Here is a 54,769-nt window from a genome sequence, read left to right as displayed (position 1 = left end):
TTTAGCCGTTAAAAGAAGCACAAATCCTACATCATCTTACCCCTTTTTACGACTATAAAAGTTGCACTTGTGAGTTGAATTCACCTCTCATTAGCAACCTCAAACCAGGAAAAATTTTTGAAAAAGGAAAATAGTATATATGGAAAGCGTTGTTGATCTCTCTTTTATAATAGCATTTTCGGCCGGCTTTTTGAGCTTCTTCTCACCCTGTGTCCTGCCCCTCTTCCCAAGCTACCTGACCTTCATCACGGGGATCTCCTTTGAAGACCTCAAGGACACCGATGTCAATATTAACCGCCGCTCGGTGATAAAGGCGACGATCCTGCACTCCCTCTTTTTCATCCTCGGCTTTACCGTCGTCTTTGTGACCCTCGGGACGCTGGCAAACATCATCGGCGGGACGCTCTTGGAGTTCAAGGAGATACTGAGACGGGTCGGGGGGGTGATCATTGTCCTCTTCGGGATATTTATAACGGGAATAATCAGGATACCGTTTTTGGACATGGAAAAGAAGATACACTTAAGGGACAAGCCCGCGGGTTATTTCGGGTCTTCCATTGTCGGGGTCACCTTTGCCGCCGGCTGGACGCCCTGCATAGGGCCTATAATCGCCTCCATCCTCGGGCTTGCCGTTATCGGCTCCTCGGAAAACCCGGTATACGGAACGCTTCTCCTTCTTGTATTTTCTCTTGGGCTCGCCATCCCGTTTTTCATCTCGTCGCTCGCCTTTAACTGGTTTCTCTCCGCCTTCGGCAGATTCAAGCGCTTCATACCGGCGATAAACATAATCTGCGGTATAATCTTGATCGTACTCGGATTGTTCCTTTTTTTCACCGATTTCGACACAATCATGATGTACATAGGATGAAAGTGAGTGGTTTTTGTTATCAAATAAGAAAGAGAGTTTGTAATGTATGTAGGCTCAAAGGTACGGTTAAAAAAACATCTTTAGTCAGTAAAGACTCCATCGACATAATTCTTTATCGATTGGGCACATGAAGGTTTTTTTATAGTTTTTTTGAGGTGGTATTATGGCCGAAAGTGAAGACGTAAAGGGGATCGGGCCCGGCGGAGAAGATGGAGAACCCAAGGGTAAAAAGAAGATTGAAGAACCGAAGGGGGAATCCAATGGAGCAAAAAGGATAGCCGGCTCGAATGACGATGTTAAAAAGGGCGGGGAAGCGGAGATAAGCTCGGATGATAAGCTGTTTTCCGTCATCAGCCATCTCTCGGGACTCCTTATGTACTTAGTTCCCCCGTTCCAGATCGCAGTTCCGCTTATAATCTGGCTTATCAAGAGCGAGGAGAACGCCTATATAAGGCATCATGCGAGACAGAGCACCTTCTTTCAGATATTGATCATCGCCGCCTATTTGATCTCCGGTCTCCTCTGTTTTGTCCTAATCGGATTTCTCCTCCTTCCCGTTGTGGCGGTCTTTCACATCGTGTACACTATTCTTGCCTCGATCGCCGCAAACAGGGGTGAGCTTTACGTCTACCCCTATATGGATCGCATCTTGAAGAAGTTGAATATCAAGATTGACTGATTTCATTTGTTGACGGCACTGACCGGAAAAATAAACAAAGACGCGAAGGATTAAGGGTTCGGTTTAGAGGGAACAACACGTCATTGAATCCGCAGATTCGCAGTACGGCGATTATGTAAAAACAGTTTTTAGTTTCAAGGTATGACTGCGGCTTAAAGCTTTAAACTACCTATTCAAATACGAGTGTCTTTTCGGCTCCCTTTCAAACGGCCGATTTTTTCAAAACTTCTTTTTCATCTATTCAATACATTGTAACATTTGTTATATATGCTTATTATTGCTGTTGACACCATTCTTAAAAATGCGCTATAATTCCACTGAACACGGGATATCTCAACACTTCCGATTTTATTCCAAACAACATACATTTTCTTTTATAAAAGGAGGATTCAACATGGCACACGTTCAAAGAAATATCGCCATCAAAGCACCCATCGAGAAGGTTTTCAATTACATTACCGATCCGATGTCTTCCGAGGAGTGGAGCCCGGGTTTAGAAAAAATAACCGGAGTTATCGGCAGTGGAGTCGGGAGACGGGATAAGTGGGAATATAAGATGGCCGGAATGAAATTCAATGGAGAGTCGGTTGTAAAAGAATTGAATCCCCCGGATCGCTACGTTCTCGAGAGTGTCGCGGGAATCATTAGTAAATGGGTATTTGTCCTGGAAAAATATTACGACGGAGACACGAAGTTGAACTTGGATATAGAATACACCATTCCAGTTCCTATTTTGGGAAAGCTGGCCGAGAGAGCCATTTTGGGGCAAAACGAAAAGGTAGCCGATCAAATAATGAATAACATCAAGACAAAGATGGAGAGATAGGGTCTATCTTGTTCTTTGCCTTCACTATTTATCTCACATCTTGAATTTCTCGAACCCCTTTATGATGAGGAATAGCTTCCGCCTGGGCGTGTCTCATATACGGGAGTGATTCTGAAGAGGTTTTTTTTAACCTCAACCACCTCCCAAACAGATCCCTCAAAAACGTGAATTATTCACACCTTTATTTGAGGAAAAGCGTAAAAAAAGGATATATATGGAAAAACTCTTTTCAGCTCATTTCATTTTCTTCTGGCAATTTCGAGCTTTTATTAGTATAATTTTTTAAGAAATCAAAAATTTGTAATGTAGACACACAAGTTATTTGCTTTTTTTATCGCTTTTAATGTTACAGGAACTAATATGAAACTCTCAGGCAGTCTTGAGAAAAACAAATTGAGCGATATCTTAAGGGAGATAAAACAGGAAAAGCTCACTGGTGTCCTCGCCATCAAATCCCAGGAGGGATTCGGCACGATCTACTTCCATAACGGCGTTATCATAAAAGCGTATTCCCCGATCTTCAGGGAGCGCCTCGGACGCCGCCTTATAGAAAAGGGCCTGATCAACGAGAAGGACTTGAGAAAGGCCTTGATGTATCAAAAGAAGGAGGGCAAAAACCTCCGCATAGGCGACATCCTTATAAGGTCTGGTTACGTTTCAGAGCAAGACCTAAAGACAGCCCTCAACGAGATTATGGAAGACATCCTCTACTCCATGTTCTTCTGGGACGGGATATATCGATTTGAATCTGAAAAAATCTCCGAGAATGATATGGACCTCTCCATCGACGTAGATCACTTCCTCGAAGAAGTCAACAAATCTTTCTCCATGCTCGAAGAGGATTTTGACATCACGGAAGAAGACCTGGAACCCAAAAGGGATCGCTCCTTCCACCCGGAAAAATCGAACCTGAAGGAGGAGATCATAAAATCGATCGAGAACGTGACTCAAAGCATCTCCTCGTTCTCGCCCCAGGAGGTCGTTATCCTGGTTGAGGACGAAAAACTGATGAGGACGATCTTCTCCGACGGCCTTGCGAACTTCGGCTACCGTATTGAAAGCTACGACAATCCCGCAGACGCCCTCGAAAAGATCAAGACGTTGGAGCCCTCCAGGGTTTCTCCCGCTATGATCCTTGATCTGGTGATGCCGGGTATCTCATCCACTACGGAGATTTACGGCGGGCTGGAGCTCCTGACCGAGATAAACCAGAATTACCCGCACATACCGGTCATAATCATGACATCCCTTATGGATAAGGAGATAAGGCTGAAATCGCTCTTCATGGGGGCAAGCTACTTTTTAAACAAGCCGGATAAATCGATGCTCTCTTCCGGCCACCTCAGATCAGAGTTAGATCAGTTTGTGGAGGAGCTTTCATTATGCGTGGAAAACCTCTTCAGAAACAAACGGATCAGCCACGAAAAAGAGCAGCTCGCCTTTATCAGGGAACAGCTGATAAACGAGCTTCTTGACGCAAAGCTGGAGCTGGGATCGGCCGAAAAGGAACTGGAAAGGGATATATTCGACCTTACATTTCTGAAGAGGACAACCCAGGACCTGCTGAGGGAACAGAGCTTTTCCTTTATTGTTGATACCATTTTCAAGTTTTTGCAGATAGATCACAACAGGGGTTTTGTGGGAGTGATTAAAAGGGGTGATCTGAAATACTACAGGGGCTTTACAAAGATGGATAACGACAATATCCCTGAGCTGAATAAGAATCCCTCGCAATTGACCATCGGAACTTACGAATTCAAATCCTTCGAGGATGTATTGAAGTCAAGCAAGGTGTTTGCGGGCAAGATATCGGACGAGGACAGCCAAATCATACAGTCTTACATCGGCGGATACAGGCCCACAAACAGCATTATAATACCGTTTAAAATCTACAACAAGCCTATCGCAATCATCTACTGCGATGGGGAGCCGGGAAGTCTCGCCAGCACGAACCTCGACCAGATTAAAATTCTCGCGGACACGGCTTCATTGGCGATGCAGATTACCATCTTGAACGAGAAAATCACCGGCAGAAACTGAGTCGACCTTTTCACAGCGTGGGGTTCAGTAGATTTTCTTGAGAGATGGTAAGTGATAGCGAGTATCAAACCTCTCTGCAATAACGGTCGGTGGGGGATTGGAAAAAGCGAGGAAACACGCTGGGTGAGGAGATGTAAATGGAGAGGAAGGACATAAAGAAAACCTTCGTTTTGCCCTTCGGATAATCCGAAGGGCATTAGCATCTAACAGGATACACGCCCCGTCAGGCCACTTTTTTTAATCCTAATATCGCCTTTGGCAACGACATGTCGTGAACATGAGGCAATTCTCCGATTCCTGCATCGTACGTCTGATTTCTAAAAAATCCCGAGTTTAATCCGAAAACGGTCCCCGTATTCCAAAGCGATACAGAGCGGCCGGCTTTGCCCCGCCGTCTCCCTTGCTTAGAGAGGTCATCGGTGAAAGCTTCAGGAAACCCCTCCGGTCGCCATAGCCTCGGCGAGGCTTAACGCCACCTTTCTGTCCGCATCCAGAAAATCGAGCCTCAAAAGCTCCTCCGGCCCCGCCCACAGGATCTCGTCGTGATCCCTGGACGAATATTCAGAAGAGGCGCCCGAAGGTGCCATCTCCGCTAGATAGAAGAGGATAAGGACGCTCTTGTCGGGATAGGCGTGGTTTACCGCGTCAAAGAGCCTTCCCACCGAAAGCCCGATTCCAAGCTCCTCCTCTATCTCCCTCACGATGCTGTCCCTTGGGTCTTCTCCGGGGCGGATCTTCCCGCCCGGGAACTCCCACTTTTCCGGATCGCTCTTCCCCCTTCTCCTTTTCCCCACAAGGACCCTCCCCTCCTTTACGATAAGGGCGGCGGATACCAGGACTATCTGTTCAGGTCTCATTGTCACACTTTTTCAGGATTTCGACAAATTCATCGCTTTTAAGTCGCGTTTTTAAATCGTGTTTTAGATAGATATGTTTTTTATATCAAAAGAGACCCATTTGAAGCAAGGATTAACCGAGGTCGTCTCCCCCACCACTTTGCGCCCACCCCAGGCGATTAAATAACTCTATCAAAAAATTTTTACGGCCAACTCCTTTTTTAATAGGGACAATGGGTAAATGTAAATACAAACGGGGCATTGGTGAGAATGCAAACAAGTTTACTCTATAAATTGGGCTTTGGAAAATACAAATTGGCGGTGAGCGGCGTGAAAAACAAATGGGATTCAAAAAAACGGGAGTCCTGAAGAAATAAAAAGTCGACGGCAGGGAAAAATGTCGGCAACGGCAGTTAAAAAATTGCTGGTGAGCAGCGGGTCGGGGGGCAAAAAAAGAACGGCGGCAACTACTCATTAAGGAGGCGAAGAACCTCCTCCCTCAGGTGAAAGAGGGCTGTGGGCCCCTTGTGAACAAAGGAATCGGTCATCTTCCTTATGGCCAAGGGCACCTTTTCCTCGGACATTATGGTGTATGTAATGATCCTTATTCCTTCGGGGATTCTCTTGTCTATCCTCTTCCTCACGTTCCTTATTATATCGAGACCCTGGGGATTCCCGGTGCCGAGGAAGAGGTCAACGATAATCACTTTGGGATGAAGCTCCAAGATCCAGTTGATACCGTCTTCGGCCGTCTCCGCTTCCACGACCTCTATTCCCTCTTCGGAGAGCGCCTCGACGATCTGGGTCCTCGCAAATTTTGAATCCTCTATGACGACAACGAGTCCCCGCTTGGCGGTGTCGGTGGCCACTTTGTCTCTCGCACCACCTCCCCCCGCATCTCTCTTTCCGATCTTGACCTTAAACGGGGTTGCGCAGGACGAACATATAACGCTCTTCCCTTGGTCCGGCACCTCGGTCGGATCGAGGAATATCTCCTTTGAGCAGCTCGGACACGTGGCTTTAATGAATTTAGTCATACCACTTTTTTATACTTTATTGAATCTAAAGTGTCAATGAAAAATATTGCATAATGTTTTAATTTTATTAAGTAAGCTTGGTCACAAAACGACCCAAATCACTATTTAACGCGGGTATTCAAGGCAATTTAAACCGTTTTGAATCATCGGGCGGACTATACTATCTCTATCGGGACGTAACCGCTGATTACCTTTTTGATCCCGTAGCCCGAAAATAGGACCGTAAGCTTCAGCCTTCCGCCGATCTCCTCCACGCCCTTGACTATGCCGTAGCCGAAATCCGGGTGCTTTATTCTGACTCCCGGGGCGATTGTTTGCGTCGATCCCCCGATTTTATCGAAACGCCCTGTAATTCCCCGATTTTCCCGGGCGTAGTCCTCGTCAAGCTCAAGCTTGTATTCATCGTGAGCCCTGAACCCACTTCCCGCCGTCTCGATATAGTTTCTGTCCACCTCGTGGACAAACCTCGAAACGCTGTTTATCCTCTCGGTGCCGAACACCCTTCTCCTCCTCGCCGATGTGAGATATAGCCTCTCCTTTGCCCTTGTCATTCCCACGTAGCAGAGGCGCCTCTCCTCCTCGATGTCCTCTATGGTGTCGAGGGACCGGCCGTGGGGGAAAAGCCCCTCCTCCATCCCGGCGATTATAACGACGGGAAATTCGAGCCCCTTGGCGCTGTGGATCGTCAAGAGGGAGACCCTCGTCCTCACATCATCGAGTCCGTCGACATCGCTTACCAGGGCTATCTGATCGAGGAGGTCTGAGAGGGGGGCGTCGGGGTTTTTCTCCTCGAACTCGCTTACGGCCGTAATAAACTCGTTCAGGTTTTCTATTCTCCCCTCCGCCTCTACGGTTCCCATCGACCGGTAATAGTCAAACATCCCGGAGTCGAACACCGCACCCATCGCTGCCCCGTATAGGGAGTCGCTTTCGGATATGCTTTTCAAGACCTTAAGCAGCATATCTATCCCGTCCGCCGCCTTCTTAGATAATCTTCCCTCCTTTAAAAGAGACTCGGAGGCGTCGACCAAGTTGACGGTTTTCTCTTTTGCTAATTCTTCGATCTTCTCGATCGTCTTTGCCCCCACGCCCCTTGGCGGCACGTTGACGATCCTGAGAAAGCTCTGGGCGTCGTCGGGGGAACCGGCCAACCTTAGATAAGCCACCACGTCCTTTATCTCCATCCTCTCGTAGAAGCGCATACCCCCCACCACCTGGTAGGGAATCCCGGCCCCCATAAGCTCGTCCTCGAATGGCCGCGACTGGGCGTTTGTCCTGTAGAATATCGCAAAATCTTTTGCGTCGTATCCGAAGTCCTCCATGAGACCTGCGATCGTCCTGACGGCGTACCCGGTCTCGTCTCGATCGTCGTATCCCTCGAAAAAGACGACCTTGTTCCCCTCTTCGTTGTCGGTGTAGAGCGTCTTTCCCTTTCTGCCCGTGTTTTTTTCTACGACCGATCCGGATGCAGCCAGGATGCTCTTCGTCGACCGGTAGTTTTTCTCCATCCGAAAGACCACGCAGTCCGGAAAGTCGTTTTCAAAATCGAGGATATTCCCGAGGTCGGCCCCCCGCCAGCGGTATATCGACTGGTCATCATCGCCTACAACGCAGAGGTTTCTGTGTTTTGAAACGAGACGCTTTATCAGCTCATACTGGGCGAAGTTCGTATCCTGATATTCGTCAACTAAAAGGTGAATGAACCTCTCCCGATACTTGTCGAGTATTTGGGGATTCTCGTCAAACAGGATTACGCAGCCCATTATCAGATCGGAGAAGTCGAGAGCCGAGCTCTTTTTTAGCTCCTCCTGATACCGTGCATAGACCCTGGCAGTCCTCCGGCTGAAGGGGTCCTGATACGTCTCCCGAAACAGGTCCGGGGTCATGAGCCTGTTTTTTGCGATCTCTATCGCATATAAAACACCCTGGGGACTCAGACTCCTCTCGCCGATGTCAAGGTCCTTTAGAATCCTGCGCATAAGCTGTACCTGATCCGTTGAATCGTATATGACGAAGTTCGGATTCAGGCCGGCCGATTTCGCCTCTATCCTCAATATCCTCAAGCAGGCGGAGTGAAAGGTCGTAATCCAGGGGAGTGCGCCGGGAGACGGAATAAGCCTTGACGCCCGCTCCCTCATCTCCTTTGCGGCCTTGTTTGTGAAGGTAACGGCGAGGATCCGATCCGGGTGTATCCCGGAGGCGACGAGATAGGCGATCCGGTGGGTCAAGACCCGGGTCTTCCCGGACCCGGCGCCCGCAAGGACAAGGGCAGGGCCTTGATCGAATGTCACCACCTCTCTCTGGGTATCGTTTAAGTTCTTTAGGATCTTGTCCATCTTCGGCAAAACCCGCCCATTCGTTTTTTTTTAAAGTTGAATATAAATTCGTCGGGAGGAAAAAATATGCGTAAAAAAAGCTGTTACGGTGATGAAAAAATCTTTTGCTTCACCTACATGTTCCTCAACTTGTCCAGGTCTTCGTCCTTGCCGAGGATTACCATTATATCGCTGTCCTTCAAGACGAATTTGGCCTCTGGATTTATAACCATCCTCTCCGGAATAAGCTCCTTTACGGCTATCACGAAGATACCGTATTTTTTTCTGAGGCCGAGATCCAAAAGGCTCTTTCCCGTAAAAGACTTGGGCACCGGAGACTCCTGAATGCTGTACCCCTTGGAAACCGGCAGGTAATCGAGAACGTTCGGCCTTGAGAGGTTGTGGGCCACCCTCTCCCCCATCTCCTGCTCCACGTGAATCACCTCTGTGACGCCGAGTCTCTTCAATATCTTTCCGTGGTCTTCGTTTATGGCCTTGACCCAGATCTCTTCAATCCCGAGTTCTTTCAGGTGAAGGGTCACCAAGACGGAGGCGTCCATCCTCTCCCCAAGGCTGACAACGGCGACGTCCACGTTTTCCTTGCCGATACCGGAAAGGTTGTCCATCGATACCGCATCCCCCTTTATGGCCTGATTCGAGTAATCGCGTATCCTCTGGATTACATCTTCGTCTATATCCATCGCCGTCACGTTTTGTCCCAGCTCATACAGGGTTTTGGCCACTGTAAAACCGAATTTCCCAAGGCCGATTACCAAAAAGTTTCTCATCTTTTACCCCCTCTCCTTACCCAACCAGAATGTCCTCTTCGGCGTATCTAAAAACCGCCTTCGGTTTGCGCTTCTGCAGCGCCAGGAGAAAAGTCAGGGGCCCCAGCCTCCCAATAAACATGGTGAGAATTATGAGCATTTTATTGATCGGATGGAGCTCGCTCGTTATCCCCATGGAAAGCCCCACCGTTCCGAAGGCCGAGACCACCTCGAACAGGGACGACACGAAGTATTCGCGATCTCTCAATATAATGTCCCCTCCCCAGATCTCGAAGATCAAGATCAGAAGCATTACGATTATGACCAGTATGGAGGAGGACGCCACTATCGCCTGCGCGTGGGATACGGTCTCTTTGGGAACGCTTCTTCTGAAGATCGAGACATCCTCCTTCGACCTGTAGCGGGAGATGATCAGCGCCCAGATCACGGCCGTCGTGCTGGTCTTAACTCCCCCGCCGGTGGAGCCGGGAGAGGCCCCTATAAACATCAAGATTATCACCGTCATCAGAGTGGGATTAGTCAATGCATTTATGTCGATCGTATTAAAGCCGGCCGTCCTGGAGGTAACCGACATAAACAGGCAATCCACGATCTTCTGGCCCAGGGTTGCGTCCATGGCGGGATTAAAACTCTCGAAGAGAAAGATGAGGGCCGCGCCCCCAATAATCAGAACTCCCGATACCATCAATACCATCTTGGTATGAAGCGTTATCCTGTATGTTCCTCTCATTCGAATGTATTGAATAATATCGTCGATGACAAAAAAGCCGACGCCGCCTAAAACTATAAGGACCATCAGCGGGATCAATGCAAGGAGGTTGTATCTTAGGCTCATGAAGCTGTCGGGAAAAAGTGAAAATCCGGCGTTACAAAAGCCGGATACCGAGTGAAAAACGGAAAAGTATACCGCCTTTATCGTATCACCACCGGTGACCTGAAATATAGGGTAGAACATGAACAGGGCGCCCAGTATCTCTACAGTGATCGTAAAGATGAATATCGTTTTGAATATCCCCCACATGTCCCACTTGGTCTTGGGAGCCATCATCGATGAAAAAATCGACTTATGCCCGACGCTCACCCTTCCAACGAATACGAAGGTAAAGAGCACGGAGAAGAAGACGATCCCTATCCCTCCAAGCTGTATCATGGTGATAATCGCCACCTGACCCGTCGTCGTAAAATCTCGCGCCGTGTCAAGGACGATAAGCCCCGTCACACAAACTGCGCTGGTCGCGGTAAAGAGGGCGTCTATTAGGGAAATCTCTCCGGCGGTCGTGGAATGGGGAAGCAGGAGCACGAATGTGCCTATCAGTATCCCGAGTATAAACCCCGTAAGCATGAATCTTGCGGGATTGGTTTTATAGTAGACAATCATCTATTCGACTGTCACGCTCTTGGCAAGATTTCTCGGCTGATCCACGTCTGTCCCCTTCAGGTCGGCTACGTGATAGGCCAAAAGCTGCAGGGGGACGACGAGGACGATGGGGGTAATCAAGGGATCGGTCTCGGGGATGTAGATGATATCGTCAATCTCGTACTCATCCTTTATCACCTCTTTATCCCCCGCGTTGGCGACGGCGATGACTATGCCGTTTCTCGCCTTGACCTCCTTAATATTTGAGAGGACCTTCTCGTAGGTGTTGTTTTTTGTAACAACGGCGACGACCGGCATCTCCTCGTCGATGAGGGCTATGGGGCCGTGTTTCATCTCGCCGGCGGGGTAGCCCTCCGCGTGGATGTAAGATATCTCCTTGAGCTTGAGCGCCCCCTCAAGGGCGATGGGGTAGTTTATCCCCCTCCCGAGGTAGAGAAAATCTCTGGCGTTCATATATTTTCTTGCTATCGCCCTTATATCGTCGTTGCCCGCAAGAACCTTCTCCACATATCCCGGAACCTTGATGAACTCCTGGAGCCTCATTCTTATCCCGTCGCTTTTGAGCTTTCCCATTATCTGGGCGAAGTAGAGGGTCAAGAGGTAAAGGGACGTCAGCTGCGTGGTGAAGGCTTTGGTGGACGCAACCCCTATCTCCGGGCCGGCGTGCGTATAGATGACGCCGTCCGCCGCCCTGGCGGCGCTCGATTCCACCACATTGCAGATCGAGATCACCCAGGCCCCCTTGCCCTTTCCCTCCTTCACCGCCGCCAAGGTGTCGGTCGTCTCGCCGGACTGCGTAATGGCGATGATCAGTGTCTTCTGATCCACGATGGGATCCCTGTATCTGAACTCGCTACCCAGCTCAACGTCCACGGGAATCCTCAAGATCGATTCCATCATGAACTTCCCCACGAGTCCGGCGTGCCACGATGTCCCGCAGGCTACTATGGTGATCTTGTTGAACTTCTTGATCTCCTCCGGCGTCAGGTTGATCTCCGACATGTACACCTCCCCCTCCTCCGACGATATCCTCCCCCGGATTGTGTCGATGATACCCTGGGGCTGCTCGAATATCTCCTTCAACATGAAGTGCTTGTAGCCGCCCTTCTCCGCCATTACGGGGCTCCAGTCTATCCGCCGGGACTCTTTTACCTTTTTGTTGCCGTCAAGGTCGGTGACGCTGTATTGGCCGTCCCTGTACTCCACCACCTCGCCGTCGTCCAGGATAACGACGTCCCTCGTGTGGTTTATGATCGCCGGAATATCGGAGGCTATGAAGAACTCCCCATCCCCGAGTCCTAAAATCAACGGGGACTCGTTCCTCGCCGCCATAAGGACATCGGGCTCGTCTTCCTTCAATATCCCCAGGGCGTAAGACCCCTCGATCATGTTTAAAGCGCTCAAAACAGAGTCCTTAAAGCCTTTCCCCGTTTTCACAAACTTGTAGATGAGATGGCTTATCACCTCGGTGTCGGTCTCGGACGAGAACTCGTGTCCCTCGCTTTTGAGGAGCTCCTTCAGCTCGAGATAATTCTCGATGATGCCGTTGTGGACCACGACGATGCTCCCCGCCTTGTGGGGGTGCGCATTTTCGTCCGAGGGCTTGCCGTGGGTGGCCCATCTTGTGTGACCTATCCCCACGTTGCCGTCCAGCGACTCTTTCGATACGATCTCCTCCAGGATCGCGAGCTTTCCCTTGCTCCGCTTTATGGTGACCTTCCCTCCGGTAATGACCGCGACCCCGGCGGAATCGTAACCCCGATATTCAAGTCTCTTCAGGCCTTCTATCAAAAGTCCAGTAACCTTTTTAGGGCCTATGTAACCGACTATTCCGCACATGATACCTATTTCCCCTTTTTAGCTTTTTGGTCAGACTTCAGATTAAGCTTCTCCTTGAATTTCAAAAAACCCTTTCCGGGCAGATTAGTCTGCCTTGCCCTGGTCACCGCCAGGGCATCCTCCGGGACGTCTTTCGTTATCGTGGACCCAGCGCCTATTAAGGCGTTTTTCCCCAGCCTGACCGGCGCCACCAGCTGGACGTCCGAGCCTATAAATACGTTGTCCCCTATCTCGGTCTTGTGCTTGTTTACCCCGTCGTAGTTGCAGGTTATCATTCCCGCGCCCACGTTCACCCCCTCCCCTATTTCCGCATCTCCTATGTAAGACAGGTGGTTCGCTTTCGATCCCCTCCCGATCCTCGACTTCTTGACCTCGACGAAATTCCCTATCTTCGAGCCGTCCCCCAGCTCCGCCCCGGGCCTTAGGTGCGCAAACGGCCCTATGGTGACCCCGTCCCCGACTCTGCTCTCAATAATCAGGGTGCTCATCAGGACCTTAACACCGTCTCCGAGCCTTGAGTTCACTATCTTGACGTTGGGGTCTATCACGCACCCCCTGCCTATTGTCGTATTCCCCTCAATATACGTATTCGGGTAAAGAACGGTCCCCTCACCCACTACCGCCGAATCGTCGACGTATGTGACCGAAGGATCGATCACCACGACTCCCGCCTCCATCAGCTTATTAACCACTCTCTCCCTCTCGTCCCTGTAGGAGCGGGCAAATCCCTCCTTGTCTTTAACAGACCGAAATGCTTCGTTATCGGAGACCTTGAGCCGATCCTTTTCTTCCATCTTCCTGCAGTCCCTCCCTTTCCTGTCCAACTCTTCTCTTGGCCGTTTATTAAAAGAGAAGGCGGTTCAGCGTATATAAAATCGCCCACCCATCCCCCAAAAAAAATCTTAACCGAAATTGCCGAATTGCCCTATAATAGCAATCGCCCGGCCTTGAGGCGGGGCTATACTTATATATCCGTTTGTCCATATGACAAGACTTCAATATCAATATGTCGCGGTCGCTGTCTGAAATCCCGGTTATTATCCTGACATATAGTACTCTTAAAAAAGGTATAAAGTCAAGAACTCTTTTGACATCCGTGCATTTTCACAAATTCGATTCTCCACGATATCCGGGTATCCCAAACATTCCACTAAAAATTTCTTGTAAAAGAGAGCGTTTTGTTGGATAATATGTCAGGTCAATGAAAGAGAAAACCATGAAAAATTTATATTATTCCGTCCTTATCGCCCTCCTGATACTGATGATAGGGGGCTGTGCAACCACCCAGCCGAAATCGGCATCGTATTACCTCTCCGAAGACTACTTCAAAGAGGTGGCAAGCGAAGAGAAGGGGATCGTCATGGATAACTACTATGACGTTATTCGCCATCTCTCCAATAAAGATTTCAAGGGGGTCATCAAGTCCGCCACGGATGGGATCGACAGCATCCCAAAATACAGGAGCATGTTCGCCTTTTTCTACGCCATGCGGGGATACTCCTATATCATCCTATATAAACTCGACAAGGGGATGGAGGATATAAATAACCTCGAAAACATCGACAAAGACTCCCTCTACATACCATGTCTCTATACTTATTATTACATGAGCTACGCCCCGTTCTTCTCCGATCCTAATGTACACTATTTGAAGGCCCTCGAGTATCTGGAAAAGTGGCGGGAGACAAAGCCGAAGAACTACTTTGAGACTTTTCTTTACGATTCGAAGCGGATATCCGATATTGAACGCACGATAAGGGAGGGAATGAATAAGTAGGATTCGCCGCTTTTAGCTATCCCCATCATTGCCCTTGACGGAAGAGACGATTTTCTGTGCGGCCGCCTGGAGCAGGATCGGGGAGATTATCCTTTTCAAGAATCAGGGCGATACAACAGACGGGTTTTTGGTAAGCGACTCCCTGCTTGCTCTTTTGTCCTTACGACGCCTCTTTAGGGGATGTACGACCTGGGAAAACAACAAGTCCTCGGTTTCTATTTCAAACCTGTTTTGGAACGAAAAGTAATATCCGTGATTCGAGGGTGTTAGGATATTAGGTTTGTCTTTGGCGGGAAAACGAAGCTTTTGTCAAACTCACTTCATTTGAATTGACGACGGCACCAAGAGATAAGGCGGCAAAGCTTCAAAAGAGTCGCCTCATAAGAACCCAAAACGAGCAGGAATCGATCAAACCTCCCCTTTCTTATTTTTTCCACCGCATACCCCCCGTCAACCGTCCCACTCCATTGACACCCTGCTTTACGGATTTAGGTTTTAAGACCTCTCCCTTGCTCCCCCCTTCCGCCGCATAAAGGAAAAGGGGCCGGTCGGACGCCAGAGATTGCGCCCTTCAGACCCCTCATCAGTTTTACACCCCATGTCAGCTTCCGGCCCCAGGTTTACGGAGAGGGACTTCGTTCCCCTCACCAACTATCCTGCCCTTACAAATTATCGTCTCCCCATTGGCCCCCGATTTACGGCAAGAGGCTTTGCCCACCTTCATCAACTACCATCTCCCTTATCATCCTCTAACCCCCCCATTATCCTCCGACTCCCTTAAAACTTCCATCCCACCCCCGCTATTTCAGCTTCAGCTCCAGTCCCCTGTTCTGGGCGCGCTGGATGCTCCACTCGATCATGTTTCTGGGAGGGTCCTCCCTCTCGGAGCTTGGCCTCTCCTCGAGCGTGATGGATTCCACAGGACAGGTAACCAGGCAGAGTCCGCATCCCATGCATTTTTCTTCTATCACCCTGTAGATGCCGTCTGTCTCATCGATGGCGTTCACGGGGCACCGCTCATCCGCGCATATCCCGCAGGCGGTGCAGGTCTGGTCGTCTATCCTCGCCAGGTAGTTGCTCCTGGCAAGGATATGCTCCGCCCCGAACTCCCTTACCCCCCTGATAACGCCGCAGCAGCAGGGGCAGCAGTTGCAGACGCCGATGTGTCCCTTGATCGTGTTGTAGAAGAGGTTGTGAACCAAGCCCGCCTCCTCGGCGTCGGAAAGGACCTTCAGGGCCTCCTCCTTCGTGATTATCTTTCCCCCCAGCGTGAAGTCTTCGTAGGCGTCCTCATCCTTTGAAAAACCGAGACATGTGGCGATCTCGTGTTTGCACGGGTTTCCGGCCAGAGCCTGCTCCTTTCGGCATAGACAGTCGTTCAAGATGAAGGAGCTGGAGTCCTCGATCATTCTCCGTATGTCGTCGTGAGGGACGATCTCCGATCTTCCCTTTATTTCCGTATTTACGGGCACCACGCGGGCTATGGCCGGCTTGTGGCCCCCGAGGGTTTTCATTAGGGTGGGGAGATACTCCTCGAAGAGCTCCGCAAGCTCCTTATCTATCTTATAAATTTGAAACTCGTATATACCTACGACAAAGGGGGCGAAGAAGAACCTGCGCACCCCCCCCGATCTGTAGGAGGCTATCTGCCCCTTCTCCGCCATGGAGAAGAGGGTATTCCGCATCTCGTCCGGGGACTTTCCAAGCCGCTCCGCTATCTCCTCAACCGTCTCCGGGTACGGCCTCAATTTGAGGGCGATCTCTGCGTCTTCCGGCGAAAATATCTTCTTTAATATCCTGATCTCGACTCCGGTCTCGGTCTTCGGAAAACCCTGGGGCAGCTCGTCGAGCTTTACGGCGAGGCTCTTGTAAACATCGGTCATATTCTCGGTCCTTTCGTCAGCTAATAAAATGAGCGGCGGGGTAGATGGTTCTTTCCCACGCCTCGATTCGATTTGAATTCCCATTAAACCTTCAGATTATCTAAGTCAATTATAACCGCAAATCTTTTGCTTTTCAAGATATGCAAACCTTATTAAAAACTTCCCGACGAAAAAACACTCCCTTTCCCCATTACCCCCTATTCCCAACATTTCCCCCAGAACCGTCCTGCAGCTCGGCCCCCCTACCTCCACTTCCCATAGGGCAAGATCACGCCTTAGGGTTCGGTGAGATCGAGGCCCAACGCCTCGGCAACACCCTTATGGGTTACGCTCCCGTTGTGGACGTTCACGCCCCTTTTCAGGTCGGGATTGTCGCCTATTGCCCCCTCGAATCCCTTGTCGCAGATCTCAAGGACGTAAGTGCTGTTGTCCCCCGACAGAGCAAAAGACGAAGTCCTGGGGACGGCCCCCGGCATGTTCGGGACTGCGTAGTGTATTACCCCTTCATCTTTATAGAACGGATTCTTGTGGGAGGAAGGCCTGGAGGTCTCGGCCAATCCCCCCTGGTCGATGGAGAGATCGACTATCACGCTTCCCGGCTTCATCCTTGACACGAGATCGCGGCTCATGAGGAGCGGGGTCTTGGCCCCAGGGATAAGCGCCGCCCCCACCACGAGGTCGGCATCGAGGATGTGCTCCTCGATGTTTGCGCTGTTGCTCATGACCGTCACCGCCCTTCCCCTGAGCATATCGCCGGTGTATTTCAGCTTTGCAGGGGAGATGCCTATGAGAAAGACCTCGGCGCCCATCCCGACGGCCACCTGGGCCGCGTTGAACCCGGCGACGCCGCCCCCAATTATCGTAACCTTGGCCGGGGCAACGCCCGCCACGCCGGAGAGAAGGACTCCCGATCCGCCGTTTGTCCGCTCGAGTCCGTAGGCCCCCACCTGAATGGAGAGCCTGCCGCAGACCTGGCTCATCGGCGCCAGGAGGGGCAGGTAACCTTCTTTCGTCTCCACCGTCTCGTAGGCTATCGCGGTCACCTTCTCTTTCAGGAGCATCTTTGTGAGGGGTTCGTTGGCCGCCAGATGGAGGTAGGAAAATATGAGGTGCCCGGACAGCATATCGAGCTCAAGCCCCTCCGGCTCCCTGACCTTCAGGATAAACTCCGCCCCCTCCCAGACGTCCTTTCCCGAGGGGACCATCTTAGCGCCTGCTTCCTCGTAGTCCGCGTCCGTTATGCCGCTCTCCAGGCCGGCGTCCTTCTCGATCAGGACTTTATGCCCGCGCCCTGTCAGCGCGGAAACCCCCGACTGAGTTATGGCGACCCTGTACTCCTCCTCCTTTACCTCCCTCGGAACACCTACTATCATTTTCGCCCTCTTTAAAAAACCTGTTAAAAACCGTTTTCGTCCTTCCGCATGGTCGGTGCCAAAAGGACGGCCGAGTCCACAGCGGGGGAAATGGTGTTGATCTCCCCCTATCGTATACTGTCGGGGCCTGGTCTGCCCGGGGCCGTTTGCCCCCACCCGCCCCAGTTCCTATAATAGCATAAAACCCGTTGGGTTGGTCGATCTTTATAAATCGCCTCTATTGTCAACGGATACGGTCAATTTTATCGAGATTTTGCTCCCGTATCTATCGGACACATGACACCAGTACATCTCACAATTTTCATCGCTTACAAAACCTTTGTAAGCTCGACCTTCAAGACAATTGGATCACCCTCCCCCAACGAAGCGACTCTTGGCCCGGCCGGAGCGCCAAAGCGCCGAAGCAATATTAGAGCTTCTCGCCGTGGGCCATGATCTTCTCCATGTCGAGCTCGATACCGAGCCCCGGCCCCTCCGGCAGGTGTATGAATCCCTCCTTGTCCACGGAGAACGGCTCCTTGAGCATGAAATCCCTCGCTTCCGGCACCCATCCGGGAGGCTCGAAGGGAAACTCGCAGTAGGGGCAGTTCATGACCGATCCCATGAGCTGGAGGTTCGCCGCAAGGCCGACCCCGTTGGTCCAGGTGTGGGGCGAGAATTGGAGGTTGGAGGCCTCTGCCATTCCCGCTATCTTCTTGCCCATGAGTATCCCCCCGGAGAGGGTGACGTCCGGCTGGAGGATGTCGAGGCTGCCGTGGGCGATCAAGTCGCGGAACTCGTAGAGGTCGGTGTTGAACTCGCCGCCCGCTATCTGGATCGAGGTAGACGCCCTCAACGCCGCCATTCCCTCGAAGTCGTGCTTGAAGAGGGGCTCCTCTATCCACCTGACGTCATACTCCTCCAGCGCATCGGCGGTCTTCATCGCTCTCTTGAGGTCCCAGCGGGGCCACTCGACCAACCCCAGGTGGATGGGCCACCCCTGGTTTGCGTCCACCATGATATCGAAATCGTCCCCGACCTCTCTCCTGACCGCCTCCACGACGGCGATATCCTTCTTGAACTCCATCGAGCGGATGCGAAGCTTCACGGCTTTGAACCCCATGTCCCTTATCATCTTGACGTAATCGACCCGCTTCTTCGGCTCCATAATCTCGCCGGACGAGGCGTAGGCCTTGAGTTTCCCGATGCCTCCGCCCAACATCTTGTAGACCGGAAGTCCCGCGGCCTTGCCGATGATGTCCCAAATCGCCACCTCGATGAAGAACGCCTTGTAGCCCAGGTAGTGGGCGCTCCTGATTACCTGAACGATGTTTTCCACCCTGAAGGGGTCGCGCCCTACCATGAATGGCCTCATCATACCGGGAAGCCCCCTAGCCTCGTCCAAAAAGCCGACCATCGCCGAATAACCCTCTATTCCCTCGTCGGTCTTGACCACAACGATCAGGGTGCTGTTGTTGCTCTGGGGATAACCGGGTATCCACGACGGGTAAAAGGTCTCCGGCAGCGGGTAGTGACACAGGTAAAAATCAATCTCGCTGATCTTCATAATCAATCCTCTTAAAAAAATATTAAAACAATCTTGAATCTATTTCCCCTTGAACTCGGGGGGCCTTTTTTCCAAGAAAGATTGTACCCCTTCCTTCACGTCGTCGGTGGAGACGAGGATTCCCTGAAAAGCCGCCTCGAACTCGAGGACGGTCTGGATGTCGAGCTCGAAGGAGCGGTTCAAGAGCTTTTTCATCATGCCGATGGCCCTCGTCGGCCCGGCCGCAAGGCGCTTTGCCAGCGCCATCGCCTCATCCATCAGCTTGTCCTTTTCGACCACCCTGTTTATCAACCCCATCTCCAGCGCCTTTTCCGCCGGGATGTCTTCGCCGAAGAACATGATCTCCTTAGCCTTTGCCAGCCCCACGAGCCTCGGCAATAGGAACATCCCCCCGGCGTCCGGAAACATTCCCCGCCTCACGAAGACCTCGATGAACTTGACCCCCTCGGCGGCGACAACTATGTCGCCCGCAAGGGCAATGTTCACCCCGGCCCCTGCTGCAGTCCCGTTGATTGCGTTCACGATCGGCTTTTCCGTAGTGAACATGGTGAAGAAGAGTTTCCCGTAGAGGTGGGCCGAGAGCTTCATCCCCACGGGGGTGCTAATATCCGCCCTGCCGGCGCCGCCGACTAGGTCGGCCCCGGTGCAGAAGGCCCTTCCGTTCGCCGTTAAGACGATCGCCCTGATGGAGTCGTCCTGCTCCGCCTCGGCGAAGTAATCGATCAGCCCCTTTACCATGTTAAAATTCAGCGAGTTCATCCTGTCGGGCCTGTTCAGCGTTACGGTGCCCACGTCTCCGTCTTTATCGAATAGCAGCTCGGACATTTTAAAACCTCAACATTGAAAACCGAAATTTTATCGACAACTCAAAAAAACAAATACTCGCCCCCGATGCAAATTGCCAGCGAAACGGCACCCCGGCCCCAACTTACAGCTACAGGACGTCCCAGTCGGCCAGGGTCAAAAACCACTCCCTCTTTGAAAGTACATACTTTTTTGCCCGCCCGCTGATTGGCCTTACCACAAGCTTCAGCTTCCTCGGGTTGACGGGGTCGGGCACCCTGATGAATCCCGCACGATACAATACACGGTTTATCCCCGATTCCGCCCTGGTCGCCGTGAGGATCAGCCCGTCACCTCGCTCGTGGGCCGCCCCCTTTATCTCCCTGATCAGATACTTGAAGGCTCGCAGCCCGTCTTTTCCCTCGGCGGCAAAGAAGTCCATGATAACGGCCGTTGGGAGGCCGAAAAAAAGGCCGGAGCCGAGGACGGCGTACGCGACGATCTCGTCCCCGTCGGTTGCCGTGAAGATGCGGTAGACCGAGCCGGGGCGTCCCCTGAATCGCCAACGGACGTAGCCGCTGTCGCGGACGAGGGCGGAGCCGTATTTATCTTTTGACGACTCCCACAGCCGGTCTATCCCCTCAGGGACGGCGTCATGCTCCTCGACCTTGAACCTCCCGGATTTTCTCCTTGTAAAAATCCGCAGCAGATAATCTATCGGTTTAAAGGGCCAGGCCGCCGGTGGGAACTTCAGCTTCGCCCTTACTATCTCCGAAAGGCTTACGGGAGAGACGAAAAGGGGAATGGTCAACAGGTGCGTGTACCCGTGATGCTTGACGAAGCCGGGAAAAGATTTCGGGTTCGGAAAGGCGTAGATGAGGTCGTATTTGTACTTCTCACAAACCTCGTTTGCGACGTCCCCCATCAGCTTGAAAGCCCCCCTCTTCCTGCAGTCGCTCTTTGTCACCAGGTCTTGAATCACGGCGGTCTTGCCGACTTCTTTGCCCAGCAAGAAGTTATAGGTCGTCAGAGGGTAATGGGCGACGATAGCCTTTCCCTCCCTCGCGACAACTACGGGGCTTCTTGTATCGATGTACTGCCATCGATAGAAATCCTTATTCATGAGGCTTCGCTTTTGGGCGCCGGTCTCTTCGAAGACCTCCTTCAGGAGGTCGACCGCGCCCCCGATCTCCACTTCGGTCAGAAGCCCGGCCGTGATCTTTTCTTTAGCCATGCCGCCTTTATCTCCCTTGACTTGCCTAAACCTCATCCCCCCTCAACAAACCCAACCCAACCTCATCCCCCCTACCGGCCCGAACCCCGGCCGTACCTCCCCTCGACCAGCTCCCGGCACGTGGCGAAGGAGTAGGTATTCAAGAGCCTCTTCATCCGGGGATAGGTCCTTTTCAGGTTTATGTAGTGTGTCAGGGTGGCCAGGGGCGCCACCTTGATCTTCGGGTGCTTCGGGTCGAACTCCCAGGGGTGGAGGTATATCACGGTGTCTATCCCTTCGGCCCCCCGCATTTTGATCCCCCTCCTTGTTAAAAATAAGGGGAGTATCCGAAAATAGGCCCCGCCAATCCCGATGCGTCTGCCTAAAAGCTCCATCGTGGATACGGGAAACTCCACGATCTCCTTTCCGGGATAGCGGTAGCTGCCTATGGGTGTGTCCGGGATGCCGTAGCGGTAGTTGTAGCCGGGGTAGATGCTGGCGTCGTAAATGTATCCCTCCTCGATTAAGATGTCCAGCGCCCAGAGCGACCTTTCGGTGATCGAGAAATATGGGGCCCGAAAGCCTACTGGCTTTTTCCCAGTAATCTCTACGATACGGGCGTCGGTCTTTCTGACCTCGTCCCGAAAGGACTTCGGATCGAGCTTGTATACCATCGTGTGGGAGTAGCCGTGAGAGCCGATCTCGTGGCCGGAGTCAGCGATCATCTTGACCTCGTCCGGGTACATCTCGCAGACGACCCCGAGTATGAAGAATGTCGCCTTGATCTTCTTCTCATTCAGGAGTGAGAGTATCCTTGAAAGCCCGACTTTGAGGCGACGCTCCTTGCCCTTCCATTCGCTTACGGGAAGCTCCAGGCCCATATACCAGTCCTCGACGTCAAAGGAGAGGGCTATCCTCATCTTCACTGTTTCTCCATTATCTTGAGCGCCCTTAGGGCTAAATTATAGCAGAAGAGCCTGTGCTCCGGAATGGGCGTCCAGCCCCTGCCGTCGCTGTTCTGAGAGAGGAGGAGACATTTCACAACCTCGTCCCTCTCCTTCTTAGAGAGCTTCGCCTTGGTTCGATGATACCTCTCCCTTACCTCCCGGACGAACTCGTTGAGCCTCTTGTTGTCAGGGTCCGCGTCCCACAGGGCGAAATCGCCGTCGGTGCTCCAGCTCCCGGTCCTGAGATACAGGCTTTTGAAGCCGTCCTTGCTCCTCTTATTTATATACTCCGACGGGAGCGTGAATTGCATGTTCGGGCTCTGGTGAATATATTCGAGGAGGCTTTTGAGCCTCGACACGGGGATCGGGTCTTCCTTGACGTTTCCGCCGTAGCCGTAAAACTCGAAGTCGGTCGAGAATGGGAGAAAATAGCCTTCTATTGTGGGCGTCACCGTGTCCAGTATTTTATAGAGCCTCTTCTCGTTCATGATCGCCATCCGGCCGAGACAGGATAGGGTGTAGGAGTTCCAGGGCTGGTAGCTTCTAAAAGCTACGATCTCTTTTTCGCCGGCGGCCTCCCAGGTAACCGGGTTCATGTCGGTGAGCCCCAGAACCAGCCTCTTCCATTTAAGCAAAAACAGGAGCTGGAAAATCACGTTCTTCTTTGAGACCTGAGAGACCTGTTTCAGAAACGACGGCTCGGGAAGCTTGAAGTCGTTTCTCGTGTTGAGCCTGTCCTGAACGGTATATCTTAGGATGTCGTTATCCACAAAGCAGTAATCGAATCCCTTCTCTTTCAGCACCATGCCGAGGAGGGGGTCTATACCCAGCTCCGGCGGGAAGAAGCCCCTCGGCCTGACCTTCAAGACCCTCTTTGCCGTCTCCAGGTAATTGTCGATATCGAGCCCGACCTCGTCGATGGGGGACATGGGAAGGATCGAGTGGGCCCAGCTCGTCCCGGTGATCTCGACCTGGCCCCTCTTTATGAGGTGCCTCAGAAGCTCGATCACCTCCGGGTACTTGCCGTATTCAGGAAATTTTCCCTCCATAACCTCCAGGGTAAATCCGGTCCAATTGAGGATTACCTTGTATGCGGGATTGCTTTCGAGCATCTCCAACACGGGGAGATAGCTCTTATCCACCACATTCGGAATTTCTGAAAAAGGGAACTCGGCATAGAGGAGGTTTGCGTGAAGGAGTAAAGAAGTATCTACCATCGGTCGCTCCAAAAAAACAGTCCATTATAAATATAAAGGAGTTATAAAGATATTACATTTTGTCAAATGTGTCAAGGATGTGTGTCGATATTTAATGGTAATTTAATCCCGCAAAAGATGCCACCCTACTCCCCCTTGAACTTCGGGTCTCTCTTCTCCATGAATGCTGCCACTCCCTCCTTGAAGTCCTCGGTCATGATCGAAAGGATATACTGATCCGTATCCATGTACGACGCCGTCCTGTCGAGGGCGGTCGTCAGGGCGTTGATCGTCTGCTTCGTCATCATGACGGGCACGGGCGGCATCTTCGACACCTTCCCGGCGATTTTTTTGGCCTCGTTTATAGCCTTACCGTCGGGACAAAGCCTCTGAGCGAAGCCCCAGTCGTACGCGTCCTTTCCGTATACCCGCTCCGCAAATATGACGATCTCCTTCGCCCTTGCCGGGCCGACGAGATGAACTAACCTCGGTAGCGTGGCCCAGCTCATGTTCATACCGAGGGATATCTCCGGCACCCGTATATAGGATGATTCGGCCATTACCCGAAAATCGAGGGAGGAGACGAGCGAGACTCCGCCCCCGATACAGAATCCCTCGATAGCCCCGATGGTGATCTGATCGAGGCTCTCCCATGCCTTGCACATCTTCGGGCCGAAATCGATCATCTTCCTCCTGGCAGAGATCGGGGCGGAAAAGATCTCGTAGATCTTCGGGTCTGTGAGGTCTACGCCCGCCGAAAAAAATCCGTTACTGCCTGTGAGTATTATTGTTGTAATATCACTCCTTTGGTCGAACTCCCCGGCAAGGACCAAGAGCTCTTCGATGAGGTCCGTCGAGAGCGCGTTTTTCTTTTCGTGACGATAAAGCCTGACAACGGCAAGAACCCCCTCTTCTTCGACTTTTAGATACTTATAGTTCATTCAAGTCCTCCCCTCCATTAAGGTCGTCCTAAGTTTACCCCAACTGAAGCTATAATCCAATCAGAAACTCGCGTGGAGTACTTTTTTGTCCGGCATCCTCAGAATTCGGCTCTCCCGCGACCACGGCCGATACAATTAAGATGACGGTTGTCTCACTTTTTATTATATATTTTCATCTTTTTTCCTCGTTTGATATTGACACAAGGCCCGATTTGTTTAATTATATTATTTCAAAAAAAACAGAGGAAAAGAGTATCTGATGAAAAGAAAATCTCAAAGTGGTCCGATAAAAATTCTCTCGCCCTTCCAGATAACCGAGTCTGCCCTCGGATCGATAAAGAAGATGGAGGGATTTACTGTCGATCTTCTTTCCCCGGACAAGATCGGCTCCATAACGGAGCTGATAGACAAGTACGACGCTCTCATAGTATCGGACTCGATGACGATCGACGAGAAGATCATCTCCGCCGGGAAAAGGCTCGAAACCATTTGTCTTGTCGGGACGGAGCTCGACAACATAGACCTCGATTACGCCACCTCCCGGGGCATCCTCGTTATGAACACCCCCCTCGCAAACACGGTGACTACGGCCGAGCACACCATATCTATGTTGATGGCCCTCTCCAGAAACATCCCCCAGGCCACGGCCTCCATGAAGGTGGGGAAGTGGGAGAAGAAGAGGTTTACGGGAACCGAGGTGCTGAACAAGGTCCTGGGAGTCGTCGGCCTCGGGCGGATCGGGAGGATGGTGGCGGACAGGGCAAGGGGATTCGGGATGAGGATTCTGGTGAACGATCCCCTGATCACCGAAGAGATAGCCTTAAGGAGCGGCGGGGAGCTGGTGGATATGGACAGGCTCCTGTCCGAGTCGGACTACATAACGATCCACACCCCGAAGATGAAAAGGGATAAGGTGCTGTTTACCCGGGAGCTCTTTTCAAAGATGAAGCCGGGCGTCAGGATAATAAACCTGACGGGCGGAGGCGTCTTGAGCGAGGACGATCTCCTCTGGGCGATTGACGAGGGGATCGTGGCCGGGGCAGCGCTGGATGTCTTCGAGACCGAGCCCCCGGACAACAAGAGGCTCCTTGAAAACGAAAAGGTTATATTGACGCCTCACCTCGGAGGAGACACAGAGGAGGCCTACGAGAAGACCTCCCGATCCCTGTCGGAACAGATCATAGAGTATTACCGGAGCGGAATAGTCCAGAATCCCGTTAACTTCCCAGCCCTGGGGCAAGAGACGCTGAAGACTTTAAAGCCGTTCATGGACCTGGGACAAAAGCTCGGGAGCTTCATGGGACAGATACTCACATCGGAAAAGATAAAGAGGGTGGAGATCGGCTATCTGGGCAAGATCGAGGAGTACGAGACGAGCCTCATCTCCCTCAACATCTTAAGGGGGCTTTTATCTTTTATCACACAGGAGAAGATCAACCTGATTAACGCCCCCGTCATGGCCAGGGAATACGGCATCGAAGTTGAAGAGGATACCTCCTCGTCATCTCGGGACTACTCCAGCGAGATCACGGTCTCGGTCTCGGGGGAGAATTGGAAGAGATTCATATCCGGGGCAATCGTCGGCAACAGGCCGCGCATTGTCAGGGTCGATAACTACTTTATCGAGACGATCCCCGAGGGGATAATCATCCTCGTTGTAAACGACGACAACCCGGGTGTTGTCGGCAGCATAGGTACCTCCCTCGGATTCGCTCAGGTGAACATCGGGAGGATGCAGCTTGCCAGAGACATCGAGAAAAAGAAGAACCTGATATTGATAAGCGCGGACAGCCCCGTGGAGGATACGATCCTCGACCTCTTGAGGAAACTCCCAAACGTAAACGAGGTCAGGCAGATAGAGCTTTAGAGCGGCCAACCGGTATCGGTCTTGTGTGGATCGACCGGCCAGGGAAAAAGACATATTATTTGATTTTAGATAAGCAAAAAATTGCCCGAAACGACCCCGAAAGACCCGAAAAACTTGAAAAACTATTCCAATATCAAAATAGGCAAAATCGGCAAAATCAGAATCTTCTACATGAGCGGAACCGGTAACTCCTACCGCGTTGCGGCATGGATTGACGAGTTTCTCAGAAAACAGGGGGCCGACTCCCAAATTCGCTCCGTCGATGGGATCGGAAGTGAAGACAGGATAAAAGAGACGAGCCGTGACCTGTTGGGTATCGTCCATCCCACCCACGGCTTTACCGCACCCTGGCACGTCATAAAATTTGCGTCCCGCCTGCCGAGGGGGAGATCAACCCGCGCCTTTACGGTCGCCACGAGGGCCGGGCTCAAGTTCGGGAGTCTGTTTCTGCCAGGCATCGCCGGCAGCGCCACTTTCATCACGGCCCTGATACTTTTCCTGAAGGGCTACAGGGTACGGGGCCTGATGAGCGTCGATATGCCCTCGAACTGGTTTTCCTTGCATAAAATTCAGGGCAGAAAAAAGCAGCGTGAGATAATCGAGCGCAGCAAACCGGCTGTCGAGGGTTTTATTAGAAAGATTCACTCCGGCGGCAGGGTGCTGTTTACTTTAAACAACCTCTACGAGCTCCTGCTGGGGGCCCTACTGTCTCTCATATCATTCGCATACCTTCTAATGGGGCGCTTCTTTCTGGCAAAGCTATTTTTCGCAAACGATCGCTGCAACGGCTGCGGTATTTGCGCAAAGAACTGCCCGGTCGGGGGTATAAAGATGCGGGGCAAAAACAGGCCCAGACCCTTCTGGAAATACAACTGCGAAAGCTGCATGAGGTGCGCCGCCGTCTGCCCGCAGAACTGTGTCGAGGCGGGGCACTCCTGGGGGGTTATCCTTTACCTGGCGACCACAATACCTTCATCTATGTATATCTTATCGTATCTTGGAACCCTTATCCACGGCCTCGCGGAATCCAAGGGAGAATGGCTTGGCACGGTTATTGATCTAATGTTTTTTTATCTGGCGATTTTCACCCTGTACTACGTCTTCTACGCCCTGATAAGGATACCTTTTTTCAACCGGCTTTTCACCTACACAACCCTGACCCACCTCCCCTTCTGGGGGCGGTATCGTGAGCCGGACACTGTGCTAAAAAAACTCAAGGGTAAATAGAAAGGCTTAATTCAAAACCGCAGTCTCTCGATGAAAAACCTTTTGACCATATTGAATTTAGGCACCCGGTCGATTAAAGACAGCCTCCCGACACCCTGAAATCTCTCATTGCCTTGACCAAAGGGTAAATTTGATCTCCTGACCCGGCTTCAACATCTTTACCTTATCGCCCGCCTCTTCTGCTAACGCCCTTATTTTATCGACCGGCTCCGTGTAGTGGGAAAATGTCCCGAAGTGGACTGGAATCGTTATCTTTGGGTTGATGACCTCGATTATTTTACCGATCTTCTCGGCCGTGAGGGTCAGATCCATCAACAGCCTTCCCCTTATGCCGGCGCCTATTCTCGCGGCCCCGAGATTCGGAATAAAAAGGTCGCACTTTCGACCTTCAAGCGAATCGATGACCTTCTTTTTTATCACAGTATCGGAAGGGATATAGATAGAGATTTTGTCGTCAGGTTTCTCCAGTGTGACCCAGTAGCCGTTGACACCGCCGGCAAGCAATGCGACGAGTGGATTGACGCCGTGGACGGCGGGCATCGCCTCCACCGTGATCTTGAAACCTTTAGACGTCAGCCTCACTACCTCGCCCCATGAAAGCGTGGTTATCTCATCCAGCTTGGTCTTTTTAAGTTTCGGGAGTCCGTTTTTGTGGGTAATAACAACCGATTTCTTATCTATGAAATCAAGGCCCGCCTCATCCAGGTGATCTTCGTGCCCGTGGGTGATGAGCCAGAGATCCACGTCTTTAAAATCCCCGGTCTCGTATTCAGGCTCCTCCCTCCTCTTGGACTTGAACCAGAAGTAGTCCTGAACGGTCCCCGAGGGAGACAGAACCGGATCGCAGGCGATCTTCAAGCCCCCGCCCTCCAAAATCCACGTCGCCCCGCCGATCCACTTGAAACTAAAATCCACTGCCATTACATTAGCCTCAATAATATTAAATAAATTCAGAGATTTTCGGCAGTATAACACCTAAAATGAAAGTTAGCAAAGCTCTATGCAAACTAACGAGATTGGATTCGCAATCAATCTCCCAATCATCGTTTTCCAAACAACCTATTTGATTGATGATACGAAATTCGTGATCAAATCCATGTCGTTTAGCATCCCCTCGTCCACGACGCCCATCTTTCTGATGCTCTCTACCGTGAAGAGGGAAACGAGGCTGGAAGATTGAGCACAGATATTGTCGTTTCCGTCATAGATACGCCCCTCCATCACCGCCTTTTTTTCCCCCTTGACCTCGAGAACGCTCCCCTCGACCCTTATCCCCGTGTCCGTAAATACCGGGCTTTTGAACTCCACATTCAACGTCTTTGAGAGAATAAGCTTTTTGAGTATAACGAGACCCCCCCATCCCATCGCCTCGTCGAGCATGGTTGAAACTATCCCCCCGTGGACGACATTGCTCCAGCCGCAAAAGCGGCTGGGAACGGAAAACCACGACACGACCATATCGACCTTTTCATTGGTGTAGAATTCCATTTGTAATCCCGAGTCGTTCTTCGGGCTGCACCCAAAACAGTTGTGTCTGTCGCTGTTGATGAGCTTGATGCAGCCGTTTTTGTTTACAGCTTTTCTCGTCTCAATTTCGGTCATTTCTCCCTCCTACAATTTTTAGGCCTTTAAATGCGCTTTTTCATTGATGATTCATCAGTGACGAAAACATATGTACTATATATTGAACATTGTTCACTATATTAATCTTTATTCTCATTGTCAAGGAAAATCCGACTTAGAAATGATCTATTTTTTTATTAGACGGGTAGTGACGGGTAGGTATTTAATAAAAAGCGGCTATAAAAATTCCCTTCCCCAATTTCGTGGAAAAGGAATAAACAGACATCTTAAAACAGAGTCTCGGTCTCTATCACCCTCCCCTCATCGATGCACCTCTTGGCGAATTTCTTCCAGCGCTTGAAATCCGGCTCTTGCTCCTTGTCGCCCTCCATCGCTACGGCGACCTCCAAAATGTTAACGGCCTTGTCTCCCATCCCCAGCATCTCATAGGCCGCGGCGAGGTAGACCACGTTTCTGACACTCGTTTCGTCCGCCTTGACCGCCTCGGTCGAGAGCTTCAAGGACTTGTCGTTGTCCCTCTTCGGCCACGGTACTATCCTGAAGTAGGATGACAGCCCCCTCAAAACGATACCGCCTCCGTAGGTTTCATCCCTCTTCTGACACCATGTTAGGTCTTCGCAGATTGCGTCAAACACCCCCCCCTTCATCGCCTCTATCATCCCTATTCCGAACGCGTAATGAAAGGCCGTAAGGGCGTAGTATAGGTGTCCCTCGATCCCGTCCGGATTTATCAGCTTCGCCCGTCCGGCCAGCTCCATCCCCTCCCTGCCGAGCTTTTCGTGCTCTCCCCCCTTTACATTTGCGGCTGCAAGCATCTGGTCTGTGAGCCACCAAAGGGCCCGGGCGCACTTCCAGTGGGCCTCGTAGCTGAATGGATCGGCCGCGGCGGCCGCCCTATAGTACTCCACGGCCCTTGCGTTATCGGTATCGAGTTTCGTGCCCCTCTTCTCCCATGAAGCGTCTCCCAGCTCCAAAAGCTCCTTTGGATCGCCGGAGACGGCCTTTCCCGGCTCCTGGGAATAGAGCGCTTTTGGAATCATAAAAATACAGACGGAAAAAAGCAAGATCAAAAGATAGGGATATTTACCGATTCCATGTATACTCCTTCCCCTGTCGACCGAATCGAAAGATTTCATTTATTGCTCCGATAATGTTTTTCCCCATTTTATAATCAGAGAGAGAAATAGGCAATAAAATTGATAAAATATTTGACAAAACACTTTCCATTACAAAATCACTATGTTATAAAGGTAATTTATGCGATTTTTCCAGATTAGGAATCGGGAACGGTGATCGAGCTTAAAAAGAAGATCTTCCATTTATCGGAGCGTTTCGAGCAGACGCAGAATGCCTTTGTTTTCACGTTAGCCATCATAATCGGCATCATGGGCGGCTTCGGGGCCGCAGGCTTCAGGTACCTGATCCTATTGTTACAGGAAGTCTTCTACGGCGATTTCACGAACTATCTGTACAGGATAATAGAAACCCCCTGGTACTGGAAGCTCCTGGTCCCGGCTGGGGCGGGGCTGGCCCTTGGCCCCTTGATCTATAAATACAAGGTCCTCAAGGGACACGGCGTCCCCGAGGTCATGGACGCCGTGGTGACCAAGGGGGGGAGACTTCCCCCATTTACCTTTCTCTTCAAGACCCTGGCGTCGGCGGTCACCATCGCCTCCGGGGGCTCCGTTGGCCGGGAGGGCCCCATTGTAATGATCGGCGCCTCGATGGGCAGCAACATGGGCCAGCTCTTCAGGACTTCCACCCAGAGGATGCGGACGTTTGTGGCCTGCGGCGCCGCTTCGGGAATCGCCGCCACCTTCAACGCGCCGATCGCCGGAGTCATCTTCTCTCTGGAGATAATCGTGGGCGAGATAACCCTCGAGCATTTCTCCCCGATCGTCGTGAGCTCCGTTATCGCCACCGCGATCTCCCGATGGCTTTTGGGTAACGCCCCGTCCCTTATCGTCCCCGCGTACGAACTGGCAAGCTTTAAGGAGCTTGGAAACTACGCCGTCCTGGGTCTTTGCGCGGCGCTTGTGGCCATCCTTTTTACGAACTTCCTTTATAAGACAGAGGACTTCGTAGACGGGATCAATATCCCGGAATATTTTAAGCCGGCCGTCGGAGGGTTGGTTATCGGCACTCTTGCCATCATCGGCTTCCCCCATATCTTCGGCGTGGGTTACGAGACAATCGACAAGCTGTTGGTAAATGATATGGAGGGGATAAATCTCCTTAATTTTAAACAAAACACTATATGGATATTTCTGATTATCCTCATATTTGTAAAGATATTCGCCACATCGACAACGCTGGCCACCGGGGGATCTGGGGGGATATTCGCTCCGTCCCTTTTTATCGGCGCCACCGTGGGGGCCGCCCTGGGAAACCTCTTCAACATCCTCATGCCCGGCACAACGGGAGACGTGGGGGCCTACGCGGTCGTGGGGATGGGGGCGCTCGTTGCAGGGACCACCCACGGCCCCTTGACCGCCATGATGATAATATTCGAGATGACCGGAAACTACGAGATCATCCTCCCGTTGATGACCGCCTGCGTCACCAGCACAATGGTGGCAAGGGCCATCCAGAAAGACTCGATCTACACCATGAAGCTGGTAAGAAGGGGCGTAAACATTTTAGAGGGCCGCGAGCAGAACGTCTTGAAATCCCTTAATGTAAAGGGAGTCATGCACACAGACTTTAAAAAGATTCCTGAAAGCATGTCATGCTCTTCAATAATCGATCTCGTCTCCGGAAGCCGCGATTTCTACTTCCCGGTGATAAACGAAACCGGGGAGATGACCGGTGTTTTCTCCCTGAACGACATCAGGAAGTTTATGAAGGAGGAAGAACACCTGAAACACCTTATCATTGCAAAAGACATAGCCGCAACGGACGTCATAACTACGTTTCCCGACGAAAACCTGAGCGAAGTAATCAAGAAATTCTCCAAGCTCAACATCGACGAGATACCGGTAATGGAGAGCAGGGATTCAAGCCGGGTTGTGGCTATGATCAAGAGAAAGGATGTGATTGACGCGTACAACAGGGAGATGGTAAGAAGAGACATCGAATAGGATTTCCTCCTTAACGGAGACGAGTCCCGCGGCCTGAAGCCCGGGCAGAACTCTCATCGTCAAGGGAGGGATGGACGGATCGGGCATTGAGGACAGTGGAGTTTTGTTGAGAAGGCCTTTCGCTCATATCTTTCATACTGCAACTGCATATTTCCATATTCCGATACGAATTGAAACGAGTTTCTTCGACTTGATTTAACGACCATTTGCTTTGCCGTGGACGCCTATACGAATCGCAGGCGGTCTCCCCCCCAAGAGTGTTGTCTGTCAATATCATTTCCGTCCCCTCGATACTCCCAAATCAGGATTGCTATCATAAGTCATTAAAGAATTCAAATAATTTCCTTGACACAACCTCTAATTTTGACTACTATTTTGTATCAATATTACAAATTTATCTTATTTAAGATAAATTTTATCTAATTCTTATTAAAATTTTATATAGGACAGATAAAATGATTCAGAAGAAGCTATTTACTGTAATCCTTTCGGCTCTGCTGATAGTTATTTTATCCACAGCCTACGCCGCGGACATGAATCCTCTCCCCACAGAGAGGGCCGAGACCATCGGAAAGGGGCACCTGAGACTAAACAATAGTAGTAGTTTGGATTATCTGAATGACAACACCAGGCTTTACCATTTTTCCTCGTTGAATCTGATATTAGGGGTCGCGGAAAACGCCGACCTGTTCTTGAAATATAGGGGTCTTACTTATCGCGAGGGCCCAGATTTTAACGACGCGATCGGCCCCGGCGACCTCACCGTTGGGCTCAAGGCCTCGCCCTTCAGCGGTGATTGGGGCACCCTCGGCTTTCTGATCTCAACGAAGCTTCCTAACGCAAACGATAAAGACGGCCTGGGAACGGATGTGCAGGATTTTCACCTCGTAGGGCTTTATACCTTGGCTTTAAAAAGCCTCATTCTGAATTTTAACGCTGGGCTTCACATAATCGGCGATACTACCGAGATGCGTAAATATCACTATCTGTTCGGTTATGGCGTCGGCTTTGAATATATGATCTCCGACCATTTTTCAATTGTAGGCGACGTATCGGGAGCGACGGGCGGCAGGGACGACTTTGAGTGGTGCAAGGCCACCTTAGGCTTCGTCGCACCCATAGCCAACGGCTGGGAGTGGGGGCTGACCGCCTCCGCCGGTTTGACTTCTGAAACCCCGGATTGGTCTGTGGGACTCCACTTCTCCAGAGAGTGGAGCCTTGACGGCTTGATCCCGGACACCTCACCCGCTTCGGGCGGCAATCCCACGATTGTCATCCTCTATCCATTCCCCCTGGATTTAGAGGAAGCCGCCACGATCGGGCATGGAAGCCTTTATTTTGAGGCCGAATTCTCGGCTATGGGCTTCAAACGCTACAACCTCTATACCCCGAGCCTCGACCTTCGCTACGGGATAGCCGAGGGAGTCGACGTACAAGTGGAAATCCCCTACTCCTTCCTTGAAGACTCCCCCATATACGGACGAACGGACGGACTTAGCGACGTCCGGGTCGGCTTCAAGATATCCCCCTGGCGCCTGGGCAAGTTCCAATTCGGGGTTCTGAACGAGATCAAGATGCCCTCGACTAACGACAGTGAAGGCCTGGGGAAAAAGGAGATGGACTACACACTGCTCTTTCTGACGTCCGCCTCCTTGGACAGGTTTTTGGTTCATCTGAATCTCGGCTTCTCCATAGAGGGAAATCCCGAAGAGACGAGCTCCCAAAGAGACTTCTTGATCTTTGGCGCCGGGGCCGAGTACGCCCTTACGGACTGGCTTTCCCTCTACGGCAATTTTTACGGAAAAACTTTTCACACGGATCGACTTTGCAGCTACCTCCTCGAGGGCGGATTCAGGTTTATGCTCTACAAAAAGATAATCGTCTCGGCATCGGGAGGAACAGGATTTGCTAATAACGACCCGGATTGGACGGCGAACTTCGGAGTTGCGCTGCCGATCGACTTTTAGATAGTCTCCCACGGATTGGACCGATCAAGAAATTTGGCAGGACGGAGTTCGATTCCGCAAAGCCTGTATCAGCAACTGCAATGCAAACGGCTGAAAAACCGCTGCCGCTCGTCTTTCAGAGAGTTCTTCCAAGATTGGATCGATCAATAACCCAAAAAAAATGTGGACGGTCTTAGATGAGATCGTCCACAATAGAGATTTACAAAAAATGTTGGTTTGTTTTATCCGCCCATTTTATTGTTTACATCCTAACTCAGAAGTTCTCAACCAGAGATAGCGCCTCGATTATCATGTCATCTTCTTGGATCGGCAAAACATCCTTGAAGCTGTTGTCGATCAGCTCAATTTCATATACCGTAAACGGCTTTTCCAAGAAGAAGACCACGCCTTCTTGATCCCTTTTACCCACCTTCTCCTTATCGATATTCTTGAATATCATAACGCTTGATACGTTGAGATCTATCTCCCTGATCTTCCTGAACGTCTGAAAGCCGTCCATTCCGGGGATATTTATATCGATGTATGCGAGGTCGACGTTGTGCTCCATTACATAATCTATTGCATCGTAGCCATCGGAGACGCAAACCGTGCGATGACCCAACAAGGAGAGGATTTCCTCGAGATACTCTCTAAAGGCGGTATCGTGGTCTACAACTAATATCTTCATTTTCCCACCCCTTTATATCAAGATTAATAAAATTAGGTCCAATATATGAAACACTGTTTTAGGCTTAGTAAAAATCAGTATCAATTCCCCTCTACTCCTTATGCCAGCTTATTTTCTTGGAAAATCCCATTGAGGCGAAGTTGTTAAGGGCCTCGGAGCTGTACAGTACATCCGCATTTCCGGTGCCGTACTTTTGAATGTCGATCGATGACAACGAGACCATTGCGCCGATGATAACGGGAGTCCCAGCTATTTTGTCAACCAGATCAGCAATGATGAGCCCCTTGAAAGTCGCGTTCGAGGTGTAATTGCCCAATTTCGCCGGCTGTACCGTTGAGTCTGAATGGTAAGGATTGGCGCCGAGATAATAGTGAGGGTCGGCCGGATTCTCCCAGGCCGTGTCCCAGCAGGGGTGTGTGTTGTCCACGGACGTTGACGCCTCGTACTTGCAGGGGTTGAAGTTCGGATTGTGGATAATTAATATCCCGCTGCCGTTCTCCTTCGGGCCGGGGTAGTCGCCCGTTATATAGGTAATTCCCGTAAGGGGATCGCCGTTGTTCATCCCGATCGAGCCGTCATAGGGGCCGTAGTAGTCACAGTTTGCCGGATCGAGATAGTCGGAAGCGCTCGCTCCCGTGAGGCCCAACACCTCCTCGGGGGAGTTGGGGTATGTGTTCGGATCGAGGGTGTTGTCGGTTGGAGGAGTTCCATAGACATCGGCCGATCCTTGCAATGTGATACTGTTTCCTGACGTGGTTCTTACCCCAGCCGTATCGTTCCCGGCCCCCCCCAGGTTTCCCTCCATATCGTGGTCGCGTCCGTCCGCACAGAAGTTTCCTATCACATTAACTTCAGAGTTTGCGGTTATCGCCCCTTCCACCTTGATGTCCATGGGTATCTTGGATATCTCGAGGACCACCACCGTCTCTCCGTCCGAGGAGCGGCCCTTTGACGTTATAACCTCCACGGCATATCCCTCCCCCGCCGCGGGATAGGTGATGGACGGGAAGTATCCTTTGTCGTATGTCACCACAACGTCGGGCGTTGTGGGGTCATCGTCGTCATCGATCGTTTTGTGCTTGATGTTAACCTCATATGAATCGCCGTTATCGAGCTTCCCCTTAAACTGCGGTGCTGTCGAAAGATCGTATGACCAGTTTATGTCAAAGGGGGCGGAATCGTACATCGCGGCGTCGTATTTGGGGTCCGATGCGGAGAGGTTTAGCCTTGCTATCGCCTCGCTTACCCCCGCCTCGGCGGCGTAAAAAGACCTTGCCCCCCTGAACACGTTCCTGCTGATGTTAAGGTCAGTAGACGACATAAAGTACATGGTCATCCCGAGTATAGTCAGGAGGAAGAGAAACATCATCACGACTATCAGCGTCAGGCCCGACTCGTCGCCTTTTATTTTATTCAATAGCCTCTTCATTGTAATCACCCTATACCTCGAATCTTTTAGTTGCTCACGTGGTTTGATCCTGCGCCCTCGTTTGCCGGATCACAGCTGTCTATCGCCTTGATGTAGTATTCGTAGGTGTGATCTTTCAGCTTTCCGCTGACCGTCTCCGACCAGGTGGTAACGTTCCCCACAATCGCATGCAACACGAATCCGTGGCTGTCGTAGTTTCTGTATATTCTGTAGCCTACAAGGTCGGTCAGGGTGCTTCCGTCCGTATTCTTCGTCGGGGCGGTCCAGACCAATGTCACACTATTTTGACCGAGGGTTGACATAGAGAGCCCCGTAGGCGCGTTCGGCACATCATCACAAGGATCCGGAACAACGGTGATCGCAACAGAGCAGTCGAAGAGGGCGTCATCACAGCTGCTGCTGCTATAAGATATGTCGCTTGCTCCTCCAACCGTTATTGTATCGCTGTTGTTCACGTACAGATCGAGGTTAGTTGGAGAGCTGGGGTAGTCGCTTATGCGGTAGACCTTGATGTAATCCCTCCCTCCGTAGGAGCTCTCATCGATGTAGAAAACACCCGTGTTTCCGTCTTCCTTCATCTTGATCGGGTCCGCGTCCCCCGCCGTGGAGCATACCTGTATGTAGATTATCTCCCCGGCTCCCATGTCGTTGATGCCGCCCAGCGCCTTCTCACATACCTTTACGTTCGGCCGAAAAGCATCGCCCGCGTTAATCTCGGTAACGTTTACATAGATGGAGCAAACGGCGGCGCCTTCACACTCGGAATAGATGCTTGAGGCCTCGCTGGAGTTTGGAGTCGGCTCACAGAAGTCGAGAGCGGTTACGTAGTAGGAATACTCTTCCGCGGCGAGATCCGTAATACCCGCATCGGTGTAGTACAGGTCTACGACTGCATCGCTGTTTATCTGTTCCCACTCGCCGCCGCTTACGCTTCTGAATACGTTGTATCCCTTGAGATCGACACCGATTGCCGATCCGTCGGTGTTTTCGGTCGGCGCATCCCAGGAAAGATCTATGGAGTCAAGACCGGCGCTAATCGTCCCAACCAGATTAGTGGGCGGATTTGGAACGTTGTTACATACGTCCCCTTCCTGCTGATAGTAGTTGAAGAAGCCGGAGCCGATCTCCGGTCCCCTGTCGAAATTTCCGTTGTTGTCCATCGCAAGGATGAAGAACCATATAGTACAATCATCGTTGTTGGGTATATTGGTTGATGTCCTGTAAAGGCTTCCGGCTACGTTCACCATCGCCACCTTTGTATACGTGGCGTCGCCGAAGACAAAGGGCGGGGGACCGGTCGTCTCATCGTAAATATTCAGGCTGTCAACGAAGTAGTATAGGTCCACGCTTTTTATACCAGCGAGGGAGTTGTCGTAAACGTTGGCGCTGACAGATAGGCTTACTCCGCCCGGCTCAACCAGCTCTCCAGAAGGATTGAGCCCTTCATCCCCGGGAACCACCCAGGCCGGAGTCGCCACGCCGGGCTTATTCTGCGTCACGTTTTCTATCGTCGGCCCCAGGGGGATATTCTTGAAGCCATCATAGCTGCAAGATTTTACGGTCGGCATAGACTTATTGATGTAGGTGAAGCTGAAGACCAGGGCATCCTCCCTCATATTTATCGTCTTATCCACGTCGCCGTTGGCATCGGTAAATACGAGAGTCACGGGGATGGCTATCGAGCCCGAGGCGGTCGAGCCGTAGTCGTAGAGCACCTTGCTGAAACTCATATTTGCCGTGGATGTCTTCTTCCCGGACCAAATAAGCTCCAGGGGCGTATTGCTTGCGGCATCGTCGCTCCCGATGTAGACCTCGCTGAGATACGAATAACCGTTCGTCCATTCCATTTCCAGCTCGGTAAGCTCAATCGGCCCCGCGCTCGTATTCTCGATGTAGTATGTAACGGAGTTGTGATAAAAAGTAGGCGTTGTCAGCGTAATATCGCCGGTCAGCGCATAGGTGACTTCACTATCGGTCTTGACCCTTCCGGGCTTTATCCCCTCAAGGACCGCCGGCGCTGATATGTTGTTTGCCTTGGCAGTGGCGTAGTCCGGATCCGATGGTAAGATGTTTTCATAGTAACAGTCGGTCGCCCTTATCCCGTACGAATACGTGCCTCCCTCCACGACGCTCGCATCCATGTAGTAGTTGAACCACTGGGGCGCGCCACCGGTAAGCTCGGTGCTTGAGGAGAGATTGAAGGTATTACCTACGCTTCTGTATACGTGGTAACCGGCGAGATCCACAATCGTAATTCCCTGGTGATTCCAGCTGAGACGCGCATATGAATAACACCCCTCCGACGTGAGGCCGTTCGGGACGGGGGGCGCGCCCGCATAGTCGGGGTCGTCGCCGCAGAGCTCGGACAGGGTTATTGCAACATCGGTGGCGTCGCTCGGGTTGCCGCAGAGGTCAAAGGAGACCGCCAGAAAATAGTATGTCCCGTTGACCTCCAGCTCCGGGATCAGGGGCGTTTCATCCACTTCCGAATCGAAGATGATCGGGGGGACGGACCCCTCCTGCGCAAAGACCCCCCCGCCGTCAGGAATGAGCGTACCTCCGGAAACGTTCCCATCTCCATCTATGGTCGGGTATCCGGTGGTGCTGAAGTAGACCTTTGTCTCCTTGAAATCCGGATCGTCGGACCTGTTCGGATTGGTGAGGCTCAGAAAGACCCTCTTCCACCCAGCCTTGGAGGTCAGCTCCGGCACCGGGTAGGGATCGTGATCGATGGGAATTGTGTCTCCGGGGGTTGTGTCCGAGCCGGTCGGGGTATCGGTTTCCGGTCCGCTCAGCCCGTCTCCGCTGGTCAGCCTGTAGTCTGATGACGTGTATCTCTTGGTGTCGTCATCGCCGGCGTCGTTGGAAATAAGAGTGAGGTCACAGTTGACGGCGGTTATGGCGTAGTAGTATTTCCTGCATCCGACAAGTCCCGTATCGGTGAATTCCGACTTGGCGCTGTCGAGGATCGTGGGCGTCGATCCCTCGTCGGCCACAAGGACAAGCCCGATAAGATCGTCCGGATTATAGCCGGCGCTTAGGGGGAAAGTGGTTATCGGGGTCGAGCTTCTGTATATCCTGTATCCGACTATATCTTTATCCGTGGAGGGGCTCCATGTTAGTTTTACGCCCCCTTCGCCGGAATCCTCGCCGATGAAATTCTCCGGCGGCGTGGGCTTGTTCGGATTAGGAATCGTGTCATTTTCGTCCACATCGCCGTCCCCGCTTACCTCGGTCGAATACTCGCTTATATTCATCGAGCGGTCAAAGGCCGACATCGCTACGTAGTACATGATCGAGTCGGGATCGTTTGACGGAGCTATGTCCAGCCCTGTCAGGGTATAAGACTCTGCATCCGGGCTGTTTATTATGACCTTTTGTGTGTACGGCGATACGGTTCTGCTCTCAACGTGGAAGTAGATAATGTATCCCGCAAGGTCTCCCTCCGTGTTTTTATCCCAAGTTAAGGCCAGCTCACCGCATCTGTGGGGATCTGAAACCTTTACATTAGTCGGTGGATCGGGGGGGTTCGTATCCAATAGGTTCACGTCGATCCCGAGATTCCTTATATAAATGCTGGTGGAAAGGTCCCTTGTGAGAAATTTCCTCCTGATAGGATCCTTCTTTGCCGTTTTGACCTTCAGTTTTAAATCCATTCTCCTCACATTGGGAAGATCGGCCGCGGTTATCTCACCGGAAGATGGATCAAAATCAATCTTTACGTTATCACCGGAGTAATACGTTATCCTAAATGTGCTTACATTCTCTATAATAGTCTCATCAGTTCCAGGGATCCAGCTTGAGGCAGACGCATCATAAAGGTTCATCCGCCTGATTACCTTATCGTCCGCCGGCTTGTATTCGTAGAGGATCTTCGCCCTTGTCAAGTTCAAGGTGTTGTACTCCTCAAACTGTATCATGTCCTCCTTGGCCGTAATTATATCCGCCGTAATCGGAGAGGTCTGCGCGTCATACCCGATAAGCTGGATCTCCCTCGTCATGAACTCCAGGGCCATCTTCTCCTCCTGGTGCGTATCCAGGATGAGGTTGTGGGAAATAAACGCCTTATAATCGGAGAGAAACACCTCGTATATGGCGGCAATCAATATCGCCGCAATTAAGAGGGCGACCATTATCTCAACCAGCGTAAAACCTTTTCTCTCTTTTAACTTCTTCATTTTCAACCCCTAAAATCTCGAGAACAGCGTCTCGAACTCTATGGTATGGTCCTTTCTTAAATCGGTCCAAGATATCTCCATGACGACCTTTCTTACACCTTTCACCGGCGAGTCATTTGTGACTGTCCATTCGAGATCGAACTTCACATTGTCCACGGTCTCGCTGTCGGTTCCCGGAACTATATTGGCATAGGGGGTGTTTCTCAACTCCTCGAGCTTGCCCTTGGCGAGGTTCGTGGCCACGCTCATCTTCTCGCTGTTGTGGGTGAAGGTCATGGTCTGGGTGAACAGCATGGAGATCGAGAGGATCCCCACCGAAAAGATAGCCATCGAGATCATGTTTTCGAGGATGGAAAAACCCCTTTCCGATCCGCAATCGAATCTTAAAGGTCTCATAAGCCTTCTCATTTTCGTAATCATTTCACCACCCCCTTGAAACTCTTGCTATTCCCGTTACGGCCCTTACGGTTATCTTCCTCTTCTTGTCGGTCAGCTTGTTCGAATCGGAATAAATTTTTATCTCCATGTTCGAATCCGCCTGGCCGATTTTGTTAAAAGTCAAAGTACTTGTTCCTATTCCGCTGAAATGTGTCCCCTCAGGCAGTTCGATTATCTCGGTCTTATCCTTGTATGTAACCGTGTACTTCCTCTGCGACTCAAAGAAGTTGACAATGACATTGGAGTTTTGCGATATGGCGCTGATTCTCGCAAGCATCAGGTTCTTCTCGAGGTTGTCCGCCGCTGAGTTGAGCCTGAACTTGGGCGCCCAGCTTATGAATGTAGGCACCGCAATCGATGTGGATATTGCGATGATCGAAACGACAACCAACAATTCCAACAAGGTAAAACCGCCTTCTCTCACTATTCTTTTCATCATTTTCCCCTTCTCTCAATTTCTTCTATACATTGACCTTGCCTATTTATAATGCAAAGACTATGCCACATTAAAAAACCGCGAAATGCGGCTTTATAAATACCCGAAATCACAGCGGTTTTTTGCTTAATATTACTTTTTTTAACAGGATTTGATGATATACCAGCCGAAAAGTTAGGTCGTATAGCAAATACATAATGATTTCAATTAGTTACGTTTGGAGCGGTGAGCGGTGGGTGCAAATGTGAAAAAAAAGTGCAAAATCCATTTGCACTTCATTTTACGAAATATTGAAGACTAATCCATTATTATTATCATTCAATGTCGTCTGACTTGATACCGTACTTCCTCATTAGGTGCTGAAACGACTGGCGGGAGAGACCGCTCTCCCTGGCGGCCTTTGAGACATTTCCGTCCGCACTTTTCAGTGCGTCCTTCACAAAATTGGACTCGAAGCGATCGAGGAGGTTGCCCCTCAAATCCCTGAAAGATTCGCCCGACAAATCCACAGGACTCTTTTGATCCTCTTTGACTATGCCGTCCTCCGGTGTAATATCCGAAATCTCGATCAAATCCCCCTTGGCAAAAACCACGCCGTTGTATATCTTGTTCATCAATTCCCTCACATTCCCGTTCCAATCCCTGTTCTTCAGGTATTCCAGCGCCTCATCCGTTATCCCCTTGATCGGCTTGGAAAGCTTGGCGGAGTACATGGCCAGAAAATAGCTTGAAAGCCTCCTTATATCTTCGGACCTCTCCCTCAAAGGCGGCATGCAAATATTAATGACGTTTATTCTGTAAAAAAGGTCCTCGCGAAACTTACCCTGATTTACCTTTTTGGTGAGGTCTTTATTAGTCGATGTGATCACCCTTACGTCGAGCTTCTTTACCTTCTCGCTCCCAAGGGGCAGAATCTCCCCCTCCTGGAGGGCCCTCAAAAGCTTGACCTGGACATCGGGCGAGATGTCCCCGATCTCGTCCAAAAAGAGCGTGCCCTTATCCGCCTTTTCAAACAACCCCTTTTTGTCCCTGTAAGCATCCGTAAAGGCCCCCTTTACGTGACCAAACAGCTCGCTCTCGAGCATCTGCTCAGGAAGATTAGGGCAGCTGACCGAAACGAGGGGCATATCCTTTCTCGTGCTGAGCTCGTGGATGGCCCTTATTGCCAGCTCCTTTCCCGTGCCGCTTTCGCCGGTTATGAGGACGGGAGCGTCCGTGGGCGCCACGGCCTTGATCTTTTCATACACCCTCTGCATAGGCTCGGAAACGCCGACAAAATCCATGAAATCAGCGCTCTTGGTCACGCTCATCCTGAGATCATAAATCTCGTCTTTGAGCCTTCTCTCCTCCAACGCCTTCTCGATGGTCATTGTCACAATCTCGGAACCGAAGGGCTTGGTTATAAGGTCGTAGGCGCCCTTCTTGATGCATTCTACTGCGAGGTCTATAGATCCGTGGGCCGTTATAATAATAACTATGATCGAAGGATCGATCACCTTTACCTTTTCCAACAGCTCTATCCCGTCCATCCCGGGCATCCTGACGTCGGTCAGGACAATGGTGATGTTCTCCTTGTAAATCTTCTCAAGGGCGGATTCGGCGGAGTCCGCAAGAAACACGTTTTTGTATCCCTCCCTCTCCAGCATCCTGTCAAGGAGCAGCAAAACGCCCTCTTCGTCGTCAACTACCAATATCGACTCATCCAGATAAGTATTCAACATAATATACCTATTATAGATATTGTTACCAAACTAGTCGGGGAGTTCCTCCTCGACTGGAAGTGCAATGATAAATTTCGCCCCTCCCCCGGGGGCATTTTCTATGGCTATCCCTCCCCCATGCTCGTTTACAATTCCGTAGCTTACAGAAAGCCCGAGACCTGTTCCCTGTCCCGCCGGTTTTGTGGTAAAAAAAGGGTCGAATATCCTTCTCTTGTTTTCCTCGGGCACTCCCGGACCGTTGTCCATAAACGTTACCAAAACCATATTGTTCTCTTTATCCCATGATGTCTCGATTATAATCTCTCCTCCGTTCTCAACAGCGTAAATCGAGTTTTGAAGTACGTTTAAAAACACCTGGGTCATCTTTATCTGATCTCCATAAAAGGTGGGGAGATCATTTTTGATTTTCTTTATCAGATTGATGTTCTTCTCTTTCAGCTCCTTCTTATTTAGTACTATCACGTTGTGGAGTATATCTTTGAATAAGAAGTACTCTCTCTTATCCACCCTTGATCTCGAAAAGATAAGCATCTCTTCAAGAATGGTCTTGCAGTTTAAGGCCTGCTCCTCAATTATCTTGAGGTCTTTATATTCCCTTCTCTCTTTATCTACATCTTTCAGCAACAGTTGCGCGTATCCTAAAATCGCCGTCAGCGGGTTGTTTATCTCGTGGGCAACCCCGGCGGAGAGCTGGCCGAGAGAAACCAGCCGGTCCTGTTGTATCAACCTCTCCGAGAATCTCTTCTCCTCTGTAATATCCCTCGAATAAATCAGGTAGTCGTAATCACCCTCTTCCGATTCAATTGGATAGACGGATACGAAAAAACAACTACCCTCACCATTACCGCCGATGAATACTTCACCGCTTGTCCCCTCCTTATACTCGATGCTCCTCTGGAGCGGACACTCCGGGCAGGGTTCGTCCTTCGTATTGAATTGCAGATAACACTTTGTATTCAGTAGCATATCGAATCCTGATGCCAGCTCTTCACAGATCTTCCTGTTGATAAACTTCATCCGATAGTCTTCGTCTACTATGAACATACGGTCTGAAACGGCGTCAAAGGCCGTCATGAGGCGGTTCCTGGAATTCAAGATCAAGGTCTCCATTTTTTTACGCTCTGTAATATCCTTAATCGTCCCATGATAACCGGTGATGTTTCCGTCGTCATCCCTTAACACCGTCGACGTTTCAATGCAGTCCAAAATCGCCCCGTCACTCCTCTTCAGCGTCAGCTCGTAGTTCCTTACAAAACCATTTTTCTCAATATCCCTCTGAAATCTCTCTCTCTCTTCGGAATTTATATACAGGTCTCTTGTGTCCAGGGCAAGAAGCTCGTCTCTCGTGTATCCAAAAAATTCCTCCGCAATCGGATTCATATCTATAAGTCTGCCTTCAATGGTAGATATATAAATGACATCCTTGGACGTCTCAAAGAGATTTCTGTATTTCTCCTCCGATTCTCTAAGGGCTCTTTCCGCCAATATCCTCTCGGTAACGTTATTAATAAAGGCCAGGTCCGCCCTTGTATCCTCCCACTTTATCGTCACTCCCATGCCCTCAACCCAGATCATCTTTCCCCCTTTATCAGCCATTCTAAAGATATAAGGGTAAGTAAGGCTTTCACCCCTGTAGAGCTTTATGTATCTGTCGACCATCAAATCCCGATCCTCGGGGTGAACAAGATCGAGGAAAGGCTTGTCTTTGAGTTCCTCCTCTGAGTATTCGGTCAATTCCAGAGCACTTGGGTTAAAAAATGTCACCAATCCATCCTGAACCACAAATATCGCCTGATCCATGTTTTCAAACAGGGTCCGATATTTCGTTTCGGATTCGGAAAGCTCCTTGGTTTTCAGCATCACCTCCCTTTTGAGAGTTTTTTGATACTCCTTCTCGATCATCTCCCGCCTCTTCCTGGCGGAGATATCGACCATTATCCCTGCTACGATCCTATCCTTTACGCTCGAAATCAGCTTTGGTCTGAATTCTACAAATATCTGCTCCCCATTCTTTCTGTAAAAAGGCATCTCAAATTTTTTGGCATCTCCCGGTCCCGACTCTTTGAAAACTTCCTGATACTTTTCTTCTATTAAAGGCCTCATTTCCTCGGGGTAAAAATCGGTTATGTTCTTACCCAGGGCCTCTTCATTGTCGTAGCCTGTAATCCTTGCGGCGGCCTCGTTGTAATATATTATTTTTTTATCTTCAAGTATAAAGTATCCGTCATCGATATCCTCCACCAGCGTCCTGTATCTTCTCTCCGATTGAACGAGTCTCTCGGTGTTATCTTTCAAGGCGAGGCTCATACTGTTAAAAGCCCGGGCTATGTCGTTTATTTCCTCCCAGCTCTTTATATCAACGGTCTTTCCGAGTTTCCACTCCGAGATGCTCTTCGTCCCCTCGATTATTTCTTCAATGGGACGCGTCAATCTGTTTGAAAAATAGAGGCTTATTAGAATAATAAGGGAAGCCATGGCGGTAAGCTGCAGGAGGTCCCTGATTATCATATAATTTGACAGGGCGTAGGCTTCATCCTTTGCCTGAACGGCTAATACAAAATAGGGACTCGATACAACCCCCGGTATTGTATCAAGTACATTCACTCCGGCCACAAACTCCATCCCCGAATCATCCAAAAACCCTATGACCTTCCTCTCATTTTTCTTGTCAAGAACCTTTTCTAAATCAATGCCCTTAAGCTTTTTATATAGCGTCTCTTTATTGGGGTGTGAGACGATCTTCAGGAAATTATCCAGCACAATTATATATCCGTAATCATTCCACTTCAGCGTATCCGCATTGGTTATATCCCAAACCTTTTTCATATCCATTCTCGCCGTCAAGACGCCCACCACATTGTCCTTACTAAACACCGGCTGAAAAAAACTCATGACCATTCGATTTCCCATGGAAATCAGATATGGAGAAGTTATCACCGGTTTCCCTTTCATCGCATCTTTGAACCAGATCGTCTTGTCGATATCGTAGAAGTAATTGTATGTGGTTGAGAGGGTAATGGTCCCGGACGAGTCCACATAAGAAATATCATCGAAGTAGTGGTACAGATCCTGTACCTTCTGCATCTCGGCTATTTTTTCTTCGTTGGTGTACTTCGCTGATTTGATGATTGGATTATTGGCAAGGATCATCAGATCGTTGTATCGATCGACGAACATCCTGTTGAGCTCTTCCGCAACGTGATCGGAAGACAAAAAGAGGAACTCGTCTATCTCCGCCTTGTATTTCTCCCTTGTGATGAATATATCGAGGTAGAGATAAATCGCCATCGGCAATATGGCGATAAACACCATAAAGAGGAAGATGTCGTTCTTTAGTGATCTCCCCCTTTTTATCTTGTGAGTTCTGCCCATACCCTGTTCATAAATATGTTTCTTTTGCCCATAAGGGGCTTGTAGTACTCACATCTTTTCAGGACTTCATCCGTGAGATAGATGTTTTCCGTATTTAGAAGCTCTTCGTTCAGGAATCTCTTCGATTCGGGCACGGCATTTGCATACCAGAGATAGTTCGATATCCTTGCGATGTTCTTCGGCTTAAGGACATAATTTATGAACAACTCGGCCGCGTACTTGTTTTTTGAGTTTGTCGGGATGACAAAGTTGTCGATCCACATGGGGGCCCCATCATCCGGAACTATATAATCCAAATACTCGTTCTTGTCTTTTGCCGTATAAGTATCACCGCTGTAGAGGTAAGCCACGTATGTGGTACCGTCTTCGAGATGCTTCATTATCTCAATGGTGTCAAAATAACCCCTGATTATCCCCTTCTGCTCAACCAGCAATGCCTTCGCCGCCTCTAAAGACCGTTCGTCTTCGGTGTTTATGGAAACGCCCAATATCTTCAATGGAGGAGCGAAAATCTCCTGAATATCATCCAGAATATCTATTTTGCCCTTGAACCTCTTGTCAAAGAGGATCTCCCATCCTATATCTTCATCCTTTACATATTTCCTGTTCACGGCTAGGCCGGAAGTTCCCCATAGATAAGGAATGGAGTAATCGAGGTTTTTGTCAAACGGGGGGATTCTAAATTTTTTATCTACTTTGGATAGATTGGGTATATTATTTTTGTCAATCCTCTCCAAGAGCTTCAGGTTGATCATCGTCTCGACAATACTTCCGCTGGCAACGGCAAGGTCATAGTTTCCCGGGTCTGATTGAATGATGCTTATCATTTCGTGTTCATTGACGTAATATACAAATTCAACTTTTATATTATACTCCTTTTCGAACTCCTTCACCACATCCATTTCCATATATTCTTCCCAGTTCAGAATCGTTATTTTGTCGGGCAGTTTTTTATTTTCGGCGGGCTCCTCTTTTGCGCATCCCCAAAAGAGGACGGAGACACACAACAACAGAGCAACGACAACCATTGGAAGCAATTTTCCTGTTTTTCGATATAAATCTCTGAACCCCATTTCTTCCCTCCTTTATATGAGCCTCTCCCGGCTTAAACATCATCTCGCCCAGATAATTGGCAATAGTATCAATCACCAACGAGCTCTAAACTGTATTCCACCATCGGTACGAACGGAGAACGCAACATCCCCACAACATCTCCGTCCTCTTTCATAAAACCTGACATATCAATCAACGGCGTGTGTTCCTTTACGGACGGCAGTTTTTCGCGCAATAAAACCGTATTGATATTTACCTTCTTTGGAGTGACGTAAAGGAAAAACTGCCTCTGCTCGTTGAGCGAAAAGATATTGACCGTGTTCTTATCGAATCTACTCGAAATCAAGATATCGTCTTTGTCCGTAGCGGAGATCTTCAGCTCAACACTGTTTTCCGAAATAGTAAATTCCATCCCACTGCCGGTCCCTTTTACAGTGTCCTCTACGTGATTGACCTTACCCTCTATGTATACATAGCTGTCTCCGGAAAGCTCCATCGAAACCTCCCACACCGTCTTTGAGTCGGCGGTTTCGCTTTCACCGGTTCCCGTGTAGACCCCGGAAAAATCGGGTATTCCCTTCTCCTCCCCCACCACATCCTTGTCCGCATCTACTTCCTCCTCTCCCAACTCGGCAGGCTCCTCACTGTCTTCGATTACCGTGTTGTCGTCATCCGTCTCTGGAGCTTCCTTCGTCTCGTTCTCCTTAATCTTTTCGGCGGCCCCGTCTTTGGCAGAAAAATCCCCTGCAGGCGGCGCTACGGTTCCCCTCTCCCTGGGAATGACAATCATCAGAAATATCGTCCCGAGAAGGACAAATCCCGCCACGAGAGAAACAATCCTCACAATCCGCCCAGGGGTTGTTCCGATGCTTTTCTTTTTAACCTTAGCCCCTTTATCTCTTCGAGTTACCATCAATTGTCTCCTTTATTTGTCAAACTCCATCAATAATCCACCCCCGACCGATCTTTTGTTTACCAATTTGCTGTTAATATCTTTTTTACCACAATCCCGGAGATTTTTCCAGCTAATTGCTTTAAGCTTCGTCAATCATGATTCAATCAATATGTGATTAAAGGATATCACCAAAAAAACTCAAAAAAAGGCCCATTATTTCGATGTAAACAATGGGCCATATAAGATTGAAGCAATATATTCTTTGCCTGTTTCAGAAAGGAGTTCTATTTATGTCCGCCTCCGTTTCCGCCGCCGTTGCCGCCGCCGTTGCCGCCTCCGTTTCCGCCGCCGTTTCCGCCCCCGTTTCCGCCGCCGTTGCCGCCGCCGTTGCCGTTGCCGTTGTTGCCGTTGTTACTGCTATTACTGTTGTTACTGTTTGCGTTCTTTCCCTTGTTTGCGTTGTTTGAATTCGCTACATCCGTTTTGTTGCTGTCCTTCTTTGACTGGCCGTAGATCGTCGACTTATTCTCCTTTACGGCCTTTACCGTATTTCTTACCGTGTTTACGAAACCGGCCTTAACCTTTCCCATGGTTTTGGCCATAAAACCCTCTTTATCCTGTCCCTTCCTGAGGCCGAGGGCGCTCGGATGAATTCCGAGTTCATGGCAAATCACCCCCCATCCCAGTCCATCCTCGCGCATCCCCTTGATCGTATCTACACTTACGGCGCCCACTTTCGCCACGGCTTCATCGGCCGTAGTCTCCGCATCTGCGAGGTTCGCCTTGGCATCGCTCAGAGCCGCCTCCGCCGCGGCAATATCTTCCGGTGCGGCATTCGGATCAGTTTGTAAAGCCGCCAGGGCTTCCTCCGCCGCAACAACAGCGGCCTTTGCCTCTTCAAGGTCTGAAAGCGCCGCTTCCGCCGCATCCTTGTTTGCCTGGGCCTCTTCCACCGCGGCCGTGGCGGTCTCAACGTCCGTCTTTGCGCTGTTCACCGCATCCTCAGCGGCAGCGATAGCCTCCGGTGTAGAATTGGGATCCGCACTCACCGCCGCAAGATTCTCCTCGGCCGCTGCCAATGCGCTGTTGGCTTCATCTAGATCTGACTGAGCCTCATCCACGGGAGACACCGCCGCCTCTGCGAGGTTTTCCGCCTTCTCAAGCTGCGCGTTGTTCCAGTTCACGTCTTTAGAAGTATCTTCCGTTATGTCGTTGGAGTCCGTGGTATCCGTCGTACCGGTAGAATCCGCAACATCGGTCGTTCCCGTCGACGTACCCGGATCCGTTGCATCCTGCGCTATAACGGCCGTAGTTACAGTGATTGCCGTCAGGAAGACGAAAAGCATGAAGAAAAGAAGCATCCTTTTCTTAATCAGTTTTTTCATTTTATTTCTCCTCAATTTTCTAAACCTTTTAAAAAAGGTTGTCAGTTCAAGGATTTTAAAAGCATCCATCTTCTATTACATATGCAAAATTTTTGCCATTATTTCCAACAAATTGTATCTGCCTGATATCTTTAGGTATTTTCGGTTTTCCCGACTAATTCAGCCTGAAATCGTAGAATTTAGCTCTATTGCTATTTATTCAATTATTTCAAGCAGTTATGAAAATACGCTCTATCTACATTGTGCAAAAATATTTTGCCCTGCCGAATATTTTTGCGCCGCACCTCCTCCATGCCATTTTCCGACAAACCAAGTATAACCAGCAAAAAAAGCCAACTTGACAAGGGCCGCAACGGTCGCTCCAACGTCAGTAAGGGTCTGGATTGAGTCTTAACTTTTTCACTTTCCTTTCACCCCTTGATTTGATAAAATACATTCAGGTATGAAGGATTATTTATCCGGGAACTCAACTTCTTCCGGCTCACCCGGCAACTGGTTCAATTCCGACAGAATTGAATATCAAAACTGTAAGAGTGAATCGCTATGGTCATAGACAAGGACTTCTCTTTCAGCTCCTATCTGGCGTTTCGCTATATAGTGAAAAAGGGGATCGGCTGGGGCGAGGGATTGGTCCCGAAGTTTCCGGAGGTAGAGGAATCGGACCTCTTCAAGGTCAAGAGTTCCGAAGATGTCTTGGAGGCTCTAAAGGCGATCCTGGCGGAGGAGCTGAAAAAAGACACCGGCCTCCTTCTGAGCAGCGGGATCGACTCCGCGATCCTGGCGGCCCTCCTCCCCAAAGACACCCCCACTTATACCGTCCGCTTCGTCGCTGATAACGCCGTCGACGAGAGCATGACCGCAAAGATATACGCCGAAAGATGCGGACTCGACCACACAGTCATAGACGTGACCTGGGACGATTACCTCGAATACGGCGACTACCTGATGAAGAACAAGAAGTCCCCCCTTCACGCCGTGGAGGTTGGCCTCTTCAAGAGCACCCTCAGGGCCAAGGAAAACGGCATCAAGAACCTCATACTGGGAAACGGCGCCGACTCCACCTTCGGCGGACTGGACAAGCTCCTCTCCAGGGACTGGACGTTTGACGAGTTCGTCGAGCGCTACACCTTCGTTAAGCCCAAAGGCGTCGCCAAAAAACCGGTCTCCATGCTCGACACCTACGAAGACTACAGAACCGGAGACCGGATCGATGTTATACGCTTTCTCAAGATAGTCCACGGCTTCGGTGTCATCCAGGCCTTTGACAACGCCATCCACTGCGGGGGGTGCGAAATCATGGCGCCCTACGAGCGGCTTCTTCTCGATGCGCCCCTCGACATAGCGAGGATCAGGGGGGGAGAAAGCAAATACATTCTTAGAAAGATCTTCAAGGATATTTACAGAGACCTCGAGGTGCCGGAAAAGATACCTTTCGCCCGGCCGATGGATCGGTGGCTCTCCGACTGGGAAGGGCCCAAGCGGGGCGAATTTATGGATGACCTCGACATGACCAAGTTTACCGGCGACCAGAGATGGCTCCTGTACTGCCTTGAGAGATTCCTGGATATTCACGAACTATGAAAGTAGCCCTAAAGAGAGTCGAAGGTTACAACATCAAGGATGTCTCCGAAGCCCTCGCCGATATGTTTCGGATGCTCGGGTACGACCGCGAAAATCCCCTCGGACATATCGTAAGGCCCAACGACACGGTATTCATAAAGCCGAACTGGGTGGCCCACGAGTACAGGAAGTCGTGCGACTTTGACAAAAAGGGGGATGTCTATTCCGTCATCACCCACCCGTCGGTCATAAGGGGGGTGGTCGATTACGTCGCTAAGGCGCTCGGCGGAAGGGGCGAGATCATCATCGGCGACAATCCCTCCATAGATGCCGACTTCTCAAGACTGAGGGACCTCGTCAGGCTGGACGACCTGGAAAAGATGACCGACATAAGATGCCGGATCGTGGACCTCAGGCCCCTCGTCTGCACTGACCTCAAGGACTACGGGAAGAAATCAAAGATGAAAAAACAGCCGGGCGATCCACTCGGCTTCACCACCGTAAACCTGGGCAGGAAGTCACTCTTTTACGACGTTACCCCCCTTCTCTACCGGGGCGTCTTCGACAGCCGCTGGGAGACGGTGCTCCACCACTTCGGCAGGAGGCACGAGTACTCCTTTTCCAACTCGATTATAAACGCCGATGCATATATCTCGATCCCGAAATTGAAGACCCACAGAAAGGTCGGGGCAACCCTGAACATAAAAGGGCTTGTGGGGACGAACTCGGTCAAGAACTATCTCGTCCACTGGCGGGTCGGCTTCCCGATGATTGGGGGGGATGAATATCCCGACTTTATGTCGTGGCTGAAAAGCAAGCGCCAAAAGGTGACCCACAGGGGCGCGTGGCACGGAAACGACACGGCGTGGCGTATGGTCGTCGACATCTACAACGCCTTTGCCGAAAGGGTCGGGAGGACATTCACCGTAATCGACGGGATAGTAGCAGGTGAAAAAAACGGCCCGTTCTGCCCGCAGAATAGGCGCGCGAACGTCCTGATCGCCTCGGAAGACCTCCTGGCCGCTGACTGCGCGGCGGCGAGGCTGATGGACTTCGATATAGGAAAGATCAAGTATCTCGATTACCTTATCAATCAGAGAAATATTGCCCTAAACGACATCGAGGTTATATCGGAGGATTTTATTGCGGAGGATTTTTTCGACAGCTCAAACGAGTACCTGAGATTCATGCCGCCGCATGGCTGGGAAAACATCGCATTACATAGATAATTTAAATGATCTGGAATCTTAAAAAAATGAAGAAGAAAAAGTCGGACGTCATCGGATACACCACGGGTGTTTTCGACCTCTTCCATATCGGACATCTCAACATCCTGAGAAACGCCAAGCGCCTCTGCGACAAGCTGATAGTCGGCGTCACCACCGACGAGCTCCTTATGGATTACAAGAAGAAGAAGGCGGTCATCCCCTTCGTCGAGCGCTGCGAGATTGTCCGGGCCATCAGATACGTCGATGTGGTGGTCGCCCAGGACACCATGGACAAGATCGAGGCGTTCAAAAAGCTCAAGTTCAACGTCATGTTCGTAGGGGACGACTGGTACGAATCGGACAAGTGGAAAAAAATCGAGGGGCAGTTCGAGAAAGTGGGCGTCAAGATCATCTACTTCCCGTACACCAAGGGGACCTCGTCAACCATGATAAACCAGATACTCGTAGAGACGAGAGAAGAGATCCAGGCGAAAAAGGAAAGGCTGAAAAAACTGTTGGACGAGAAGGGGGAGGAGCTGGACCTCACCGAGGAAGACATCAAGCTCCTGTTTTCCTAAAACACTTCGGTCACTAAAGCGTCGAAAAGTGACGGGTCATGGACCTCCCGTTGAGATGGACAAACCGAAACATCCTGACAGAATGAGGAAGAGCCATGACCCACAGTACATATATCATTCGTCTATTCGTCGGAATTTGAAGTCAGTGGAATTGGCAGGTGAGAAATTCAGGGATTTCACCAAACCTATTTCCCGATCCGATCCCGCCCTGAGATGACGCCCTATTGAGGTCCGACCCGCAATAAAGAGATTATCGCTGTCCTCTGAGATGCTCTCGGCGTTCGCAGCCTTGGCGAAGGTAAAAGGTTGTTGGTGCATCTATCCATTTACGAACGCCCTTTGGCGGCGGCCCGTAAGCCCGATCAATCGATCAATCCCGGATCATTTATCCGCCGGTCGTTCCTTCCTGTCCAGGGCCATCGAGCTTTTGAAGAATAGGATCGACTTCAATATGAAAAACAGAAAGACAAGAACGAGGGATACCAGTATGGATTCAAAAACGAGGCCCGTCAGGGGTCCTATGAAAAATACGATCGCCTCCCCCTCGACGGTGGAAAAGAGCACCATGCTCAACTTCCTCCTTGCGAAAAAACCTTTTATGGAGGCGAACAAATTCTTTCCTACATCGGCTCTCTCCCCGCCGTAGAATTCCTGTTTGTATCCCCTCCCCAGGAAATGAAGGGCCTGGTATTTCGACAGGATCTGCAGGAAATGGACGAAGATATAGATAAGGCCCACGATGATGTATTTCTTCTCGCCCGAGATCAAAAACCGGCCCATGACCAGGGCGAAGAGGTTCAGAAAGACGCTGATATTGTCGAGATAGACGTCCAGAAAGGCGCCGGCCGTGGAGGACTTTCCCGTCAGGCGTGCCAGCTTTCCGTCGACGGTGTCGAGGATAAATCCGAACTCGTATACGACCGCCCCTGCTACTAAAAACAGCCTTTCTCCCCTGTAGAACAAGTACGCGGACACAAGGGCGAAGAGAAAGGAGAAAAACGTCACCGCGTTGGGGGAGAGCCTCGTGAAGTTGGCGATAAGCCACGTGAGCCGTATGGAGATAGGGTCAAGGAAGTATCTCCCCCACCAGCTGTCCAAAAGCACAACCTCTCTCACGTCGTCCAGGGAATATCGAGGCATCGAAGGGGTCTCCCGATTTTACCAATAAGGAATAAAAACCACTTGGTACGAACTTAACATCAAGACGCCCGCTGTGTCAAGGGATTCCAGCGGACTTGATCCGAAGCGCCTCTCCATGTTTCCTGTTTTTTCTCGGTAAGTATAAAAAAATGGGGTAGCGGAAAAAACCGCAACCCCTTGAAAGAATGGTCGGGACGAGATGGTTTGAACCTCAGGCACCGAAAACCAGGCGCATGACGTCGCCATCCGTTGAGCATGGATTGGGAGTGGAGGGTCGGGAAGAATATACGGAGGCGTTTCGGTGGTGAAACTGAATATAACGATTGAACATATTAAAAAAATGTGATAATGAAAAGGTAAAAAAAATCTCTTAAGGAGCTAAAAATGAAGTTTGCCAAAGGATCGCTTTATATAATTATTGCTTTCCTGATTCTACTAAATACCACGGCAGCGTATTCGATTACTATCGAGGAATTTATTAAAAAGCATCCGGACGCTGAGGTTTCGATGGGTGCTGCTTATTATCCGAATAACTCCAAATTTGCCACAGGAAGTAGTGGTCTAGTAGATGATGATATGTATGCTCTTGAGATGAAAAACATTATCCCTTTTAGAACTTTATACGAGAGTGGAATAGTGTAATGGACCCCAAAAAGTAGACAAGGGGGATAGTTGGATGTAAGATGGTACTGTTCTCCAAATTAGAAAGGAGAGGCAAT

Annotated in this window: 42 protein-coding genes; 13 read left to right on the top strand and 29 right to left on the bottom strand. The window is 50.5% G+C overall.

All coding sequences use genetic code 11. The features are described 5' to 3' along the window. Positions 1-139 precede the first annotated feature (139 nt). From JW984_01515 to JW984_01500, 4 genes are all read left to right on the top strand, one after another. Positions 140-868, top strand: coding sequence for a sulfite exporter TauE/SafE family protein (locus JW984_01515; protein ID MBN1571853.1), 729 nt, complete (start codon positions 140-142; stop codon positions 866-868). Between the two features lie 163 nt (positions 869-1,031). Then, the gene (locus JW984_01510) at positions 1,032-1,547 is read left to right on the top strand and encodes a DUF4870 domain-containing protein (GenBank protein ID MBN1571852.1); all 516 of its coding nucleotides are present in this window, start codon (positions 1,032-1,034) and stop codon (positions 1,545-1,547) included. A 394-nt stretch (positions 1,548-1,941) separates the two neighbouring features. Further along, complete coding sequence (locus tag JW984_01505; protein MBN1571851.1) at positions 1,942-2,373, top strand: SRPBCC family protein; 432 nt, start codon at positions 1,942-1,944, stop codon at positions 2,371-2,373. 393 nt (positions 2,374-2,766) lie between these two features. Next, entirely contained in the window at positions 2,767-4,413 is a 1,647-nt protein-coding gene (locus JW984_01500) for a response regulator (GenBank protein ID MBN1571850.1), read from the top strand. A gap of 428 nt (positions 4,414-4,841) precedes the next feature. On the opposite strand, the gene JW984_01495 is transcribed toward JW984_01500, so the two are convergent. From JW984_01495 to JW984_01465, 7 genes are all read right to left on the bottom strand, one after another. Further along, complete coding sequence (locus JW984_01495; GenBank protein MBN1571849.1) at positions 4,842-5,270, bottom strand: (deoxy)nucleoside triphosphate pyrophosphohydrolase; 429 nt, start codon at positions 5,268-5,270, stop codon at positions 4,842-4,844. Positions 5,271-5,716: 446 nt separating this feature from the next. Continuing rightward, positions 5,717-6,286 carry a response regulator gene (locus tag JW984_01490; protein MBN1571848.1) on the bottom strand — a complete coding sequence of 190 codons (570 nt, stop codon included), beginning with the start codon at positions 6,284-6,286 and terminating at the stop codon, positions 5,717-5,719. A 155-nt stretch (positions 6,287-6,441) separates the two neighbouring features. After that, the gene (locus JW984_01485) at positions 6,442-8,622 is read right to left on the bottom strand and encodes a UvrD-helicase domain-containing protein (protein ID MBN1571847.1); all 2,181 of its coding nucleotides are present in this window, start codon (positions 8,620-8,622) and stop codon (positions 6,442-6,444) included. A gap of 113 nt (positions 8,623-8,735) precedes the next feature. After that, the gene (locus tag JW984_01480; GenBank protein MBN1571846.1) at positions 8,736-9,389 is read right to left on the bottom strand and encodes a TrkA family potassium uptake protein; all 654 of its coding nucleotides are present in this window, start codon (positions 9,387-9,389) and stop codon (positions 8,736-8,738) included. A 16-nt stretch (positions 9,390-9,405) separates the two neighbouring features. Beyond that, complete coding sequence (locus JW984_01475; GenBank protein ID MBN1571845.1) at positions 9,406-10,767, bottom strand: hypothetical protein; 1,362 nt, start codon at positions 10,765-10,767, stop codon at positions 9,406-9,408. Further along, the gene (gene glmS / locus JW984_01470; GenBank protein ID MBN1571844.1) at positions 10,768-12,606 is read right to left on the bottom strand and encodes a glutamine--fructose-6-phosphate transaminase (isomerizing); all 1,839 of its coding nucleotides are present in this window, start codon (positions 12,604-12,606) and stop codon (positions 10,768-10,770) included. Positions 12,607-12,611: 5 nt separating this feature from the next. Next, a complete protein-coding gene (locus JW984_01465) occupies positions 12,612-13,430 on the bottom strand; it encodes a hypothetical protein (protein MBN1571843.1) in 819 nt (272 codons plus the stop codon). A gap of 392 nt (positions 13,431-13,822) precedes the next feature. Between JW984_01465 and JW984_01460 the strand changes: the two genes are divergently transcribed. Next, positions 13,823-14,383, top strand: a complete 561-nt coding sequence (locus tag JW984_01460) for a hypothetical protein (protein ID MBN1571842.1) — start codon at positions 13,823-13,825, stop codon at positions 14,381-14,383. A gap of 800 nt (positions 14,384-15,183) precedes the next feature. Here JW984_01460 and JW984_01455 read toward each other — a convergent pair. From JW984_01455 to JW984_01420, 8 genes are all read right to left on the bottom strand, one after another. Beyond that, entirely contained in the window at positions 15,184-16,266 is a 1,083-nt protein-coding gene (locus JW984_01455; protein ID MBN1571841.1) for a 4Fe-4S binding protein, read from the bottom strand. A 275-nt stretch (positions 16,267-16,541) separates the two neighbouring features. Further along, complete coding sequence (gene ald / locus JW984_01450) at positions 16,542-17,639, bottom strand: alanine dehydrogenase (protein MBN1571840.1); 1,098 nt, start codon at positions 17,637-17,639, stop codon at positions 16,542-16,544. 409 nt (positions 17,640-18,048) lie between these two features. After that, the gene (locus JW984_01445) at positions 18,049-19,185 is read right to left on the bottom strand and encodes a mandelate racemase/muconate lactonizing enzyme family protein (protein ID MBN1571839.1); all 1,137 of its coding nucleotides are present in this window, start codon (positions 19,183-19,185) and stop codon (positions 18,049-18,051) included. Positions 19,186-19,224: 39 nt separating this feature from the next. Further along, entirely contained in the window at positions 19,225-20,010 is a 786-nt protein-coding gene (locus tag JW984_01440; GenBank protein MBN1571838.1) for an enoyl-CoA hydratase/isomerase family protein, read from the bottom strand. A 109-nt stretch (positions 20,011-20,119) separates the two neighbouring features. After that, complete coding sequence (locus tag JW984_01435) at positions 20,120-21,202, bottom strand: GNAT family N-acetyltransferase (protein MBN1571837.1); 1,083 nt, start codon at positions 21,200-21,202, stop codon at positions 20,120-20,122. A 71-nt stretch (positions 21,203-21,273) separates the two neighbouring features. Further along, complete coding sequence (locus JW984_01430) at positions 21,274-22,107, bottom strand: DUF3473 domain-containing protein (GenBank protein ID MBN1571836.1); 834 nt, start codon at positions 22,105-22,107, stop codon at positions 21,274-21,276. Then, on the bottom strand, positions 22,104-23,345 hold the full coding sequence (locus tag JW984_01425; GenBank protein ID MBN1571835.1) for a hypothetical protein: 1,242 nt from the start codon (positions 23,343-23,345) through the stop codon (positions 22,104-22,106). Before JW984_01425 ends, JW984_01430 begins: the two co-directional genes overlap by 4 nt. Positions 23,346-23,470: 125 nt before the next feature. After that, positions 23,471-24,265, bottom strand: a complete 795-nt coding sequence (locus tag JW984_01420) for an enoyl-CoA hydratase/isomerase family protein (GenBank protein ID MBN1571834.1) — start codon at positions 24,263-24,265, stop codon at positions 23,471-23,473. A 259-nt stretch (positions 24,266-24,524) separates the two neighbouring features. Here JW984_01420 and JW984_01415 point away from each other — a divergent pair, with 259 nt between their 5' ends. Together JW984_01415 and JW984_01410 are read left to right on the top strand one after the other, a co-directional pair. After that, entirely contained in the window at positions 24,525-26,132 is a 1,608-nt protein-coding gene (locus tag JW984_01415; protein ID MBN1571833.1) for a phosphoglycerate dehydrogenase, read from the top strand. Positions 26,133-26,303: 171 nt separating this feature from the next. Continuing rightward, the gene (locus JW984_01410) at positions 26,304-27,359 is read left to right on the top strand and encodes an EFR1 family ferrodoxin (protein ID MBN1571832.1); all 1,056 of its coding nucleotides are present in this window, start codon (positions 26,304-26,306) and stop codon (positions 27,357-27,359) included. Positions 27,360-27,464: 105 nt separating this feature from the next. Here the strand turns inward: JW984_01410 and JW984_01405 are convergent, their stop codons facing one another. From JW984_01405 to JW984_01395, 3 genes are all read right to left on the bottom strand, one after another. Next, positions 27,465-28,280 (bottom strand): MBL fold metallo-hydrolase, encoded by an 816-nt coding sequence (locus tag JW984_01405; protein MBN1571831.1) that lies wholly within the window; start codon positions 28,278-28,280, stop codon positions 27,465-27,467. A 138-nt stretch (positions 28,281-28,418) separates the two neighbouring features. Next, positions 28,419-28,961: a PaaI family thioesterase gene (locus JW984_01400; GenBank protein ID MBN1571830.1), complete on the bottom strand. Its 543-nt coding sequence runs from the start codon at positions 28,959-28,961 to the stop codon at positions 28,419-28,421. Positions 28,962-29,209: 248 nt separating this feature from the next. Then, entirely contained in the window at positions 29,210-30,079 is an 870-nt protein-coding gene (locus tag JW984_01395) for a hypothetical protein (protein MBN1571829.1), read from the bottom strand. 153 nt (positions 30,080-30,232) lie between these two features. Here JW984_01395 and JW984_01390 point away from each other — a divergent pair, with 153 nt between their 5' ends. Both JW984_01390 and JW984_01385 read left to right on the top strand, forming a co-directional pair. Further along, on the top strand, positions 30,233-32,023 hold the full coding sequence (locus JW984_01390; GenBank protein ID MBN1571828.1) for a chloride channel protein: 1,791 nt from the start codon (positions 30,233-30,235) through the stop codon (positions 32,021-32,023). 455 nt (positions 32,024-32,478) lie between these two features. After that, positions 32,479-33,990: a hypothetical protein gene (locus JW984_01385; GenBank protein MBN1571827.1), complete on the top strand. Its 1,512-nt coding sequence runs from the start codon at positions 32,479-32,481 to the stop codon at positions 33,988-33,990. Positions 33,991-34,243: 253 nt separating this feature from the next. Here the strand turns inward: JW984_01385 and JW984_01380 are convergent, their stop codons facing one another. The 10 genes from JW984_01380 to JW984_01335 all read right to left on the bottom strand — a co-directional run bounded on the left by JW984_01380 (position 34,244) and on the right by JW984_01335 (position 49,564). Beyond that, a complete protein-coding gene (locus JW984_01380; GenBank protein MBN1571826.1) occupies positions 34,244-34,657 on the bottom strand; it encodes a response regulator in 414 nt (137 codons plus the stop codon). A 91-nt stretch (positions 34,658-34,748) separates the two neighbouring features. Beyond that, the gene (locus tag JW984_01375) at positions 34,749-36,086 is read right to left on the bottom strand and encodes a pilus assembly PilX N-terminal domain-containing protein (protein MBN1571825.1); all 1,338 of its coding nucleotides are present in this window, start codon (positions 36,084-36,086) and stop codon (positions 34,749-34,751) included. Between the two features lie 26 nt (positions 36,087-36,112). Further along, entirely contained in the window at positions 36,113-40,264 is a 4,152-nt protein-coding gene (locus tag JW984_01370) for a prepilin-type N-terminal cleavage/methylation domain-containing protein (GenBank protein MBN1571824.1), read from the bottom strand. Between the two features lie 9 nt (positions 40,265-40,273). After that, positions 40,274-40,684 (bottom strand): prepilin-type N-terminal cleavage/methylation domain-containing protein, encoded by a 411-nt coding sequence (locus JW984_01365; GenBank protein MBN1571823.1) that lies wholly within the window; start codon positions 40,682-40,684, stop codon positions 40,274-40,276. 1 nt (position 40,685) lies between these two features. Continuing rightward, entirely contained in the window at positions 40,686-41,141 is a 456-nt protein-coding gene (locus JW984_01360) for a prepilin-type N-terminal cleavage/methylation domain-containing protein (GenBank protein MBN1571822.1), read from the bottom strand. 311 nt (positions 41,142-41,452) lie between these two features. Further along, a complete protein-coding gene (locus JW984_01355; protein ID MBN1571821.1) occupies positions 41,453-42,859 on the bottom strand; it encodes a sigma-54-dependent Fis family transcriptional regulator in 1,407 nt (468 codons plus the stop codon). A gap of 30 nt (positions 42,860-42,889) precedes the next feature. Beyond that, complete coding sequence (locus tag JW984_01350) at positions 42,890-46,231, bottom strand: PAS domain S-box protein (GenBank protein MBN1571820.1); 3,342 nt, start codon at positions 46,229-46,231, stop codon at positions 42,890-42,892. Further along, positions 46,210-47,259, bottom strand: a complete 1,050-nt coding sequence (locus JW984_01345) for a spermidine/putrescine ABC transporter substrate-binding protein (protein MBN1571819.1) — start codon at positions 47,257-47,259, stop codon at positions 46,210-46,212. Before JW984_01345 ends, JW984_01350 begins: the two co-directional genes overlap by 22 nt. A gap of 113 nt (positions 47,260-47,372) precedes the next feature. Continuing rightward, the gene (locus JW984_01340) at positions 47,373-48,197 is read right to left on the bottom strand and encodes a hypothetical protein (GenBank protein ID MBN1571818.1); all 825 of its coding nucleotides are present in this window, start codon (positions 48,195-48,197) and stop codon (positions 47,373-47,375) included. Positions 48,198-48,463: 266 nt separating this feature from the next. Beyond that, a complete protein-coding gene (locus JW984_01335; protein MBN1571817.1) occupies positions 48,464-49,564 on the bottom strand; it encodes a hypothetical protein in 1,101 nt (366 codons plus the stop codon). A 543-nt stretch (positions 49,565-50,107) separates the two neighbouring features. On the opposite strand from JW984_01335, the gene JW984_01330 reads away from it, so the two are divergent. From JW984_01330 to JW984_01320, 3 genes are read left to right on the top strand one after another with little or no spacing between them, the layout of a single operon-like run. Beyond that, positions 50,108-51,145 carry an asparagine synthase gene (locus JW984_01330; GenBank protein MBN1571816.1) on the top strand — a complete coding sequence of 346 codons (1,038 nt, stop codon included), beginning with the start codon at positions 50,108-50,110 and terminating at the stop codon, positions 51,143-51,145. Beyond that, the gene (locus JW984_01325; protein MBN1571815.1) at positions 51,142-52,353 is read left to right on the top strand and encodes a DUF362 domain-containing protein; all 1,212 of its coding nucleotides are present in this window, start codon (positions 51,142-51,144) and stop codon (positions 52,351-52,353) included. The genes JW984_01330 and JW984_01325 overlap by 4 nt, the downstream gene beginning before the upstream one ends. A gap of 26 nt (positions 52,354-52,379) precedes the next feature. Next, positions 52,380-52,910, top strand: coding sequence for an adenylyltransferase/cytidyltransferase family protein (locus JW984_01320; GenBank protein MBN1571814.1), 531 nt, complete (start codon positions 52,380-52,382; stop codon positions 52,908-52,910). A 381-nt stretch (positions 52,911-53,291) separates the two neighbouring features. On the opposite strand, the gene JW984_01315 is transcribed toward JW984_01320, so the two are convergent. Further along, a complete protein-coding gene (locus JW984_01315; protein ID MBN1571813.1) occupies positions 53,292-54,050 on the bottom strand; it encodes a CDP-alcohol phosphatidyltransferase family protein in 759 nt (252 codons plus the stop codon). Positions 54,051-54,434: 384 nt separating this feature from the next. Here JW984_01315 and JW984_01310 point away from each other — a divergent pair, with 384 nt between their 5' ends. Then, complete coding sequence (locus tag JW984_01310; protein ID MBN1571812.1) at positions 54,435-54,692, top strand: hypothetical protein; 258 nt, start codon at positions 54,435-54,437, stop codon at positions 54,690-54,692. Positions 54,693-54,769: the final 77 nt, after the last annotated feature.

The sequence above is a fragment of the Candidatus Zymogenus saltonus genome (genome assembly GCA_016929395.1).
Classification (GTDB): domain Bacteria; phylum Desulfobacterota; class Zymogenia; order Zymogenales; family Zymogenaceae; genus Zymogenus; species Zymogenus saltonus.
This window is presented reverse-complemented; position numbering and strand designations above follow the sequence as displayed.

Bases quoted from the DNA above. Each gene is read 5' to 3' on its own strand.
- JW984_01515 (MBN1571853.1), top strand. From the start codon at position 140: ATGGAAAGCGTTGTTGATCTCTCTTTTATAATAGCATTTTCGGCCGGC.
- JW984_01510 (MBN1571852.1), top strand. From the start codon at position 1,032: ATGGCCGAAAGTGAAGACGTAAAGGGGATCGGGCCCGGCGGAGAAGAT.
- JW984_01505 (MBN1571851.1), top strand. From the start codon at position 1,942: ATGGCACACGTTCAAAGAAATATCGCCATCAAAGCACCCATCGAGAAG.
- JW984_01495 (MBN1571849.1), bottom strand. From the start codon at position 5,270: ATGAGACCTGAACAGATAGTCCTGGTATCCGCCGCCCTTATCGTAAAG.
- JW984_01490 (MBN1571848.1), bottom strand. From the start codon at position 6,286: ATGACTAAATTCATTAAAGCCACGTGTCCGAGCTGCTCAAAGGAGATA.
- JW984_01485 (MBN1571847.1), bottom strand. From the start codon at position 8,622: ATGGACAAGATCCTAAAGAACTTAAACGATACCCAGAGAGAGGTGGTG.
- JW984_01480 (MBN1571846.1), bottom strand. From the start codon at position 9,389: ATGAGAAACTTTTTGGTAATCGGCCTTGGGAAATTCGGTTTTACAGTG.
- JW984_01475 (MBN1571845.1), bottom strand. From the start codon at position 10,767: ATGATTGTCTACTATAAAACCAATCCCGCAAGATTCATGCTTACGGGG.
- glmS (MBN1571844.1), bottom strand. From the start codon at position 12,606: ATGTGCGGAATAGTCGGTTACATAGGCCCTAAAAAGGTTACTGGACTT.
- JW984_01460 (MBN1571842.1), top strand. From the start codon at position 13,823: ATGAAAAATTTATATTATTCCGTCCTTATCGCCCTCCTGATACTGATG.
- JW984_01455 (MBN1571841.1), bottom strand. From the start codon at position 16,266: ATGACCGATGTTTACAAGAGCCTCGCCGTAAAGCTCGACGAGCTGCCC.
- ald (MBN1571840.1), bottom strand. From the start codon at position 17,639: ATGATAGTAGGTGTTCCGAGGGAGGTAAAGGAGGAGGAGTACAGGGTC.
- JW984_01445 (MBN1571839.1), bottom strand. From the start codon at position 19,185: ATGAAGATCAGCGAGATTGATTTTTACCTGTGTCACTACCCGCTGCCG.
- JW984_01440 (MBN1571838.1), bottom strand. From the start codon at position 20,010: ATGTCCGAGCTGCTATTCGATAAAGACGGAGACGTGGGCACCGTAACG.
- JW984_01435 (MBN1571837.1), bottom strand. From the start codon at position 21,202: ATGGCTAAAGAAAAGATCACGGCCGGGCTTCTGACCGAAGTGGAGATC.
- JW984_01425 (MBN1571835.1), bottom strand. From the start codon at position 23,345: ATGGTAGATACTTCTTTACTCCTTCACGCAAACCTCCTCTATGCCGAG.
- JW984_01420 (MBN1571834.1), bottom strand. From the start codon at position 24,265: ATGAACTATAAGTATCTAAAAGTCGAAGAAGAGGGGGTTCTTGCCGTT.
- JW984_01415 (MBN1571833.1), top strand. From the start codon at position 24,525: ATGAAAAGAAAATCTCAAAGTGGTCCGATAAAAATTCTCTCGCCCTTC.
- JW984_01410 (MBN1571832.1), top strand. From the start codon at position 26,304: ATGAGCGGAACCGGTAACTCCTACCGCGTTGCGGCATGGATTGACGAG.
- JW984_01405 (MBN1571831.1), bottom strand. From the start codon at position 28,280: ATGGCAGTGGATTTTAGTTTCAAGTGGATCGGCGGGGCGACGTGGATT.
- JW984_01400 (MBN1571830.1), bottom strand. From the start codon at position 28,961: ATGACCGAAATTGAGACGAGAAAAGCTGTAAACAAAAACGGCTGCATC.
- JW984_01395 (MBN1571829.1), bottom strand. From the start codon at position 30,079: ATGAAATCTTTCGATTCGGTCGACAGGGGAAGGAGTATACATGGAATC.
- JW984_01385 (MBN1571827.1), top strand. From the start codon at position 32,479: ATGATTCAGAAGAAGCTATTTACTGTAATCCTTTCGGCTCTGCTGATA.
- JW984_01380 (MBN1571826.1), bottom strand. From the start codon at position 34,657: ATGAAGATATTAGTTGTAGACCACGATACCGCCTTTAGAGAGTATCTC.
- JW984_01375 (MBN1571825.1), bottom strand. From the start codon at position 36,086: ATGAAGAGGCTATTGAATAAAATAAAAGGCGACGAGTCGGGCCTGACG.
- JW984_01370 (MBN1571824.1), bottom strand. From the start codon at position 40,264: ATGAAGAAGTTAAAAGAGAGAAAAGGTTTTACGCTGGTTGAGATAATG.
- JW984_01365 (MBN1571823.1), bottom strand. From the start codon at position 40,684: ATGATTACGAAAATGAGAAGGCTTATGAGACCTTTAAGATTCGATTGC.
- JW984_01360 (MBN1571822.1), bottom strand. From the start codon at position 41,141: ATGATGAAAAGAATAGTGAGAGAAGGCGGTTTTACCTTGTTGGAATTG.
- JW984_01355 (MBN1571821.1), bottom strand. From the start codon at position 42,859: ATGTTGAATACTTATCTGGATGAGTCGATATTGGTAGTTGACGACGAA.
- JW984_01350 (MBN1571820.1), bottom strand. From the start codon at position 46,231: ATGGGCAGAACTCACAAGATAAAAAGGGGGAGATCACTAAAGAACGAC.
- JW984_01345 (MBN1571819.1), bottom strand. From the start codon at position 47,259: ATGGTTGTCGTTGCTCTGTTGTTGTGTGTCTCCGTCCTCTTTTGGGGA.
- JW984_01340 (MBN1571818.1), bottom strand. From the start codon at position 48,197: ATGGTAACTCGAAGAGATAAAGGGGCTAAGGTTAAAAAGAAAAGCATC.
- JW984_01335 (MBN1571817.1), bottom strand. From the start codon at position 49,564: ATGAAAAAACTGATTAAGAAAAGGATGCTTCTTTTCTTCATGCTTTTC.
- JW984_01330 (MBN1571816.1), top strand. From the start codon at position 50,108: ATGGTCATAGACAAGGACTTCTCTTTCAGCTCCTATCTGGCGTTTCGC.
- JW984_01325 (MBN1571815.1), top strand. From the start codon at position 51,142: ATGAAAGTAGCCCTAAAGAGAGTCGAAGGTTACAACATCAAGGATGTC.
- JW984_01320 (MBN1571814.1), top strand. From the start codon at position 52,380: ATGAAGAAGAAAAAGTCGGACGTCATCGGATACACCACGGGTGTTTTC.
- JW984_01315 (MBN1571813.1), bottom strand. From the start codon at position 54,050: ATGCCTCGATATTCCCTGGACGACGTGAGAGAGGTTGTGCTTTTGGAC.
- JW984_01310 (MBN1571812.1), top strand. From the start codon at position 54,435: ATGAAGTTTGCCAAAGGATCGCTTTATATAATTATTGCTTTCCTGATT.